54 protein-coding genes and 1 other RNA gene (2 of these 55 cut by a window edge) are annotated in these 56613 nt (G+C 59.0%); 15 read left to right on the top strand and 40 right to left on the bottom strand.

Annotation, left to right across the window (positions count from 1 at the left end; genetic code table 11):
• Both nadD and NLK58_RS17955 read right to left on the bottom strand, forming a co-directional pair.
• Positions 1–16, bottom strand: partial view of a nicotinate-nucleotide adenylyltransferase gene (gene nadD, locus NLK58_RS17960; RefSeq protein WP_341581405.1) — the start only. It extends 635 nt beyond the left edge of the window; only the first 16 of its 651 coding nucleotides appear in the window; its start codon is at positions 14–16; the stop codon falls past the left edge of the window.
• A gap of 5 nt (positions 17–21) precedes the next feature.
• Positions 22–1278, bottom strand: coding sequence for a glutamate-5-semialdehyde dehydrogenase (locus NLK58_RS17955; protein WP_117619699.1), 1257 nt, complete (start codon positions 1276–1278; stop codon positions 22–24).
• A 176-nt stretch (positions 1279–1454) separates the two neighbouring features.
• On the opposite strand from NLK58_RS17955, the gene NLK58_RS17950 reads away from it, so the two are divergent.
• The 3 genes from NLK58_RS17950 to NLK58_RS17940 are packed head-to-tail and all read left to right on the top strand — an operon-like array spanning position 1455 to position 4923.
• Positions 1455–2471 carry a GGDEF domain-containing protein gene (locus tag NLK58_RS17950; protein WP_117619698.1) on the top strand — a complete coding sequence of 339 codons (1017 nt, stop codon included), beginning with the start codon at positions 1455–1457 and terminating at the stop codon, positions 2469–2471.
• Positions 2468–3466: a GGDEF domain-containing protein gene (locus NLK58_RS17945; protein ID WP_117619697.1), complete on the top strand. Its 999-nt coding sequence runs from the start codon at positions 2468–2470 to the stop codon at positions 3464–3466. The genes NLK58_RS17950 and NLK58_RS17945 overlap by 4 nt, the downstream gene beginning before the upstream one ends.
• Positions 3463–4923, top strand: coding sequence for a bifunctional DedA family/phosphatase PAP2 family protein (locus NLK58_RS17940; protein WP_117619696.1), 1461 nt, complete (start codon positions 3463–3465; stop codon positions 4921–4923). Before NLK58_RS17945 ends, NLK58_RS17940 begins: the two co-directional genes overlap by 4 nt.
• On the opposite strand, the gene NLK58_RS17935 is transcribed toward NLK58_RS17940, so the two are convergent.
• A complete protein-coding gene (locus tag NLK58_RS17935) occupies positions 4920–5498 on the bottom strand; it encodes an LON peptidase substrate-binding domain-containing protein (protein ID WP_117619695.1) in 579 nt (192 codons plus the stop codon). The genes NLK58_RS17940 and NLK58_RS17935 overlap by 4 nt on opposite strands.
• A 52-nt stretch (positions 5499–5550) precedes the next feature.
• A complete protein-coding gene (locus NLK58_RS17930; RefSeq protein ID WP_117619694.1) occupies positions 5551–6807 on the bottom strand; it encodes an HDOD domain-containing protein in 1257 nt (418 codons plus the stop codon).
• Positions 6808–6965: 158 nt separating this feature from the next.
• Here NLK58_RS17930 and ilvD point away from each other — a divergent pair, with 158 nt between their 5' ends.
• The gene (gene ilvD / locus NLK58_RS17925; protein ID WP_117619693.1) at positions 6966–8801 is read left to right on the top strand and encodes a dihydroxy-acid dehydratase; all 1836 of its coding nucleotides are present in this window, start codon (positions 6966–6968) and stop codon (positions 8799–8801) included.
• 73 nt (positions 8802–8874) lie between these two features.
• On the opposite strand, the gene NLK58_RS17920 is transcribed toward ilvD, so the two are convergent.
• Positions 8875–9288 carry a peptidoglycan-binding domain-containing protein gene (locus tag NLK58_RS17920; RefSeq protein ID WP_117620444.1) on the bottom strand — a complete coding sequence of 138 codons (414 nt, stop codon included), beginning with the start codon at positions 9286–9288 and terminating at the stop codon, positions 8875–8877.
• A 123-nt stretch (positions 9289–9411) separates the two neighbouring features.
• Positions 9412–10530 (bottom strand): AI-2E family transporter, encoded by a 1119-nt coding sequence (locus NLK58_RS17915; protein WP_117620443.1) that lies wholly within the window; start codon positions 10528–10530, stop codon positions 9412–9414.
• 127 nt (positions 10531–10657) lie between these two features.
• On the opposite strand from NLK58_RS17915, the gene NLK58_RS17910 reads away from it, so the two are divergent.
• From NLK58_RS17910 to NLK58_RS17900, 3 genes are all read left to right on the top strand, one after another.
• On the top strand, positions 10658–11008 hold the full coding sequence (locus tag NLK58_RS17910) for a hypothetical protein (RefSeq protein ID WP_117619692.1): 351 nt from the start codon (positions 10658–10660) through the stop codon (positions 11006–11008).
• Between the two features lie 215 nt (positions 11009–11223).
• Positions 11224–12123 (top strand): haloalkane dehalogenase, encoded by a 900-nt coding sequence (locus tag NLK58_RS17905; RefSeq protein WP_117619691.1) that lies wholly within the window; start codon positions 11224–11226, stop codon positions 12121–12123.
• A 199-nt stretch (positions 12124–12322) separates the two neighbouring features.
• Positions 12323–13846, top strand: coding sequence for a DEAD/DEAH box helicase (locus NLK58_RS17900; protein WP_117619690.1), 1524 nt, complete (start codon positions 12323–12325; stop codon positions 13844–13846).
• On the opposite strand, the gene NLK58_RS17895 is transcribed toward NLK58_RS17900, so the two are convergent.
• From NLK58_RS17895 to NLK58_RS17880, 4 genes are all read right to left on the bottom strand, one after another.
• A complete protein-coding gene (locus NLK58_RS17895; RefSeq protein ID WP_376788096.1) occupies positions 13825–14316 on the bottom strand; it encodes a dihydrofolate reductase in 492 nt (163 codons plus the stop codon). The two genes, NLK58_RS17900 and NLK58_RS17895, sit on opposite strands and share 22 nt — an antisense overlap.
• Positions 14317–14764: 448 nt before the next feature.
• On the bottom strand, positions 14765–15604 hold the full coding sequence (locus NLK58_RS17890) for a thymidylate synthase (RefSeq protein ID WP_341581403.1): 840 nt from the start codon (positions 15602–15604) through the stop codon (positions 14765–14767).
• Positions 15601–16389: a prolipoprotein diacylglyceryl transferase gene (gene lgt, locus NLK58_RS17885; protein WP_117619643.1), complete on the bottom strand. Its 789-nt coding sequence runs from the start codon at positions 16387–16389 to the stop codon at positions 15601–15603. The genes NLK58_RS17890 and lgt overlap by 4 nt, the downstream gene beginning before the upstream one ends.
• A gap of 11 nt (positions 16390–16400) precedes the next feature.
• Positions 16401–17198 (bottom strand): sulfite exporter TauE/SafE family protein, encoded by a 798-nt coding sequence (locus tag NLK58_RS17880; protein WP_117619642.1) that lies wholly within the window; start codon positions 17196–17198, stop codon positions 16401–16403.
• Between the two features lie 88 nt (positions 17199–17286).
• Here NLK58_RS17880 and NLK58_RS17875 point away from each other — a divergent pair, with 88 nt between their 5' ends.
• From NLK58_RS17875 to dxs, 4 genes are all read left to right on the top strand, one after another.
• On the top strand, positions 17287–18060 hold the full coding sequence (locus NLK58_RS17875; RefSeq protein ID WP_341582826.1) for an NRDE family protein: 774 nt from the start codon (positions 17287–17289) through the stop codon (positions 18058–18060).
• A 55-nt stretch (positions 18061–18115) separates the two neighbouring features.
• On the top strand, positions 18116–18370 hold the full coding sequence (locus tag NLK58_RS17870; protein ID WP_117619640.1) for an exodeoxyribonuclease VII small subunit: 255 nt from the start codon (positions 18116–18118) through the stop codon (positions 18368–18370).
• Positions 18370–19266 (top strand): polyprenyl synthetase family protein, encoded by an 897-nt coding sequence (locus NLK58_RS17865; protein WP_117619639.1) that lies wholly within the window; start codon positions 18370–18372, stop codon positions 19264–19266. The genes NLK58_RS17870 and NLK58_RS17865 overlap by 1 nt, the downstream gene beginning before the upstream one ends.
• Positions 19267–19399: 133 nt before the next feature.
• Positions 19400–21331, top strand: coding sequence for a 1-deoxy-D-xylulose-5-phosphate synthase (gene dxs, locus NLK58_RS17860; RefSeq protein WP_117619638.1), 1932 nt, complete (start codon positions 19400–19402; stop codon positions 21329–21331).
• Positions 21332–21393: 62 nt separating this feature from the next.
• Here the strand turns inward: dxs and ribA are convergent, their stop codons facing one another.
• The 6 genes from ribA to NLK58_RS17830 form a co-directional block, all read right to left on the bottom strand.
• Positions 21394–22008, bottom strand: coding sequence for a GTP cyclohydrolase II (ribA, locus tag NLK58_RS17855; protein ID WP_117619637.1), 615 nt, complete (start codon positions 22006–22008; stop codon positions 21394–21396).
• A 110-nt stretch (positions 22009–22118) separates the two neighbouring features.
• The gene (gene moaC / locus NLK58_RS17850; RefSeq protein ID WP_117620442.1) at positions 22119–22625 is read right to left on the bottom strand and encodes a cyclic pyranopterin monophosphate synthase MoaC; all 507 of its coding nucleotides are present in this window, start codon (positions 22623–22625) and stop codon (positions 22119–22121) included.
• Between the two features lie 89 nt (positions 22626–22714).
• The gene (locus NLK58_RS17845) at positions 22715–23686 is read right to left on the bottom strand and encodes a Nudix family hydrolase (protein ID WP_117619636.1); all 972 of its coding nucleotides are present in this window, start codon (positions 23684–23686) and stop codon (positions 22715–22717) included.
• A 2-nt stretch (positions 23687–23688) separates the two neighbouring features.
• Entirely contained in the window at positions 23689–24906 is a 1218-nt protein-coding gene (gene argJ, locus NLK58_RS17840; RefSeq protein ID WP_117619635.1) for a bifunctional glutamate N-acetyltransferase/amino-acid acetyltransferase ArgJ, read from the bottom strand.
• Positions 24907–25032: 126 nt separating this feature from the next.
• Positions 25033–27774: a preprotein translocase subunit SecA gene (gene secA / locus NLK58_RS17835; protein ID WP_117619634.1), complete on the bottom strand. Its 2742-nt coding sequence runs from the start codon at positions 27772–27774 to the stop codon at positions 25033–25035.
• 185 nt (positions 27775–27959) lie between these two features.
• The gene (locus NLK58_RS17830; RefSeq protein WP_117619633.1) at positions 27960–28913 is read right to left on the bottom strand and encodes a M23 family metallopeptidase; all 954 of its coding nucleotides are present in this window, start codon (positions 28911–28913) and stop codon (positions 27960–27962) included.
• Positions 28914–29128: 215 nt separating this feature from the next.
• Here NLK58_RS17830 and NLK58_RS17825 point away from each other — a divergent pair, with 215 nt between their 5' ends.
• Positions 29129–29575 carry a DciA family protein gene (locus NLK58_RS17825; protein ID WP_117619632.1) on the top strand — a complete coding sequence of 149 codons (447 nt, stop codon included), beginning with the start codon at positions 29129–29131 and terminating at the stop codon, positions 29573–29575.
• 11 nt (positions 29576–29586) lie between these two features.
• Here NLK58_RS17825 and lpxC read toward each other — a convergent pair whose 3' ends face one another.
• The 18 genes from lpxC to rsmI form a co-directional block, all read right to left on the bottom strand.
• Positions 29587–30504 (bottom strand): UDP-3-O-acyl-N-acetylglucosamine deacetylase, encoded by a 918-nt coding sequence (gene lpxC, locus NLK58_RS17820; protein WP_099619445.1) that lies wholly within the window; start codon positions 30502–30504, stop codon positions 29587–29589.
• A gap of 213 nt (positions 30505–30717) precedes the next feature.
• A complete protein-coding gene (gene ftsZ / locus NLK58_RS17815) occupies positions 30718–31875 on the bottom strand; it encodes a cell division protein FtsZ (RefSeq protein WP_117619631.1) in 1158 nt (385 codons plus the stop codon).
• A gap of 96 nt (positions 31876–31971) precedes the next feature.
• On the bottom strand, positions 31972–33207 hold the full coding sequence (gene ftsA / locus NLK58_RS17810) for a cell division protein FtsA (RefSeq protein ID WP_099619447.1): 1236 nt from the start codon (positions 33205–33207) through the stop codon (positions 31972–31974).
• A 36-nt stretch (positions 33208–33243) separates the two neighbouring features.
• A complete protein-coding gene (locus NLK58_RS17805; RefSeq protein ID WP_117619630.1) occupies positions 33244–34083 on the bottom strand; it encodes a cell division protein FtsQ/DivIB in 840 nt (279 codons plus the stop codon).
• Positions 34076–35041 (bottom strand): D-alanine--D-alanine ligase, encoded by a 966-nt coding sequence (locus NLK58_RS17800; RefSeq protein WP_205422351.1) that lies wholly within the window; start codon positions 35039–35041, stop codon positions 34076–34078. The genes NLK58_RS17805 and NLK58_RS17800 overlap by 8 nt, the downstream gene beginning before the upstream one ends.
• 1 nt (position 35042) lies before the next feature.
• Positions 35043–36488: a UDP-N-acetylmuramate--L-alanine ligase gene (murC, locus tag NLK58_RS17795; RefSeq protein WP_117619628.1), complete on the bottom strand. Its 1446-nt coding sequence runs from the start codon at positions 36486–36488 to the stop codon at positions 35043–35045.
• A complete protein-coding gene (gene murG, locus NLK58_RS17790) occupies positions 36481–37566 on the bottom strand; it encodes an undecaprenyldiphospho-muramoylpentapeptide beta-N-acetylglucosaminyltransferase (RefSeq protein WP_117619627.1) in 1086 nt (361 codons plus the stop codon). Before murG ends, murC begins: the two co-directional genes overlap by 8 nt.
• Positions 37559–38758, bottom strand: a complete 1200-nt coding sequence (gene ftsW / locus NLK58_RS17785) for a putative lipid II flippase FtsW (protein ID WP_117619626.1) — start codon at positions 38756–38758, stop codon at positions 37559–37561. The genes murG and ftsW overlap by 8 nt, the downstream gene beginning before the upstream one ends.
• A complete protein-coding gene (murD, locus tag NLK58_RS17780) occupies positions 38758–40098 on the bottom strand; it encodes a UDP-N-acetylmuramoyl-L-alanine--D-glutamate ligase (protein ID WP_117619625.1) in 1341 nt (446 codons plus the stop codon). The genes ftsW and murD overlap by 1 nt, the downstream gene beginning before the upstream one ends.
• Positions 40099–40113: 15 nt before the next feature.
• A complete protein-coding gene (gene mraY / locus NLK58_RS17775) occupies positions 40114–41199 on the bottom strand; it encodes a phospho-N-acetylmuramoyl-pentapeptide-transferase (RefSeq protein WP_117619624.1) in 1086 nt (361 codons plus the stop codon).
• Positions 41184–42572, bottom strand: a complete 1389-nt coding sequence (murF, locus tag NLK58_RS17770; protein ID WP_117619623.1) for a UDP-N-acetylmuramoyl-tripeptide--D-alanyl-D-alanine ligase — start codon at positions 42570–42572, stop codon at positions 41184–41186. Before murF ends, mraY begins: the two co-directional genes overlap by 16 nt.
• Positions 42569–44053 (bottom strand): UDP-N-acetylmuramoyl-L-alanyl-D-glutamate--2,6-diaminopimelate ligase, encoded by a 1485-nt coding sequence (locus tag NLK58_RS17765; RefSeq protein WP_341581402.1) that lies wholly within the window; start codon positions 44051–44053, stop codon positions 42569–42571. The genes murF and NLK58_RS17765 overlap by 4 nt, the downstream gene beginning before the upstream one ends.
• 4 nt (positions 44054–44057) lie before the next feature.
• Positions 44058–45797 (bottom strand): penicillin-binding transpeptidase domain-containing protein, encoded by a 1740-nt coding sequence (locus NLK58_RS17760; RefSeq protein WP_341581401.1) that lies wholly within the window; start codon positions 45795–45797, stop codon positions 44058–44060.
• Positions 45798–45827: 30 nt separating this feature from the next.
• Positions 45828–46232 (bottom strand): cell division protein FtsL, encoded by a 405-nt coding sequence (gene ftsL, locus NLK58_RS17755; protein ID WP_117619620.1) that lies wholly within the window; start codon positions 46230–46232, stop codon positions 45828–45830.
• Between the two features lie 2 nt (positions 46233–46234).
• Entirely contained in the window at positions 46235–47218 is a 984-nt protein-coding gene (rsmH, locus tag NLK58_RS17750; RefSeq protein ID WP_117619619.1) for a 16S rRNA (cytosine(1402)-N(4))-methyltransferase RsmH, read from the bottom strand.
• On the bottom strand, positions 47215–47667 hold the full coding sequence (gene mraZ, locus NLK58_RS17745) for a division/cell wall cluster transcriptional repressor MraZ (protein ID WP_117619618.1): 453 nt from the start codon (positions 47665–47667) through the stop codon (positions 47215–47217). The genes rsmH and mraZ overlap by 4 nt, the downstream gene beginning before the upstream one ends.
• A 305-nt stretch (positions 47668–47972) precedes the next feature.
• Positions 47973–48323: RNase P RNA component class A (gene rnpB, locus NLK58_RS17740), an RNA gene on the bottom strand.
• 54 nt (positions 48324–48377) lie between these two features.
• Positions 48378–49274, bottom strand: coding sequence for a 16S rRNA (cytidine(1402)-2'-O)-methyltransferase (gene rsmI / locus NLK58_RS17735; protein ID WP_117619617.1), 897 nt, complete (start codon positions 49272–49274; stop codon positions 48378–48380).
• A gap of 75 nt (positions 49275–49349) precedes the next feature.
• Between rsmI and NLK58_RS17730 the strand changes: the two genes are divergently transcribed.
• From NLK58_RS17730 to NLK58_RS17720, 3 genes are read left to right on the top strand one after another with little or no spacing between them, the layout of a single operon-like run.
• Positions 49350–51281: a penicillin-binding protein activator gene (locus NLK58_RS17730; RefSeq protein WP_341581400.1), complete on the top strand. Its 1932-nt coding sequence runs from the start codon at positions 49350–49352 to the stop codon at positions 51279–51281.
• A gap of 17 nt (positions 51282–51298) precedes the next feature.
• Positions 51299–51667, top strand: a complete 369-nt coding sequence (locus NLK58_RS17725; RefSeq protein WP_117619615.1) for a YraN family protein — start codon at positions 51299–51301, stop codon at positions 51665–51667.
• A gap of 8 nt (positions 51668–51675) precedes the next feature.
• On the top strand, positions 51676–52266 hold the full coding sequence (locus tag NLK58_RS17720; RefSeq protein ID WP_117620441.1) for an SIS domain-containing protein: 591 nt from the start codon (positions 51676–51678) through the stop codon (positions 52264–52266).
• Between the two features lie 41 nt (positions 52267–52307).
• Here the strand turns inward: NLK58_RS17720 and NLK58_RS17715 are convergent, their stop codons facing one another.
• From NLK58_RS17715 to rpsI, 6 genes are all read right to left on the bottom strand, one after another.
• On the bottom strand, positions 52308–52724 hold the full coding sequence (locus tag NLK58_RS17715) for a ClpXP protease specificity-enhancing factor (protein ID WP_227539560.1): 417 nt from the start codon (positions 52722–52724) through the stop codon (positions 52308–52310).
• 59 nt (positions 52725–52783) lie between these two features.
• Positions 52784–53413: a glutathione S-transferase N-terminal domain-containing protein gene (locus NLK58_RS17710; protein WP_117619613.1), complete on the bottom strand. Its 630-nt coding sequence runs from the start codon at positions 53411–53413 to the stop codon at positions 52784–52786.
• A gap of 109 nt (positions 53414–53522) precedes the next feature.
• A complete protein-coding gene (locus NLK58_RS17705; protein WP_117619612.1) occupies positions 53523–54278 on the bottom strand; it encodes a cytochrome c1 in 756 nt (251 codons plus the stop codon).
• Positions 54278–55510 carry a cytochrome bc complex cytochrome b subunit gene (locus NLK58_RS17700; protein ID WP_341581399.1) on the bottom strand — a complete coding sequence of 411 codons (1233 nt, stop codon included), beginning with the start codon at positions 55508–55510 and terminating at the stop codon, positions 54278–54280. Before NLK58_RS17700 ends, NLK58_RS17705 begins: the two co-directional genes overlap by 1 nt.
• Positions 55510–56106: a ubiquinol-cytochrome c reductase iron-sulfur subunit gene (petA, locus tag NLK58_RS17695; RefSeq protein WP_341581398.1), complete on the bottom strand. Its 597-nt coding sequence runs from the start codon at positions 56104–56106 to the stop codon at positions 55510–55512. Before petA ends, NLK58_RS17700 begins: the two co-directional genes overlap by 1 nt.
• Positions 56107–56348: 242 nt before the next feature.
• A protein-coding gene (rpsI, locus tag NLK58_RS17690; RefSeq protein WP_117619609.1) for a 30S ribosomal protein S9 crosses the window boundary here: on the bottom strand, positions 56349–56613 show its 3' portion. 128 nt of this gene lie beyond the right edge of the window; only the last 265 of its 393 coding nucleotides appear in the window; its start codon lies beyond the right edge, outside the window; it ends in the stop codon at positions 56349–56351.

Genomic DNA, 56613 nt, shown 5'->3' with positions numbered 1-56613 from the left:
CATAAATCACATGCATGGGCATCAGGTCCGGATATGCCCGTCGCCAAATACAACGTACTTCTGGGACGTGAGCCCCTCAAGCCCCACCGGTCCACGGGCATGGATCTTGTCAGTGGAGATACCGATCTCCGCGCCCAGGCCATACTCGAAGCCATCCGCGAAGCGTGTGGAGGCATTGACCATCACCGAACTGGAGTCCACCTCGGTGATAAACCGGCGCGCCCGGGTGTAATTCTCGGTGACGATGCTGTCGGTGTGCTGCGAGCTGTACCGGTTGATGTGGTCAATGGCGCCATCCAGCCCATCAACCACTCGCACCGCCAGAACCGGGGCCAGATATTCGGCTTCCCAGTCTGCCTCGGTCGCCCCGGCAACACCTTCAACAATGGCACGGGTCTGTTCACAACCGCGAAGCTCCACCCCTCTTTCGGCGAAGGCCGGTGCCAGAAGCGGCAGAATGTCCTCCGCAATTTCCTTGTCTACCAACAGTGTTTCCATGGTGTTGCAGGTGCCGTACCGCTGGGTTTTGGCGTTGACCGCCACCTTCAGTGCCTTCTCCGGATCGGCATGGCTGTCGATGTAAACGTGGCATACACCGTCGAGATGCTTGATCACCGGCACCCTGGCATCCCGGCTGATGCGCTCGATCAGACCTTTACCCCCTCTGGGCACGATGACATCCACATACGCGGGCATGGTGATCAGCTCTCCCACGGCGGCGCGGTCCGTTGTTTTGATGACCTGTACGGCTGTTTCTGGCAGGCCAGCCCTTGCCAGTCCCTCCGCGAGACAGCGAGCAATGGCCTGATTGGAATGGATCGATTCGGAACCACCCCGGAGAATGGTGGCGTTTCCGGATTTCAGGCACAGACTGGCCGCTTCAACGGTCACATTGGGGCGGGACTCATAAATTATGCCGATCACACCGAGAGGGACCCGCATCTTGCCGACCTGAATGCCCGAGGGGCGGTACGCCATATCGGTAATGGCGCCAATGGGGTCCGGCAACGATGCCACCTGCTTCAGCCCTTCGATCATGGCGTCGATCCGTGTGGGCGTAAGCTCAAGCCGGTCCAGCATGGCCGCATCGAGGCCGTTTTCCCGGCCCCGTTCCAGATCCTTGCCATTAGCCACAGTCAACTCTTCCCGTGCCGCATCAAGGGCCTCTGCCGTTGCCATCAGGGCGTGATTACGAACGGCGGTGGCCGAGCGCGCGACTTGTGTTGCCGCTGCGCGGGCCTGCTGCCCCACCTCAGCCATGTACGCTGCAATATCCATTCAGTTACCTTTTCGTTTCCAAAGCGCTATTTCAAAGCGAAATCCGGAATAAGTGCCTAACTTTACCTTTCCCGTTTCAAGTACGCATCCCAAACGGATATTATACCGCTGCGGTATGCCATACTCGGAAACCTCGGGAAAGTTTTTTCAGGGAGTTGAGGAAAAGGAAGGACACCATGGCCCAAATGGCCGAAAAATTCCTGTTAAGCAAGTTGTCACGGGCAGGCTTCCTGGCCCTGATTGCGATTGCGGTTCTGTGCGCCACGCTGGGCGAACCCATGGTTGCGGCGGCAGCGGCCGCAGCCGCCGGTGTTGTGATTGCGGGCAAAACATTTCACCCCAGCCGGGCAAACCAACCCTGGCCGCGGGTTCAGCAGGCTTTCTTCCTGGTTCTCCTGCTGATTCTTCTGACCAGTTTCTGGACCGGCCCATGGGTTCTGAGCCACTGGCTGTATGCCATCCCTCTCGTTGCTTTTGCGCTTGTTCCGCCTGCGGCAGCAGCACTCATTACCCTGGTCATCGTTGTTCTGGCCATGGCTGCCACACAGTGGGCAGTCGGCCTGGCAGACCGTCACCAGATGATCAGTGCGTTTCTTCTCACCATACTGCTGTCTGGCCTGCTCGTCTTCCTGCGTGAATACAAAACCCGGCAACTGGCGCCACTGCGCCGGACCGATGAGCTGACCCAGGCCGCCAGCCGGGAATACCTCTCTGCCGATCTGCACAAGGAAATCCAGCGCAGCGAACGGGAAGGTACGGACATGTCCATTATCATGATCGGGCTGGACACCCATCTGAGCGATCATGATCCGGACGAGGATATCCGTTCAATCCTGCCACGCATCGGCCGCTATCTGCATTCCCAGATACGGGATTTCGATACCTACTACCGGGTGGCTGATCTCCAGCTCCTGGTTATCCTCCCGGGCATTTCCACCAGTGACGCCATCGCCCGGGGCGAAACCATTCGCAAGGGGCTGGCAACACTGCTGAACAGTCACGGTATGAATCTCACAGTCAGTACAGGCATTGCCGGGCTCAATATCGGAGACGACGCCAACACGCTTCAGCAAAGTGCGGCCAACGCCCTGCGCCGGGCCCAACAACAGGGGGGTAACCGGAGCCAGGCATACAGCTCCTGGTCGCAGCCGGCGCAACCGAGCCAGCCGCAGGCACAGGGGCCAGCTTCATGACTGAAACCCGCCTCAGAACCTGGACACACGCCTTCGGCTACAGCATCGCCTGCCTGTTTATCTTTACACTGGCCATGCAGAATCTCCGGTATGGCTTTTACGAGCTGTTTTACCTGGCCACAGGCATGGCAGCCCTGACGCTGGCCGGCGCCATTTACACGGTCATCTGCCGCCGGCACCAGCTTTCAGCTCCGGGCCACCTGGTCATTCTCTCGGGCCTGAACAGCGGCATGCTGGCCGCCCTACTGACCCTGGATGCGCCTGGCATTTCCCACTGGGCCATGCCCCTGGTCGCACTGAACCTACTGGTTCTGCCATTGCGCCAGGGCGTGGCACTGTCGCTTCTGCTGCTGATTCCGATGTCGGTCATCCTGTTCCTGCGGCAGGCTCCGGCAGATGCAATCACCGTCATCGGGGGGCTCTTCATTCTGCTCTCAGTCGCCGCACTGTACATCTGGCAATACGATCACATGGCACAGTCTGCCGAGGATCTCGCCATCATCGATCCGGTCACCGGCGCGCACAATTCCCGTTTCCTGGACGAAACCCTGCAAAAGGAAATCAGCCGGGCAATCGCCACCGGGCACCCCCTGTCCGTGATAGACCTGAGCATTGATTACGCGAACGAAGTTGCCGACTTGCACGGCAAGGATCAGGTTCAGGGGCTTTTCCGGCACATGACCGAGCATCTGTTCGGTGTTATTCGTGCCGGCGACACCCTGTATACCCTGAACGAATCCGAGTTTTTCCTGATACTGCCATTCACACCGGAAGAAGGAGTGAGGGTGATTGCTGAACGTATCCGCCGGACCATTGCCGAGCACCACTGGCCGGTGGTCGGGAAAGCAACAGTGAGTCTGGGTTGCACCACCCGTGGCAACGGCGACACCCGGACCGACATGCTCCGGAAGCGGGCGCATCAGGCCATGGAAGAGGCGCGCAAACGAGGCCCGGATTCAGTCTGGTTCAGCCCCGGAGAAACCATCGAAACATGAGCAATGCCTGGCTTAACGAATTGTCGGCCTGGTTGAGCATTCATCCAGGCTGGCTGGCACTGGCTCTTTTTACCACAGCCTTCACCGAATCCCTTGCCATTGCCGGCATCATTGTTCCTGGCGTCGCTATCCTGTTTGCGGTGGCCTTGCTGGCAGGTGAGACCGGGATGCCGTTGCCAGAGGCCCTGCTCTGGGCGGGCCTGGGCGCGATCGCTGGTGACACGGTGAGTTTTGGCCTGGGCCGCCTGATGCAGGGCCGCCTGGCGACTGCCTGGCCGCTAAGCCGCTACCCGGTGATCATCGACAAGGGCGAACGCTTCTTTTGTCGCCACGGAGGCAAGAGTGTCATCATCGGGCGCTTTGTGGGGCCGGTACGGCCAGTGATCCCTCTGATTGCGGGGGCGCTGATGATGCCATGGCATCGTTTTCTGGCATTCAACATCGGCTCGGCGGTCGCCTGGGCGCCGGTGTATATTTTCCCCGGCTTTCTGGTGGGCAGCGCCCTGGCCAGCGGCATACGACCGCCAGCTCACTTTTATGCGGTCACCGGCATCAGCCTTTCGGCGCTGCTCGTCGTCTATTTCGTGCTCTTGCGGTTTCAGCTCGGGCTCGGGGAAGAGGGTCGTTTTTACCAATGGCTGAAACAGTGGATGGGGCAGTACGAGGCCACTCACCGTTTCTGGCGCCTTTACACCAACCAGCGACCAGCCCGGGAGGGGGAATTCCCGCTGGCCTCCTTCATGCTCGCGCTGGGCGCCACCGCCCTGCTGCTGATCTGGGGCCAACTGGCCACGATGACTCATTTGCTGGACGGATTTAATCAGGCGACCCTGCACTGGTTTGAGCAACTGCGCCAGCCGCTGCTGGACGGACCGTTCATTGCCGTCACGCTGCTGGGCGATCCGCCTGTTCTGATGGCCGCCGGAGTCCTGGCCTGCGTGGCACTGCTGTTCAGAGGCTATTATGCCGCCGCAGTTCATGTTCTGATTGCCGCCCTGATGACCGTTTTTCTGGTCTGGGGCCTGAAATCCATGCTCGGAGTCCCCCGGCCGGACGAAGTCCTGAGTCCGCCGGATTCCGGCGCCTTCCCCAGCGGCCACACCGCCGGAATCACCCTTCTGGTCACCCTGCTGGCCAGCTTTGTTGCAGGCGAAACCCGGAACCGCAAGCGCTGGCAATCCTACGTCATCCTGTCACTCCCACTGGTGCCTGTGGCCCTGAGCCGGCTTTACCTGGGGGTTCACTGGTTTACGGATGTTATCGGGGGGCTTCTGCTGGGCCTTGCGGTAACCGGGGCGGTGAGGGCCAGTTACAGCCGGTATGACCGGGTGCCACTGGCACCGGATGTGACTGTTGCGGTTGCATCGGCGTTGTGGCTGCTTTTCGCGGTAACCTACATTTCACTTTCCTGGGATGAGGCAATCACAAACTTTCGCCCGATTGGCCACGGACTCTAGCCCTCCTCCAGCGCTTCCAGCAGCCCCTGCAGGCGACTGAGCCGCTCCAGCGGATCCTGCAACTCCACGAGTTTCTGCTTCTCCTGCTTGTCCAGTGGCAGCAGTTCTGTCAGGCGCCAGCCCACATCCCGGGCATCGCCGTAGTCGATATCCATATTCAGGTCCCGGATTACCGGATGCCGGAACAGCGCCCGGAGCACCGAAGGCAGCTCGCTAAAACCCTGGGGCACCTCGCTTTCCGCCTCTTCGATCAGGCACTCCACATCACCGACATTGAGCCCGTCTTCCTGCTGCCAGCTGCGGACCACCGACACCTTCGACACCCCCTCAACGATAATTCCCAGAAGTCCGTTTTCAAGCTGCTGGAAATCAATGATCCGCACATAGGTGCCAATATCATAGAAAGCGGCAGTGGGCCCGGTTTCCCCACCTTCCCGCAACAGCACAACCACGAAGCCCCGGTCCTCCTTCAGGCAGCGGGTGAGCATATCGATGTAGCGCGGCTCGAACAGCTGCAGGGGAATCCTCCCCCTGGGCAGGACGATGGAATTGAGGGGGAACAGAGGTACATTCATAAGTGCAACAGTCACTGGAAGGCAGATTCCACAGTTTACCAAGCCCGGACAATCATCGGATGGACAGCAATTGCTGAACCTCGTCTACCCGTGCCCTGGCCTCCGTCAGAAGCTGTAAACTGCGGGAGGCGTTGAGTTCAAGCTCGCCCAGACGCCGGTATGCCGGCACTTGGTCGAACGGAGGTAACTCGGCATTCTGGCTGGAACCAATCATCGAGTGCAATTGCGCCACGATGACCACATCCACCAGTTGCGGAGCCGATTCACGGCATTCGTAACCCCAGTCTTCGGCATGCCGAACCGCTTCAGTGAACGCTGGCGGGAATGACCAGTTCTCCAGAACGGCCGTGCCCACGTCCGATCTCAACTCTTTAACAGCATGGTTCAGGTTGGCCTCATCGGCAAAGAGATTCACGTGGTGCTCTGCCTGCACCAATATCGGCACCACTCCGATGTCATGAAGCAGACCCGCCAGCAGCGCCTCCTCCGGGTTGAGGCGAGTGGCATGGTCCGCCAGCACCCAGCACAGGGCCGCCACTTCCCTTGAATGGCGCCAGAGCTTTTCCATTTCTTTCTGCAGCGCAGCCTGGCGGGTCTTGAAAACTTCCCGCATGGAGAACACCGTCACCAGCTGCCGGGTAGTCCGCATGCCAAGCCGGACTACCGCCTCACGGACATTCCGGACGTCACTGAATCCGCGGTACAAGGGACTGTTGCAGGCGCGAACCAGTTTCGCAGCCATGGCCGGATCCGCAGACACCGCAAGTGCTACCTGGTCCGCCGTGGACTCTTCGCGATCGACCGCCCGCCGGACTTTCCAGGCCACATCGGGAACACTCGGAAGCTTGACCTGGTTCGATCGCAGTTCCGAGTAGAACTCCATCAGCAGGTGGTGTTCCTCGCTTTCGATACCATCGGAGCCCTCTCCGGAGTCCATCTCAACCTGCTCTACCGGCGCCGTTCTCAGAAGCTGATTGAGTATCTCCTGCTCTACCACCAGAAATTCGCACGGCTTGACTGCCGTCACGTCGTACATTCGGGGCTGGAGGCGGGCAATGGGGTTATGGGCTTTTTCAGTCTCCGCTTCAATGACCGACTTGCGACCATCCAGCGATTCCAGCTCCACCATGCCTGCAATCAGGAAGAAATCAAGGCCATCCCGGACGCCACGCTCAATAACCCGTTGGCCGGGACCGTGAGTCCTTCGTTCAGCACGGCTGGCAAGCAGCACCAGTTGATCATCGGTCAGCCGGTTAAGCGGCTGAAACTCTTTAAGGCGACGTAGCGGCAGGCTTTCCTGGCCAGCCATAGGCATACTCCTTGTCGGTTCAAACCGGAAAATGTCTGGCAACTCTGTTAACTATTGTAAACAGCGCTTCTGAAAACAACCATGCGCCTGGAGTCTAATCTGGTATCCTCTGTTTTTTGCACAACGTCGTCAGGCAACAACAGAGAGACCAGAACGCCATGCCTCAGTATCGTTCGCGGACATCCACCGCAGGCCGTAACATGGCCGGCGCCCGCGCCCTTTGGCGCGCCACCGGTATGAAAAACGAAGATTTCGGCAAGCCCATCATCGCGGTTGCCAATTCCTTCACCCAGTTTGTACCCGGCCACGTGCACCTCAAGGATCTCGGTCAGCTGGTGTGCCGCGAAATCGAAGCCGCCGGCGGTGTTGCCAAGGAATTCAACACCATCGCCGTGGATGATGGCATTGCCATGGGCCATGACGGCATGCTGTATTCCCTGCCCTCCCGGGAAATCATTGCGGACTCCGTGGAGTACATGGTGAACGCCCACTGCGCCGACGCCCTGGTGTGCATCTCCAACTGCGACAAGATTACCCCGGGCATGCTGATGGCAGCCATGCGTCTGAACATTCCCACCGTCTTTGTCTCCGGCGGCCCCATGGAAGCGGGTAAGACCAGGCTTTCCGAACACAAGCTGGACCTGGTGGATGCCATGGTCATCGCCGCAGACCCGAATGCCAGCGACGAGCAGGTGGAGGAGTATGAGCGCAGCGCCTGCCCAACCTGCGGCTCCTGCTCCGGTATGTTTACCGCCAACTCCATGAACTGCCTCACCGAGGCGATTGGCCTGGCTCTGCCCGGCAACGGCTCAATGCTGGCCACCCACGCAGATCGGGAGCAGTTGTTCCTGAAAGCCGGCAGACAGATTGTGGCGAATGCGCGCCGCTATTACGAGGAAGACGACGCCAGTGTTCTGCCGCTGAGCATTGCCTCCATGGCCGCCTTTGAAAACGCCATGGTCATGGACATCGCCATGGGCGGCTCCACCAACACCATACTTCACCTGCTGGCAGCCGCCCAGGAAGGTGGTGTTCCGTTCACCCTGAACGAAATCGACCAGCTTTCGCGCCGGGTTCCCCAGCTCTGCAAGGTGGCGCCGAACTCACCCAAGTATCATATGGAAGACGTTCACCGCGCCGGCGGCATCATGGGCATTCTCGGCGAACTGGAGCGCGGAGGGCTGATCAATACCGACCTGCCTACCGTGCACAGCAAGACTATGAAGGAAGCCCTCCAGACCTGGGACATCATGCGCTCCCCGACGCCGGAAGTGGTGGAATTCTACAAGGCCGGGCCGGCCGGCATTCCGACCCAGACCGCTTTTTCCCAGAACACCCGCTGGCCAAGCCTGGACGGCGACCGGGAATCCGGTTGTATTCGATCGGTTGAGAACGCCTACAGTTCAGAGGGCGGGCTCGCGGTGCTTTTCGGCAATATCGCTCTGGACGGTTGCGTGGTCAAAACCGCGGGCGTGGACGAAAGCATCTATGTTTTCGAAGGCAAGGCCAGGGTATTCGAAAGTCAGGATTCGGCGGTTGCCGGCATTCTGGCGGATGACGTCAAGCCCGGCGAGGTGGTAATCATCCGCTATGAGGGTCCCCGTGGCGGCCCTGGGATGCAGGAAATGCTCTACCCGACCAGTTATCTGAAATCCAGGGGGCTGGGCAAGGAGTGCGCGCTGCTGACCGACGGGCGTTTCTCTGGCGGCACCTCCGGCCTTTCCATTGGCCACGCCTCGCCCGAGGCTGCTGCCGGTGGTGCGATCGGGCTGATTCAGAACGGCGACGTCATCCGGATCGACATCCCGAACCGGACCATCAACGTCGAGCTGGACCAGCACGAACTGGACCGTCGCCGGGAAGCCCGGGATGCAAAAGGGTGGAAGCCGGAACTGCCGCGGGACAGGAAAGTGTCAGCGGCCCTGAAGGCCTACGCACTGCTGGCAACGAGTGCCGACAAGGGCGCCGTCCGGGACCTCAGCAAACTCGACTGAGAGACTGGATAGCCGGACAACAAAAAGCCCGCGGAAGACCATCCGGCGGGCTTTTTTTATGCGCGAACCAGACTTACCAGAGAGACCAGCCGCCATCGTCCTTTTCTTCGATGGCGCCCTCCTGCTCCGGTTCCGCCGTCGAAGTGGAGGAAGGTGCCGCTTCCTGCGTTGTGGCGGCGGAACCGCCTGCTGACTGTGCGGGTGCCGAGGACGCAACCTTTACCGACATCATGCCCAAGGCTTTTTTCGTTGGCTCGTCCAGAACTCCGCTGGCCTGAAGCCCGTTGTCCTTCTGGAATTTAGTCAGTGCAGCCCGGGTTGTGTCATCCATTTGCGGACTGACATTGTTGATCTCATACCCTGCGCCGTAAAGTGCGTTCTTGAGTGCAACGGTCTCGTCCGCGAAGGCTGCGGGGGCAAAGCCCAGTGTAACCGCCATAACGGCCGCAGCGGCCAGGCGTCCCAGTCGGGTAGTTGCGTTTCTCATGGTGCTCACCTGCTTAACTCCTGATATCTCATCGATACCCGTTTCTTTCTTGTTATGTGGTGCCTATCTCCACAGGCTGGGGCAAACATTTCAGAGACTACCATACTTTTGTCGCATGTCGCCCTACCCGACATCCGGCCCCGTTTCTTCGCTCCGCTCCGGTTCAACAGCTTCTTCGGCCACCGGTTCCGCGACCTGTGCCTCCTCACTGAACTCACGTATGAAGATTCCCCAGAACGCCATGAACAGTGCCGCCACCAGTGGCCCCATCACAAAGCCGTTAATGCCAAACATCACGATGCCACCGAGGGTCGATAGCAACACGATGTAGTCAGGCAGTTTGGTGTCTCGCCCAACGAGGACCGGGCGAAGCAGGTTGTCAGCCAGGCCGATAACCACCACGCCAAATGCCGTCAGTACCGCCGCCTCGATCACATCCCCGACCGCCGCCAGATAGATGGCCGCCGGCACCCAGACCAGCGCGGCGCCCACCGCTGGCAGAAGCGATACAATCGCCATTACCACACCCCAGAGCAACGCCCCGCCGATACCCAGAATCCAGAAAATCAGCCCCCCCAGGGCTCCCTGGATGATGGCAATCAGCAAGTTACCCTTGACGGTAGCGCGGGTGACTTCCGCGAATTTGGCAAACAACAACCGCTCCCGCTCATCCCCGAGTGGCAGCGCTCTAATGATCAGTTCCACCAGCGCACTGCCGTCCCGCAGCAGGAAGAACGCCAGATAAACCATCAACGCCAGCCCCAGGAAAAACTGGAAGGTATTCTGGCCGAGCCCCAAGGCCTGCTTGCCGAGGAACTGGCTGCCTCCCACGAAAATACTCACTGCCCTATCTCTCAATTCGGCAAAACTGATATCAAACTGCGCGAGGAATGCCTGAATAGCCGGGAAAGACTGATTGACGCGGTCTATGTACTCCCCGGGTCGTATGTCTCCACTCTGGATCTGCTGGTAAAGCGCCACGCCCTCGGCAACCAGCGATGTCACCAGAACCAGAACGGGAATCACTACGATAAACATGCAGATGAAGAGCGTAATCAACGCATTCAGATTGGGCCGGTTTCCCAGCTTACGGACCAGCAACTGCTGCACCGGATGGAAAATCAGGGCAATCGCAACGGCCCAGAATATAGGGCCGAAAAAGGGTTTCATGAGAAACACGAAAGCCAGAGAGACCCCCACCAACAAGGCAAGAAAAGTCCGTGTTTCAAGTTTTGCGTACATAGTACTGGCGGTTCCCCGGAAATCGTCCTGAATGATGGCAAGCACTTCTAGCCTACCATGCTGGCGTGGCCACTGTAGTCATCTTCGGGTTATAGTGGACGGTTATTGATCAACCAGTTAACAGGTCATGTTGTTGGAACCGGAAACCTTCACCACAGAAACCGCCCTGGAAGCTGCCACGCAGTTGCGCAAGGTACTGGCCGCACGGACTCACCGACGCAAGGTGATGGGCCAGGACGTGATGGTGCCCGGGCAGTTGGGCGAGGCTCTGCAACTGCCCCGCATTATCAATCGCCTGCAGAGCAAGCAACTGAAACAGCGGGAACTGGGTCTTGAGGGCTTCCAGGAACTCTGGCCTACATTGTCACCGCAGACACGGGAGAGAGTGCTGGACGCCATCGGCTGGTACAACCCCAAGGAGCTCGACTGGGAAGACAAGCGCTCCAACCGCAAACCACTGGTCGATCCGGACAAATGAGCCGTACAAATCCGGCAACAGGACCTTGAACTGCCATACCTGGCCAGATGCCGGGCATCGCCTCCTGATTCAAACCGGCAACGCTCTGTTACGCAACTCAAACACACAAAATTTCCATCTGATTTATCCTGACACTCGACGATTGTATTAGGGAGGTCTGATCGCCAGATGGCTCCCGGCAATCACGCAACCAATCAGTCAGGACAGTCGATGGCATGCGTATTCTGAGAACCGATGAAGCCCGCTTCGCAGGTCTTCCGGACTACCCTTTTGCTCCACACTATGTCGACGTAGAGCCCGGTCTCCGGATGCACTATGTTGACGATGGGCCACGCAATGCCTCTCCGGTACTGATGCTGCATGGCGAGCCATCCTGGTCTTACCTCTACCGGCACATGATTCCGCTGGTGGCAGGCGCCGGCCACCGGGTGCTGGCGCCAGACCTGATTGGCTTCGGAAAATCCGACAAGCCGGACTCGGTTGAGGATTACAGCTATAGCCGTCACCTGACCTGGCTGGCCAACTGGCTGGAGAGCCTGAGCCTTACGAATATAACCCTGGTGTGCCAGAACTGGGGGTCACTGCTGGGTTTGCGACTGGCTGCCGAACATCCGCAGCGATTCAGCCGCATCATTGTCGGTAATGGCATGTTGCCGACGGGAGAAACCCGGATGCCTGCTGTGTTCTCGGTCTGGAAGACGTTTGCCACCCACAGCCCCTGGTTCCCGGTCGGGCGGATTGTTCAACTGGGCACTGAACGCACCCTGAGCAAAGCGGAACTTGCCGCCTATGAGGCGCCATTCCCGTCCGCGGATTTCAAAGCTGGAGCACGAGCTTTCCCCAAGCTGGTACCAACCGAACCGGGGGCTCCGGACAGCGAAGCCAACAAAGCCGCCTGGCAGGTTCTGGAAAAATGGAAGAAACCGTTCATCACCTGCTTCAGTAGCGGCGACCCGATCACCCGCGGCGGCGACCGGTACATGCAGCGCCGGATTCCCGGGGCCCACGGCCAGCCCCACATCACCCTGCGTGGCGGGCACTTCCTCCAGGAAGACTCGCCGGAAGATTTCGCGCGCATCATCATCGACGCCCTGAGATCGGAAATGGCGGCCTGAGCCACCCTTTCTCCCAACCGAAGACCGTCACGGTCTGCCGGCTCGGGACAACGGGCCGGCAAAGCAACGGGACACTCACCGGCAACTACCTACAGGCCCGGCAGGGTTTGGCGTATTAAAGCAGCAAGAAAACCGCTATAATACCCGCACATCATGCATTGCCCGGCAATGCTCTACCTCCCGAATTCCGAGTGAATCAATGTCTGAATTGTCTTTTGCCGAACTGGGGCTTGATCCAGCCGTACTTGAAGCTGTATCCGCCGTTGGCTATGAAACCCCGTCACCGATCCAGGCCCAGGCCATCCCTGCGCTGCTTGCCGGCAAGCATCTGCTGGGTGTCGCCCAGACAGGTACCGGTAAAACCGCGGCCTTTGCACTGCCTCTGCTGAGCCGGATTGACGCCTCTGTAACCGACCCCCAGATTCTGGTGCTGGCGCCGACGCGCGAACTGGCCATCCAGGTGGCCGAAGCGTTTACTACCTACGCCAGCAAGTTCCGTAATTTCCATGTTCTGCCGATTTATGGCGGACAGGATTTCTATCCCCAGATCAAAGGCCTTCGCCGTGGCGCCCAGGTTATCGTGGGTACGCCGGGCCGCATGCTGGACCACCTGCGTAAGGGCACCCTGAAGCTGGATAGTCTGAAAGCACTGGTTCTGGATGAAGCAGACGAAATGCTGCGCATGGGCTTTATTGATGACGTAGAGGCAATTCTGGCGAAAACGCCGGAAAACTGTCAGCGCGCCCTGTTCTCGGCGACCATGCCGCCGCAGATCAAGAAAGTTGCCAAGACCTATCTGAGCGACGCCGTCGAGGTCCGCATCGAGAGCGAAACCCGCACGGTTGAGCGTATCTCCCAGTTTGTTCTGCCGGTATACGCCGAGCGCAAGCTGGATGCCCTGACCCGGATTCTTGAAGTGGAGCCGTTCGACGCCTCCATCATCTTCGTGCGCACCAAGGCGGAAACCACCTTGCTGGCCGAAAAACTCTCTGCCCGCGGCCACGCGGTTGCACCGCTGAATGGCGATCTGAACCAGCGCCAGCGGGAGCAGACCGTTGAAGACCTGAAACGCGGCAAGAAGGACATCATCGTCGCCACGGACGTGGCCGCCCGCGGTCTGGATGTGCCCAGGATCACCCACGTGATCAACTACGATGTACCCTACGATACCGAAGCCTACATCCACCGCACCGGCCGTACCGGCCGCGCCGGACGGGAAGGCAAGGCAATCCTGCTGGTCACACCCCGGGAACGCAGCTGGCTGCGCACCCTGGAGCGTGCCACCAACTCACCCATGCAAGCCTATCAACTGCCTTCGCCGGTTGAGCTGAAAAAAATGCGCGAGCAGCAGTTCGAAACGCAGCTGTTGGGTTTTTCCGAGGATGGCAAACTGGCGAAAGCGATGGCGCTGCTGGATGAGATTGCCGAGCGCAATGACATGGACACGGCGATGGTGGCCGGCGCCCTGGCCTGCTGGCTGGAAGCCTCCCAGCCGGGCTCGCTTCCGCTGGAGCAACCGGAGGCCTTGCCGGAGATTTCAGCCAACGCGCCGCCGCGTCGAGACCGCCAGGGTGGTCGCCCGGGTGGCAAGCCCGGATACAAGCCCGGCTTCAAGAAAGGCCCCAAGGGCCGTGGCGGTCCCGGCCCGAAGGGTAAGCCCCCTGGCAAAGGCGGCAAGCCCGCAGGCAAGCGCCCGCCCCGTCATGCCGACGCCAAGCGCTGATAGACTACGAAGCTATAGTCGTAAGGGTTGTTATCGGACGCGGAGAAATCCTCCCGTCCGATTTCCTCCCACTCATCCCAGTTTACTTCCGGAAAAAATGCATCCCCTTCCACCTCAGCGTGCACCTGGGTGATGTACATGCGATCAACCATCGGCAGCGCCTCGGCATAGATCTGCCCGCCACCGATAATCATCACTTCATCTCCGCCTTCCAGCTCAACCTGAGCCTCGGCTTTCACCAACGCCTCTTGCAGCGACTTTGCCGCCACGGTTCCCGCTGGCGCTTCCCAGGCATCGTTCCGTGAAATAACCACGTTCATCCGCCCCGGCAACGGCCGGCCAATGGAGTCCCAGGTTTTCCGTCCCATGATGATAGGCTTGCCCATGGTGGCCTGCTTGAAGTACCGCAGATCGCCCGGCAGGTACCAAGGCAGATTGTTGTTCCGGCCTATGACCCGGTTTCGGGACATGGCTACTATCAGGGCTTTTCTCACCTTTGCTCTCCCTTTGACTAACGTGTAACTCTGAATCTCATAGTTCGCGGGCTGCAGCAGGGCGGGCACATCCCTCCAAAAAAACGCCTCAAGGCATCCATGCGCGGCTTGGGCTCCGCCATCCATGGCTCCGCACATTTTTTGGAGGGATGTGCCCGCCCTGCTGCGATTCAAGCCATGATGCAGCTGCCCCAAAGGCCTTTTCAACAGCACTTCAAGTGCCTTTGTAACAACCGGAATTCCAACTCGTTCGCGGATTCGGGAGATTCTATCTCCTTCAGCTTGAATGCAGGGGAGCGGGATGGGGCTTTCCGAAAATGTGCGGAGCCAAGCGTACACGGACGTATTCACAGCGTTTTTCGGAAAGCCCCATCCCGCTCCCCTGCCGCCCCCAAACCTATCGGACCAGGCCGTAGACAAAGGGTCAAATAGCAATAGGAGCCTTAATCCCGGGATACGGGTCATAGCCCTCAAACTCAAAATCCTCCAGCTCGTACTCGAATATACTCGCCGGCCTGCGCTTGATAACGAGGTTCGGCAACGCCCGGGGCTCTCTCGTCAGTTGCTCGAAGACAATGTCGTCAGTCAGGTGGTTCTGATACAAGTGGCAGTCGCCGAATGTGTGGACAAACTCACCCACTTCCAGATCACACTGCTGGGCGATCATGTGGGTCAACAACGCATAGGAGGCGATATTGAACGGTACACCCAGGAACAGGTCCGCGCTACGCTGGTAGAGCTGGCAGGAGAGCCTGCCGTCGGCCACGTAGAACTGGAACAGGCAGTGGCAGGGAGCCAGCGCCATGCGGCCCTGGCGGACGTTGTCCTGGGGGCCGATGGATTCGTCCGGCAGTTGCGCCGGGTTCCAGGCGGAGACGATCAGGCGGCGGGAATTGGGCTTGGTGCGGATCTGCCCGATGACCTCGCTGATCTGGTCCACCACCTCCCCGTTCGGGCACTGCCAGCTGCGCCACTGTTTGCCGTAGATGGGGCCGAGGTCTCCATTCGCCAGTGCCCATTCATTCCAGATGGATACCTTGCGTTCTTTCAGCCAGGTGTTGTCGGTGGAGCCGCGGAGGAACCAGAGCAGTTCGTAGATGATGCTGCGCAGATGGACTTTCTTGGTGGTTACCAGAGGAAAGCCATCCTGCAGGTTGAACCGGATCTGGCGGCCGAATACCGAGCGGGTACCAACGCCGGTACGGTCACCCTTGTCGAATCCGTTATCGACAACGTCTTGCATCAGGTCGAGGTAGGCTTTCATTCGGCTTGTTTCCGGTAGGCAATAAACATCAGGGCTGCACCCACAACAATCATCGGGAAGGAAAGTACCTGCCCCATGGTGAGCCAGTCAAAGGCCAGGTAGCCCAGCTGCGGGTCCGGCTGGCGCACGAATTCCACCATAAAGCGGAACACGCCGTAGCCGATCAGGAACAGGCCGGAGACGGCCATTCTGGGCCTTTGCCTGGAGGAGAACCACCACAGGATGACGAACAGGGCGACGCCTTCCAGGGCAAACTGGTAGAGCTGGGAGGGATGACGGGCCAGGGAATCCGGCGCGGTACGGAACACCATGCCCCAGGCAACGTCCGTGGGTTTGCCCCACAACTCCCCGTTAATGAAGTTACCAATCCGGCCGGCGCCAAGCCCTACCGGCACCAGCGGTGCAACGAAATCGGCCATGCGCCAGAAACCACACTCCACTTTGCGCCCGTACCACCACATGGCGAATATCACGCCCAGCAAGCCACCGTGGAAGGACATACCGCCTTCCCAGACCCGCAGAAGCCAGAGCGGATCTGCCAGAAAGGCATCAAAATTGTAGAACAGCACATAACCCACACGGCCCCCGAGAATGACCCCCAGCGCCAGGTAGAACAGCAGATCGCCCATCTGTTCTTCGTTGATGGGAGACCAGGGTTTGCGTGTGCGGATCTTGCCAAGCCACCAGCCGGCGACAAAGCCCACCAGATAGGTCAGGCCGTACCAGTGGATCTTGAGGGGGCCAATGGCAATGGCCACCGGATCAATCTGGGGATGTTGCAGCATCGATTAACCTCTCAGCTCAGGAGAAAACGGAGACCCACCAGCAAAAGCATGATGGAAAAAATACGCTTGAGAACCCGGGGGTTCAGCCGATGGGCCAGGTTGGCACCTATCCGGGCAAAGAAAACGCTGGTGAGGATAATACCGGTCAGCGCAGGCAGATAGATGAAACCGACACTCAGTTCCGGCAGAGCTGGATTCTGCCAGCCGGTCCAGATGTTGCCAAGTGCACCGGCGATGGCAATCGGCAGGCCGCAAGCGGCCGATGTACCCACAGCCTGTTGCATGCGTACATTGCTCCAGCTCAGGTAGGGTACGGTGAGCGTGCCCCCGCCAATCCCGAAGATGGCCGAGGCCCAGCCGATGCCTCCGCCGGCAACCCCCAACCCCGCGATACCCGGAACATCCCGGCCAGGTTTGGGGTCCACCTGAAAAAACATCTTGAGGCCAACGAGGATGACAAAAACGCCAATAACCAGTTCAAGGGCCGGGCCACTCATCAACGACGCTGTCCAGGCACCGATCAGGGCTCCGGCAATAATCCCCATGGTCATGGGCCGGAACAGATCCCAGCGCACAGCGCCATGCCGGTGGTGGGAACGGATGGAACTGGCCGACGTGAACACGATGGTTGCCAGCGACGTACCCACCGCCAAGTGAGGAACAATCTCCGGGCTGATCCCCCGGAGACCGAAACTGAAAATAAGCACCGGCACGATAATCAGCCCACCGCCGATACCAAACAGGCCAGCAACGGTGCCTGCGAGGGCGCCGAGGGCCAGATACGATGCTATTTCGAAGATCAGCGTCATAGTTTGTCACGCACCCGGGAAAACCAAGGCTGGTATGATACACAGCGCAAGAGTCAACTTCATTAACTCCGGGAGCCCGTTCTCCACCATGTGCCTGATTGCCTTTGCCCTTGGCCAGAACCCTCATTTTCCGCTGGTTGTCGCGGCCAACCGGGATGAATTCTTTCGTCGCCCCACGGCCGCCATGGACTGGTGGACAACCGACACAGGCACCCGGGTGCTCGCCGGCCGGGATCTTCAGTCCGGCGGAACCTGGCTTGCGGTCTCTGCCGAAGGGGACGTCAGCGCTGTCACCAACGTACGCGAAGGTACACCGGAAACCGGCCGTATCAGCCGGGGCGAACTTCCCCTGCGGGCGCTCAACGATTCCAGGCGGCACCTTGAAGGCTACCTGCATCGTAATGCCGATCATTTTTCCGGCTTCAACCTCGTTCACCTGACGCCCCGGGACGGCTGGTATTTCAGCAACCGGGACGCTCATCCCGGCCGGCACATCCACCGGGGCGTTTACGGCCTGAGCAACCATCTTCTGCAGACTCCCTGGCCCAAGCTGGTCCGGCTGCGCCAGGCCGTTGGCGATGCCGCCGCCGCCGCCGGTAACGATGCCGGCAAACTGCACGGCGTGTTGGTTGCGCTGCTTCAGGACACCACGCCGGCCCCGGACCGGCTATTACCCGACACCGGGGTGGGGATTGATACCGAACGCTTCCTCTCGTCCCCCTTTATCGCCGGCTCAGACTACGGCACCCGGGCGACTACTGTGGTCAGTGTCTCCGGCACCGGTGACATCCATGTGACCGAACAGAGCTGGGGGCCTGATGCCGAAACCGGTGAACGCCGTCACTTCCACTGGCAGCGATAGCAAGCAAGCTCTGGTATACTCCGCAAAATTCTGACACCTGATCGGAGGGCCCCTGATGGCCGGTGAACAAGGCGCCACATCCATAGCCGATTTCGAAAAATCCCTTGATGAACTGGAAAAGCTGGTTCGCGATCTGGAGCAGGGAGAGCTGTCCCTTGAGCAATCCCTGACGGCGTTCGAGCGCGGCGTCAGACTGACCCGTGAATGCCAGCAGGCCCTTAAGAGCGCGGAGCAGCGCGTCGAGCAGCTGGTTCAGAACAGCGACGGCAGCCTTGAAACCCACCCCTTCTCTCCGGATGATGCTGACTGATGTCCGGACCGAACCAACTCGCAGCGGACTTTCTCGAAACCTGCAGGGCCCGCGTTGACGCGGCACTCGACCGCTGCCTGGAACAGAAGTCCGCATCCGGTCGGCTGCACGAAGCCATGCGTTACAGCGTACTGGGCGGCGGCAAACGAATCCGGCCCGCCCTGTGCCTGGCCGCGGCAAAGGCTCTGGGCCAGCCCGGTGACCAGGCCCTGATTCCCGCCTGTGCCGTGGAACTGATCCACGCCTATTCACTGATCCATGATGACCTCCCCGCCATGGATAACGACGAGCTCCGGCGCGGGCGCCCCACCACCCACATCGCCTTTGATGAAGCGACTGCCATTCTGGCCGGGGATGCCCTCCAGGCGCTGGCGTTTGGCTGGCTGGCAGAGGCCCCCGGGCTCTCCGAGTCCGCGCGCCTGGCCATGGTGCGGGAACTGGCGGGCGCCAGCGGCCACAGGGGTATGGTCGGCGGCCAGGCGATCGATCTTGAATCCGTTGGTAAAACCCTGACTCTGGCCCAACTGGAGACCATGCACCGGCACAAAACCGGGGCACTGATCGAAGCCAGCGTCCGGATTGGCGCCATCACTGCGCCTTCGGTCAGCGAGCAGGCACTGGCGTCGCTGACCCGCTATGCCAAGGCCCTTGGTCTGGCTTTCCAGGTCCAGGACGACCTGCTGGACATCGAAGGGGACACCCGGGTTATTGGCAAACCCCAGGGCTCTGACGCCGCCCGGGCCAAACCCACCTACCCCGCCCTGCTCGGAGTGGCCGGTGCCCGGGAGCATCTGGCGGCCTTGCTTGAGGACGCCCACCAAAGCCTTCGGGCGTTCGGCCCCGAAGCGGACCCGCTGCGGGCAATGGCCGATTACGTGGTGGCAAGAACCCATTGAACCCCGGCGCCCCGAAGGCGCACACTGACCGTAAATATTTTCGTAACAACTGGCCCGGTTTGTGTGAAACAGCGTCCCCTGTTCCCTTATAATGCCCGTCAGTTACTGAACGTACCGGAAAAGACCCGAGCAGATGCAGGACACTTATATTTTCAAGGAAATCCCGTCACAGCGGCCCAACACTCCGCTGCTGGACCGGACTGATGCACCGGCCCAGTTGCGCGAGCTGGCCCCGGAACAGCTGCCCCAGCTGGCCCGGGAACTCAGGGCGTTTCTGTTGTGGTCAGTGGGCCAGACCGGCGGCCATTTCGGGGCCGGTCTTGGTGTGCTCGAGCTTACCGTAGCCCTTCACTATGTTTTCAATACTCCGATCGACCGCCTGGTCTGGGATGTTGGCCACCAGGCCTACCCCCATAAAATTCTGACCGGCCGGCGTGACGCCATGGCCAGCATCCGGCGCAAAGACGGACTTGCCGGCTTTCCGAAAAGGGCAGAAAGCGAATACGACACCTTCGGCGTGGGCCACTCCAGCACGTCCATCAGTGCCGCGCTTGGCATGGCCATTGCCGCTCGCCTGCAACGCACCGGCCGTAAAAGTATCGCAGTCATTGGCGACGGCGCCATGACCGCTGGCATGGCCTTCGAGGCCCTGAACCATGCCGGCCACCTGCACGCCGACATGCTGGTGATACTGAACGACAATGACATGTCGATTTCCCGCAACGTCGGGGGGCTGTCCAACTACTTTGCCAAGCTGCTGTCCAGCCCCACCTACAACCAGGTTCGCGACAGCAGCAAGAAAGTCCTTCAGGGCGCCCCGCACCTGATGGCCCTCGCGAAAAAGACGGAAGAGCATTTCAAGGGCATGATTGCCCCGGGCACCCTGTTTGAGGAGCTGGGATTCAACTACATCGGCCCCATTGATGGCCATGACCTGCCCCTGCTGGTCGAGACCCTCGAGAACATCCGCGAGCTGGAAGGCCCGCAGTTTCTGCATGTGGTGACGACCAAAGGCAAAGGTTTTGCTCCGGCAGAGGCGGACCCGATAGGTTATCACGCCATCAACAAGATCGAGCCGGTGCCGCCGAGCAAGCCCGAGCCGGTGAAACCAAAGCCCGCGAAGCCCAAGTACGCCAATGTCTTTGGCCAGTGGCTGTGTGACTCCGCTGAGCAGGATGAGCGAGTGGTTGGCATAACGCCTGCCATGTGCGAAGGCTCCGACCTGCTGGCCTTTTCACAGCGGTTCCCGGATCGCTATTTCGATGTTGCGATTGCCGAACAGCACGCCGTCACCCTCGCAGCCGGCCTGGCCTGTGATGGCGCAAAGCCGGTGGTTGCCATCTACTCCACCTTCCTGCAGCGTGCCTACGACCAGTTGATCCATGATGTCGCCATCCAGAATCTGGATGTGCTGCTTGCCATCGATCGCGCCGGCCTGGTGGGCGAGGACGGCCCCACACACGCCGGGGCCTTCGATATCAGCTACCTGCGCTGCATACCGAATATGGTGGTCATGACACCGTCCGATGAGAACGAAACCCGTCAGATGCTGCAGACCGGCATGTTATACGAGGGCCCTGCTTCGGTTCGATACCCGAGGGGAACCGGGCCTGGGGCAGAGATCCAGCAGGAGCTTACGCCACTGGAGATCGGTAAGGGCCGGAGAGTGCGCGCAGGCAAGGGGCTCGCCATCCTCAACTTCGGTACCCTGCTGGCACCGGCACTGGAAGCGGCCGAAGTACTGGGAGCGACGGTGGCGGATATGCGATTCGTGAAACCCCTTGATGAAGAACTGGTGCTTGAGCTTGCAGAGCAGCACCAGCTGCTGGTGACTCTGGAAGAGAACGCCGTTGCCGGTGGTGCCGGCAGCGCGGTCACCGAATTCCTGAACAGCCGTCAGGTATCCATGCCCGTGCTCCAGCTTGGGCTGCCGGACACGTTCATGGACCACGGCAAGCATGGGGAGCTGCTGACGGATTGTGGCCTGGATGCGGGAGGCATCGAAGCATCAATTGCCGCGCGAATGGAAACCCTTCGGCACCAGAATCTGAAAGTCGTCAAATAAACAAACCCTGGCTCCTGAAACGCAAAAAGCCCGCCGACTGTCGCGGGCTTTTTGGTTCCGGTTCACGCCTCGGGGTCGTCGTCCTGGTGTGTTTCCAACCAGTGCCCAAGCTTGCTCTGCTTGGTGTTGAGGTAATGCTCGTTGTGAGGGTTACGGCCAACGTGCAGAGGCACCCGTTCAGCAATAACGATACCGTAAGACGAAAGAGCCTTCACCTTGCGTGGATTGTTGGTCATCAGGCGCAGGCTTGTGATGCCCAGATGCTCCAGCATGTCCTTGCACATGCTGTAATCACGCAGATCGGCGGCGAACCCCAGGCGCTCATTGGCCTCCACCGTATCCGCGCCCTGATCCTGCAGGTGATAGGCACGGATCTTGTTCAAAAGCCCGATCCCCCGGCCCTCCTGGCGCAGATACATCAGGATTCCGCGACCTTCACGGGCAATATTGCGCAGAGCCTCCTCAAGCTGGTAGCCACAGTCGCAACGCATGCTGTAGAGGGCATCACCGGTAAGACACTCGGAGTGAGTGCGGGCAAGCATGGGTTCGTCACTGTCCAGTTCGCCCAGGGTCAGGGCAACATGCTCCTTTCCGGTGTCCGGTTCTTCGAAGCCATGCATATCAAACACCCCGAACGGGGTCGGCAACCGGCAGGTCTGGATGTAACGAACAGCCACAGTGGTTCCTCGTGGTTCAGTCATTGGGGCCGCGCATTCTATCACGGGCCCGCCTGCTTGGCGTAGTCCCTGCACTGCAGCGCCTCTGGCATGTGCTCAGCAGCGAACACTTACGAGTTCGACGACTGGCCAGACCAGGACTTGTCGGCCACCCAGTGACCACTCCGGCCACCTTTCTTCTCCAGCAGGCGGACAGAAGCGATTTCCATGCCCCGGTCGACAGCCTTGCACATGTCGTAAAGAGTCAATGCTGCAACGCTTGCGGCGGTCAGCGCTTCCATCTCGACACCGGTCTGGCCGGACAGCTTGCAGCGGGTAAGAATGTGTACCGAAGCACCATCTTCACCAGGCGTCAGCTCTACCTTGACCGAGGTAAGATTGAGGGCGTGACACAGGGGAATCAGATCGTGAGTTTTCTTTGCAGCCATGATCCCGGCAATACGGGCCACGGCCAGGACATCCCCCTTGGGGTGCTCCCCATCCACAATCATGTTCAGGGTCTCCGGCGCCATTCGAATGGTTGCTTCGGCGCGAGCCTCCCGTTCGGTGGCGGCCTTGTCGGTCACATCCACCATTCGGGCTTCGCCCTTGTCGTCAAGATGCGTCAGTTTACTCACAGAATCTCCCGGAACCGGTTGTGCCAGATAATAAAAAATACGGGGGCTGACAGCATAACAGAGATCACAATGGCCGCCGCTGATAATGGTCAGTTTTCCGGCCACCAGAAGCGGATACCGGCGATCCCCTGACCACCCCGTTGCCGGGCCTCGGACAGGTCCGCAAGGCCGAGCCCTCCCAGCCCATAAACGGGAAGCGGCGCCCCGGAGACCAGGGCTCCGAACGCTTCCCAGCCCATGGCCAGCTGTCCTGGATGGCTTCGGGTTGGCTTGACAGGCCCGAGCGTGACGTAGTCCGCGCCAATGGCGACAGCATGGTCAATCTCCATCGCATCATGGCAGGAAACACCCAGCCACGCATCCGCCGGAACCGGCCTCTCCACTTGTTTGATCGCTTCACGCCATGGCAGATGCAGACCACGGGCACCAGGCGTGCCATCAAAGAACCCGGGGGCGCCGTGCACGATCAGACCGGTGCTGGCCGCTTCACACACCGGCACCGCCGCTGCCGCAAGCTGACGATAATCCGGCCCGGTCATGGCCGGAGCACGGAGCACCACCAGCGACTGCGGGACATCAGCCAATCCTGACCGAAGACGCTCGATGGCCTGATCAGCACTGGCGGCTGTTCCGGTAATCGCCAACTGCCGGGGCAACCGCAATGCCCGGATAATAGGCCGGTTGGCAGCCGGGAAATCCTGATCCCGAAGCCGATCGGGGCCAAGCCATTCTACTGGCTGGCCCTCACGGCCCTCAGGTTCGCCTTCAGCGGCTCTGGTCGCCCACACATCGAGGAAAACTTGCTTATCACCATAGTCATGGCGAATACCAATGACCGGCTCCAGAGAGGCCTCAGGCACTCTGAGGCCGGTTTCCTCGGCAATCTCGCGCACCAGTGCCGCCTGAACACTTTCACCCGGCTCCACCTTGCCACCAGGGAACTCAAGCAAGCCCCCCTGATGCACATGGTCTGGCCGGCGGGCAATGAGCACCTGGCCATTGCGGACAATAACCGCCACGGCGACATGGATTTCTTTCACCAGGGGTTTCGCTGATGTCATGTTCAGGTACGGTACTCGGCGTTGATCGTGACATAATCGTGGGAGAAGTCGCAGGTCCAGACGGTTTCCCGCACTTCACCTCGCTTGAGATCAATGGCAATGGTGATCTCTTCCCGGTCCATCACCGCCTGGCCCCGGGCTTCCGAGTAATCCTCTGCCCGACCGCCATTGCGCACCAGACAGACATCCCCGAGGTAAATTTCCAGGGCATTAAGATCCAGCCCTTCAACACCAGCGCGCCCCACCGCCGCCAGAATCCGCCCCCAGTTAGGGTCTGAGGCAAACAGGGCGGTTTTCACCAGCGGGGAATGGGCAACGGTATAGGCCACACCCAGCGCTTCCTGCTGACTGGCCGCCCCAATGACGTCAATTGTGACGAATTTGGTAGCACCTTCGCCGTCACGGACGATGGCATGTGCCAGCTCCAGATACACAGTCTCAAGGGCCTCCCTGAGCTTCGCCAGCGATGGGCTGGATCCGGTAATTTCCGGGCCACCGCACTGGCCACTGGCAATCAGCATGCAGGCGTCGTTGGTGGAGGTGTCGCCATCGATGGTAATGCGGTTGAAGGACATCTCTCCCAGTTCGGAGGCGAGAGTCTGCAGAAGCTCCGGCGCAATTCGGGCATCGGTGGCAATAAAGCCAAGCATCGTTGCCATATTGGGGCGAATCATGCCTGCTCCCTTGCTGATCCCGGAAATGGACACAGTGTAGCCATCCAGCTCCACCTGGCAGGACGCGCCCTTGGGTCGGGTGTCGGTCGTCATAATACCGCTGGCAGCTTCGGCCCAGCGGTCTTCAGCTGCAGTCGCCAGGGCTTCGGGAAGCGCACCGACAATCTTCTGAACCGGCAGCGGCTCACCAATGACCCCCGTGGAAAAAGGCAGGATCTCGGCCTCACTGACGCCGGCCTGAGCTGCCAGAGCCTGGCAACAGGCCTTCGCATCCTGCATGCCCCGCGCCCCCGTGCCAGCATTGGCATTACCGGTATTGATCAGCAGGTACCGGGGCGATGCCTCTGTCAGGTGCCTGCGGCTCAGCGTGACGGGTGCGGCACAGAACTGATTCCTGGTGAAGATCCCGGCAACCCGGCTTTCCGGGGCCAGCTCAAACAGAACCACATCCTTTCGCCCCGGCTTCTTGATACCGGCACTGGCAATGCCAAGCCGGACTCCGGCCACCGGATAAAACTCAGGTAAGGTTCCCGGACCTACCGCCATTCTGTTACTCCTTAATATCTAAACCTGCACGGGGGACCATACGGCCAACTCAAAACGAAAAAACCCGCAGCCCGCCAGTTCTTGCTGGCAGATTGCGGGTTCCGGATTCCCGATCAGCTTACTGAATCAGCTGACCTTGCCATGACACTGCTTGTATTTCTTACCGGACCCGCAGGGGCAGGGCTCATTTCGACCTATCTTGCGCTCCTGACGCACGAAGGTGTCGGGCGTCGACTGCCGGGCATCTTCCGCGTCGCCCTCACCCTGGCTCTGTGCGGTGGCACTGGTCTCATCATGGCGCAGGCGGGCGCGGGCCAATTCCTGCTCCAGCTCCTGTTTGCGACGGCGCTCTACTTCTTCCATTTCTTCCCGGCTCTGAACGCGCACATGGCAGAGCACACGGGTCACATCCCGCTTCATGGTATCGAGCATGGCTTCAAACAGGTTGAACGCCTCGCGCTTGTATTCCTGCTTGGGGTTCTTCTGGGCGTAGCCCCGTAAATGGATACCGCGGCGCAGGTGGTCCATGTTGGAAAGATGTTCCTTCCACAGGGTATCGAGCACCTGCAGGAAGACCTGCTTCTCGAACTTGCGCATGGCCTCGGAGCCGGCAATCTCTTCCTTGGCTTCATACGCAGCGACGATCTCGTCCAGAATTTTCTGACGCAGGTTCTCTTCGTACAGTTTGCTGTCTTCTTCCAGCCACTTCTGAACCGGCAGATCGATCGCCATCTCGGACTGAAGCTGGGATTCCAGCCCCGCCACATCCCATTGCTCCGGCATGCTCTGGGGCGGGATGTATTCGCTGATCAGCGAGTCTACCACGTCTTCCCGGATGGTCCTGACCATGTCCGAGATGTCGTCGGAGGACATGACTTCGTTGCGCTGCTCGTAGATAACCGTACGCTGGTCGTTTGCGACGTCATCGTATTCCAGCAGCGTCTTACGCATGTCGAAGTTGCGCCCTTCCACCTTGCGCTGGGACTTCTCGATGGCGTTGGTGACCATCCGGTGCTCAATGGCCTCACCCTTTTTCATGCCCATGGCCTGCATCAGGCTTTTGACCCGGTCAGGCGCGAAGATACGCATGAGGTTGTCTTCCAGGGACAGGAAGAAGCGGGAAGAACCGGGATCGCCCTGACGACCGGCACGGCCTCGCAGCTGGTTATCAATCCGGCGGGACTCGTGACGCTCGGTACCGACGATGTGCAGGCCGCCGGCTTCAAGAACCTGGTTATGGCGCTCCGTCCACTCCGCCTTGATCCGGGCAACCTCTTCTTCGGAAGGGTTGTCCATGGCAGTCACTTCGTGTTCCCAATTACCGCCCAGCACGATGTCCGTGCCACGACCAGCCATGTTGGTGGCGATGGTAACGGCGCCCGGACGCCCCGCCTGAGCAATGATGTGGGCTTCGGATTCATGCTGCTTGGCGTTCAGAATCTTGTGCTCGATCTGCGCCTTCTTGAGCAGCATTGAAAGCAGTTCGGACGCTTCGATGGACGCCGTGCCCACCAGAATCGGGCGGCCCTCGGCGGTGACATCCTTGATCTCGTCGATAATCGCGTGGAACTTTTCTTCCTGGGTGAGATACACCAGATCGTTGTAATCAATCCGCTGGATGGGTTTATTGGGCGGAATGACCACCACATCCAGGCCGTATATCTGGCGGAATTCGAACGCTTCGGTATCGGCCGTACCGGTCATGCCCGCCAGTTTGTCGTAAAGCCGGAAATAGTTCTGGAAAGTGGTAGACGCCAGAGTCTGGCTCTCAGCCTGGATCCTGACACCTTCTTTTGCCTCAACCGCCTGATGCAGGCCTTCACTCCAGCGGCGGCCCGGCATGGTGCGGCCGGTATGCTCATCTACGATGACCACCTGGTCACCCTGGACAATGTAATCCACATCTTTCTGGAACAGGCGATGGGCACGCAGCGCCGAGTGAACATGATGCAGCAGGCTGAGATTGGCAGCGGAATAAAGGCTCTCACCCTCTTTCAGCAGGCCGCGACTCAGTAACAACTCCTCAACCTTCTCGTGACCGGATTCGGTAAGCTCAACCTGGCGGGACTTTTCGTCAATCGTGAAATCGCCACTAGGCTCACCTTCCTCCTCGCTGACCTCTCCTTCTTCGAGACTGGGAATCAGCTCGTTAATAGCCAGGTAAAGCTTCGAGCTGTCCTCAGCGGCACCGGAAATGATCAGCGGTGTACGGGCCTCATCGATAAGAATCGAATCCACTTCGTCCACGATGGCGTAGTTCAGCCCTCTCTGAACCTTGTCTTCGGTGCTGAAAGCCATATTGTCGCGCAGATAGTCGAAGCCGAATTCGTTATTGGTGCCGTAGGTTATGTCCGCCTGGTAGGCAGCCCGCTTCTCTTCAGGCGGCTGACCGGAAGCCACTACCCCTACCTGCATTCCGAGAAAGCGATAGATCTTACCCATCCAGTCGGCATCACGACGGGCCAGGTAATCGTTCACTGTAACGACATGCACACCCTTACCAGACAGCGCATTAAGATAGACCGAAGCGGTCGCAACCAGGGTCTTGCCTTCACCGGTTTTCATTTCCGCGATTCGGCCTTCGTGCAGGGTGATCGCACCGATCAGCTGAACGTCGTAATGACGCATGCCCATAACCCGGCGGCCAGCCTCCCTTACCGTCGCAAACGCTTCCGGCAACAGGGCATCCAGGGATTCGCCTTCATCGATCCGCCGGCGGAACTCCGCTGTCTTGCCTTGCAACTCGGAGTCAGACAGATTGCCATATTGCTCTTCAAGCTCATTGATACGCAAGACCGGTTTGCGCATTCTCTTGATTTCTCTGGCGTTTTTACTGCCGAACATCTTGGTTGCAAGCTTTGTGAACATAGACCACTGCTTCTTTGATTAAACGGAGGAAGCCGGCATTCTAACCTTATTTTGTAACAGGACAAAAGACAGGGTGCACACGAGCAAAATAAGGCTGCGGCGAAACACCGGATTCCGGGATATAAACCTGGCTGACCACCGAATGGCGGAGGAGAATCAAAAGCTAACGGCGAGCCAGGAAATGACTAACGGCTCGCACGTTTGATGTAAGTTTCCGGATTCTCTGACTTTCCGTTCCGGAGTACTTCAAAATGGACATGCGGGCCAGTGGAGCGCCCGGTACTGCCCATCAGAGCCACAACCTGGCCTTTCTGAACAACATCACCCACCTGAACCTTGACGGTTTTGCAGTGAGCGTACCGGGAAACAAGACCGTCGCCATGGTCAATTTCAACCAGATTGCCATAGCCGTAGCGCTCGCCGGCATAGGTCACGACGCCACCGGCAACCGAAATAATGTTGCTGCCGTCCTTGCCGGCAAGATCAACCCCGGCATGCCATGTACGTTTGCCGGTGAAAGGATCAGAGCGGTAACCATAGCGTGAGGACAGCCAGCCCCACGTGATAGGTCGGCCCTCAAGGTAGAGCTCATCTTCGAGCTTCTGCCGGGAAGCCACCTGATCCAGCAGACGCAGCTGCTGCTCCCGGTCTTCAATCCGCCGCTCCATTTCCTCGATCATGCGAGTGAGCTCGGGCGCAGAGAAAGAATCGCCGGACACCCCATCTTCCGGACCACCTACCGCAGCCGGCTGATCGAAATCGAATTCGTCGCTCGCGACCAGGCCGGACTCCACGAACCGTTGCCCCAGGGCATCCAGTCGCAACAGGCGCCCCTGAATTTCACCCAGGCGAAGTGTCAGCGCGTCCACCTGCTGCTGGACATTTTCCTCGATTCCAGCCAGCTCCGCCTTCTGTTGTGCCAACCTTTGCTGCCAGCCTGCCACCAGCTCCGAGTTACTAGGTTCTCTCGCCTCAGCTCGCTGGACGGCCACCTCATAGCCGGCCCAGCCGGCGACCACGAGCATTGAGAGCACCGAAAAGAGCAGGCCGACGGCAAGAGTACCGTTGATCGCCAACACACGGGACTTTCCGTGGTGTTTGCCAACAAGAATAATATTCATATCATCTTCTGGTTTCATCGTTGAGCCGCAACCGCATCCTGTAGCGTTGCGCCCCGGAAAAATTCCGAGTGGGCCTGCCATCCTCTGGCAACAGCTACATACTGAAAAAATTGCAGCGCCCGGTAGACATACTCATTTACCACAATGTAAAACGAGTGTAATACAGGCACTACGCATAAACCGTGCCGAAGTGTAACCAATCGTAATCAGAGCCGTCGAGTAAAAACGCGCCCATGAAACGAAAAAGTGAGCAAAAAATGACCTTCGACAAGCTCGGCAAGACCCCGGTACTCAAGGATCTTGTGGCACGGGCGGAACTTCACCGTCAGGCCGAGGAGCATGTTCTGGCCGCCGTTCCGGGAGACCTGGTCAAGGGCACACGCTTTATAAGCTGCAAGGAAGGTGAACTGGTTCTTTCTGCGGAGACCGCCGGCAAGGCCAGCCAGATTCGCTTCCGCCAGCACGAAATCATGGAAAAACTGCGAGAGAACGAGCTGTTCCGGTTTGTCTGGAAACTGAAGGTTAAAGTCGCGCCGCCAAGGTTCCGGGAGAAGCCCGCGTTTAAAAAGGCACCCTTAAGTAAGGAAAATGCCCGGCTCCTCAAAGAGGAGGCCGGGCACACGAAGGATAAAGCACTACGCGAGGTTCTCGAAAAACTCGCAAGCCACGTCCGGGATTAAAGCGTCCTGCTTTAAGCCTGGGCTGCCAGCGCGGGCTTCATGTAGGAAATCGGCGCAGTGGCTTCGTCGTCAAACGTAACCACTTCCCATGCATCTTCCTCAGCCCGGAGCTTACGCAGCAACTTGTTGTTCAGATCGTGACCGGACTTTACGCCGCGGAACTCACCAATCAGGCTGTTGCCCAGCAGGTACAGGTCGCCAATTGCGTCCAGCACCTTGTGCTTGACGAACTCGTCATCATAGCGAAGACCGTCTTCGTTCAGAATCTTGTAGTCGTCAACCACAATGGCGTTATCCACGCTGCCACCGAGCGCCAGGTTCATGGCACGCAGCTTCTCGATGTCGCGCATGAAACCAAAGGTCCGTGCGCGGCTGACTTCCTTCACGAAGGACGTGCTCGAGAAGTCGACCGTGGCAGTCTGGGCACGACCCTTGAAGACCGGGTGATCGAAATCGATCCCGAAACTTACCTTGAAGCCTTCGAACGGCAGGAAGGTAGCTTTCTTGTCGCCCTCTTCAATGGTCACTTCACGCTTGATGCGGATAAAGCGCTTGGCAGCCTCCTGCTCGGCAATACCGGCAGATTGCAGCAGAAACACGAAGGGACCGGCAGAGCCGTCCATGATCGGCACTTCTGCAGCACTGAGCTCCACAAAGCAGTTATCAATACCGAGACCAGCCATGGCGGAGAGCAGATGCTCGACAGTCGCCACACGGACACCGTCTTTTACCAGCGTCGTGGACAGCATGGTCTCACCCACATTTTCCGCACAGGCACGGATCTCGACCATCGGGTCCAGATCAGAACGGCGGAAGATGATGCCTGAATCCACCGGGGCAGGCTTCAGGGTCAGATATACTTTCTCACCCGAGTGCAAGCCAACACCGGTGGCACGGATGGTGTTTTTGAGTGTCCGTTGTTTGATCATCGGTACATAATTCCGTCACAAAAAGGCGATATTCTAGGCAAAATTCTGCCCGGAGAATACCAGAAAATAAGACTGAATACCATTTAACCAATCAGTCCCCGCCAAACGTTCATCGGGCGCCGGCCCAAGGCACTCAGCGCACGTATTTACCGGCTTCGAGGTTCCGTTTTTTTCGCACGCAGACCGGAACCGGATCACAATTCCAACAGACTATCAGTCCGCCTGCCGGCGAAGGAATGCGGGAATATCGAGATAGTCAACGCCCTGTTCCGCGCTCTCTTTGCTCTGGTCAATGGCCACATTTCCATGGGAAACGGCCCGACGGCGCAGAACGGCGGGGCGGTCCAACTGGTTGTAATCGGTTTTCCCATCCAGGGTGCGGGTATTGTCCACAACCTTGGCCGGCTTCTCGCGGTCGCCGCCAAGCCCGGTCGCAACGACGGTCACTTTCAGTTCGTCGGTCATTTCCGGATCAATGACGGTACCCACTACGACAGTAGCCGAGTCAGAAGCAAACTCACGCACGATGTCGCCAACCTCGGAGAATTCGCCCAGATTCAGGTCCATACCGGCGGTAATGTTTACCAGGATACCCTTGGCGCCCTGCAGGTTGATGTCTTCCAGCAGCGGGCTGCGGATGGCCGCTTCGGCAGCTTCCCGTGCGCGGTTTTCGCCGGTGGCCCGGGCCGTACCCATCATTGCCATACCCATTTCGGACATGACCGTTTTTACGTCGGCAAAGTCAACGTTGATCATACCGTTGCGGGTGATCAGATCCGCGATCCCCTGAACAGCGCCCAGCAGCACATCATTTGCCGCGGCAAACGCATCCAACAGGCTGGTTTTCTTGCCCATCACCGCCAGCAGCTTTTCGTTGGGGATGGTGATCAGGGAGTCGACGCTCTCCTCAAGCTCCTTCAGGCCGGATTCGGCAACGCTCATGCGCTTGCCACCCTCGAACAGGAATGGCTTGGTAACCACGGCAACGGTAAGGATGCCAAGTTCACGGGCCACTTCCGCCACAATCGGCGCTGCACCGGTGCCGGTACCACCGCCCATGCCAGCGGTGATGAACACCATATCAGCGCCCTTGATCGCCTCGGCAATGCGATCCCTGTCTTCCAGGGCGGATTGACGGCCCACCTCAGGATTGGCGCCGGCACCCAGACCTTTGGTGATGTTGCCCCCCAACTGGATGATCTGGCGAGCGTCCATGTCGGTCAGCGCCTGCGCATCGGTATTGGCGCAGATAAATTCGACACCTTCGATGTCGCTGTTGAGCATGTGGCGCACGGCATTGCCGCCACCTCCGCCAACACCGACGACTTTAATGACAGCGTTCTGCTGGACATTATCGACGAGTTCAAACATTTCCCCTACTCCTTCGTGCTGTTTTCAGCCCTGTTCCGGACTGTTTGTTCGAGATTGTGTTTTCGAGATACCTTCGTGTACTGCCACCCGGCGCCGTCAGAAATGACCGGTGAACCAGGCTTTCATGCGCTCAAACAGCGAGGGTGCATCTTCACCCTTGAGCACCGGCGTCCGCCCCAGATCCATCTGGCGGAAACCATGAATCAACAACCCCACGCCGGTGGCGTAGATCGGATTGTTGACCACTTCCGTCATGCCGGAGACTGCCTGCGGACAGGCCAGCCTTACCGGCATGTGGAAGATCTCTTCGGCCAGCTCCACCACGCCTTCCATGGTGGAAGAACCGCCGGTAATCACGATGCCCGCCGGAATCAGGTCCTCGAACCCGGACCGGCGCAATTCGGACTGCACCAGTGTGAACAGCTCCTCGTAACGGGGCTCCACGACCTCGGCCAGAGCCTGCCGCGAGAGATCCCGCGGAGCGCGATCCCCGACGCTGGGCACCTTGATGGTTTCATCGGCGCCGGCCAGTTGGGTCAGCGCGCAGGCATACTTGATCTTGATTTCTTCGGCATTCTGGGTCGGTGTCCGCAGTGCCATGGCGATATCGTTGGTCACCTGATCGCCGGCGATCGGGATCACCGCGGTATGACGAATCGCACCACCGGTGAACACGGCGATGTCGGTGGTTCCGCCACCGATGTCCACCACACAGACGCCCAGTTCCTTTTCATCTTCGGTGAGAATGGCGTGACTGGACGCCAGCTGCTCCAGGATGATGTCATCCACCTCAAGGCCACAGCGCTTCACGCATTTCTCGATATTCTGGGCGGCGTTAACCGCGCAGGTCACCAGATGAACCTTCGCCTCCAGCCGCACACCGGACATGCCCATCGGCTCCTTGATGCCTTCCTGACTGTCAATCACAAATTCCTGGGGCAGAATGTGCAGGATCTTCTGATCTGCCGGAATCGCAACCGCCTGGGCGGCATCAATTACCCGGTCGATATCGGCCTGGGTGACTTCCCGGTCACGGATGGCAACAATCCCGTGGGAGTTCAGGCTCTTGATGTGGCTACCGGCGATACCTGCGTATACCGAATGAATGCGACACCCTGCCATCAACTCTGCCTCTTCCACGGCGCGCTGAATCGCCTGGACAGTGGTTTCAATGTTTACCACCACCCCGCGCTTGAGACCCCTGGAAGGATGCGAGCCAATGCCCACCACTTCGATGGTGCCGTCCATCTTGCGCTTGCCGACAATCGCAACCACTTTCGAAGTTCCGATGTCGAGGCCGACAATCATGTTTTCCGTTTCAACCGATGACATGTGTTCCACCAAACCGTAGGTCTGTATTAACCGTTGCTATGATTTTGGGCCGGAAGCTGCCACAGCAGCCTTCCACTTGACCGCCACACCATTGGTGTAACGGGCATCCACCCGACTGACTTCGTCCGACCGTGCCGCCAGCCGGTTTTCATAAACCGTGATAAACCGTTCAAATCGCTGTTTCACCTGATCCCGACCAAGCACCACTTCGATGCCGTTGGCCAGCTGCAGGGTCCAGGCGCCCCGATGTTCCAGGGACAAACCCGCAAAACCCAGTCCCCGGGCAACCAGCTTTTCGCTCATGGTCCGCGCCATGTCGATCACATCACGCACCCGTTCATCCGGTCCCGCCAGCCGGGGTAACCTGCCCGCCACTTCCGGGTTGGATGGCGCAAACAGTTCACCGGTCCGGCTTACCAGGCGCCCGTCGGTCCAGTAGGCCAACGGCTTCTTTTCCCGGATATCAATCACCAGGCGATCTGGCCAGACCCGCTGCACGGCAGCGGATTCAACCCAGGGCCGACGCTCCAGGCTGGCCTTGATGTCGGACAGATCCGTGGCGAAATAGCTCTTGCCAATCCAGTTGCCGGCCGCACGCTCGATTGCAATCCGGCTATCGCCGATAAAATCCCCTTTCACATCCACCGCCAGGATCTGCTGATCCATGGCGCCCAATACCTTGCCGGTTCCCCAGGGCACCAGAGCGGCAAGCAGAACAATCACCGCGCCCATACCCACCTGAAGCCAGGGCACCGCTGCCAGAACACCTCTCAACACGCCAAACCGGTCCCGCTCAGTCCCGAGGGAGGTTGCCCCCCGGCGCCGCGGGGGCTCGGACGGTGTAGCCCGGCTCCGGATCAGCAGTGTCTCAAGCATCGGCGACCTCCAGTGTGTCCCTGAGAATCCTTACCACCAGCTCTTCAAAGCTGATGCCCGCCGCCTTGGCCGCCATAGGTACGAGACTGTGATCAGTCATTCCCGGCACGGTATTGACTTCCAGCAGCCAGAACTTGCCGTCGCTGTCCTGCATGATGTCAACCCGGCCCCAGGTCCGGCAGCCGACAACCCGGAACGCATCCAGTGCCAGGTGCTGAAGCCGCACTTCATCCTCAGGTGCCAGACCGCAGGGAATCCGGTAGCGGGTGTCGTCCGCCAGGTACTTGGCGTCGTAGTCGTAGAACACGTGGTCCGTGCTCAGCCCGATCGCCGGAAGCGCCTGGTCCTGCAGCAGACTGACAGTAAACTCCGGCCCTTCAATCCACTCTTCCACCAATACCAGACTGTCCAGCGCCGCAGCCGCTTCGTAGGCTTCGGCCAGCTCGGCTGCGGTGTAAACCTTACGGATACCGATGCTGGAACCTTCCCGGGAAGGCTTCACACTCAACGGAGCCCGCAATTCGCCAATGATCTGGTCGGCCTGGGCAACATCGGACATGGTCCGGAATTTCGGAGTCGGCAGACCGCAGCCCTCGAACACGTACTTGGTTCTCAACTTGTCCATGGCCAGGGCCGAGGCCAGCATTTCGCTACCGGTGTAGGGAATACCCGCCTGAGACAGGATGGCCTGAAGCGTACCGTCCTCACCGCCACGGCCATGCAGGGCAATGAACACCCGGTCAAACTCCGGGCTGTCCACGGTTCTCAACAGGCAGCCCCGGACATCCACTGCGTAGGCATCCACGCCGGCCGACACCAGTGCCGCCAGAACCGCCTTTCCGCTTTTCAGGGATACCTCCCGCTCTGCGGAATCACCGCCCATAAAAACGGCCACGCGTCCGAGAGCCCGCACGAGGTCGGGGTCGGCCTGATAGGCCTGTGGTTCCGCATGATGCATCTCACTCACCTGTGATCACTCCCGCGGCCGCCAACCGCGAAGCCACTCCACCAATATCCCCGGCGCCCTGGGTTATCAACAGGTCGCCATCCTGCAGCACATTGGCCAGCAGGGATTCAATCTCCCGGTTATCCTCAACGAACACCGGCTCTACCTGCCCTCTCTGGCGAATGCTGCGGCACAGGGCGCGGCCATCAGCCCCCGGGATCGCAGGCTCGCCGGCAGAATAGACATCCATCAGCAGCAAACTGTCCACCTCCGACAACACGCGGACGAAATCTTCGTAAAGATCACGGGTCCTGCTATATCGGTGCGGCTGGTACACCATCACCAGACGTCGATCCGGCCAGGCATCGTGGGCGGCACGGATAACCGCCTCAACCTCAGTGGGGTGGTGACCATAATCATCCACCAGGGTGATTGTGCCTTTGGGCGTCTTGTAGTCGCCGTACACCTGGAACCGGCGTCCGACACCGGCAAATCCGGCCAGACCACGGCCAATCGCCTCATCCGCGACACCTTCATCGGTCGCCACGGCAATCGCCGCCAGCGCGTTCGCCACGTTGTGACGACCGGGCATTTTCAGTTCCACCGTCAGATCGCTCCGGCCGGCCGGGCGCTTCACCACAAAGTGGGTCCGCAAGCCATCGGAGGTGATGTTCTCGGCCCGGTAATCCGCCTCCGGGTTGTCGATGCCATAGGTAATGATCGCCCTCGATATCCGGGGAATGATTTCCTGGACATAAGCGTCGTCTACGCACATCACCGCCACGCCATAAAACGGCAGGTTATGAAGGAAATCGACGAAGGTCTGCTTCAGCTTTTCAACATCGCCGCCATAGGTATCCATGTGGTCCGCTTCGATGTTGGTAACCACCGAAATGACCGGCGTCAGATGCAGGAACGACGCATCGCTTTCGTCAGCCTCCGCCACCAGATAGCGGGACCCACCGAGCTGGGCATTGGTGCCGGCACTGTTCAGCTTGCCGCCGATCACGAAAGTCGGATCCAGCCCGGCCTCACCCAGAACCGATGCGATCAGACTGGTTGTGGTGGTTTTACCATGGGTACCAGCCACAGCGATCCCGTGCCGGTAACGCATGATCTCAGCCAGCATTTCGGCCCTGGGCACAATAGGAACACGCCGGTTGCGGGCGGCTGTGACTTCCGGATTGTCAGAAGCCACAGCAGACGAAACCACCACGACATCTGCGCTGGCACTGTTTTCTTCCCTATGACCGATCTGAACCTCGACGCCCATGGCTTTCAGGCGACCGGTAACCGGGCCTTCTTTCAGATCCGAGCCGGAGACGTCATACCCCTGGTTTTTGAGCACCTCGGCTATGCCACTCATACCGGCACCACCAATACCCACGAAATGGATGTGGCGGATCCGGCGCATTTCAGGCACCTGATAGACCAGGGGCGGATTGTTTGCATCAGCCATTAGCGGCCTCCAGACAGTAATTCACGACTCTCTCCGTTGCATCAGGGCGGGCCAATGTTCTGGCAGCCTTCGCCATATCGGTTACCCGGCTGCGGTCCCGGGATAAATCACCCAGGGTTTCTGCCAGTACGACCGGGGTCATCTTTGATTGCGGGATCAATATGGCGGCCTTCTCGGCCACCATTTGCTCACCGTTTTTGGTCTGGTGATCGTCCACTGCATGGGGAAACGGCACCAACACAGCGCCGATGCCCGCGGCACAGAGCTCGGAGACGGTCAGCGCGCCGGAGCGGCACAGAACCAGATCGGCCCATTGGTAGGCATCTGCCATGTCCTTGATAAACGGTTCGACGCTCGCCTCAACCCCGTGTTTTTCATAAGCCGCCCGGGCAACCTCAGCATGGCGTTCACCACACTGGTGGCGAACAACCGGTCGTTGTGTTTCTGGCAGCAGGGCCAGTGCCTCCGGCAACTGCTGGTTGAACACCTGGGCACCAAGACTGCCGCCAATCACCAGCAACCTGAGAGGACCCTCCCGGCCCGCCAACCGCTGCTCTGGTGCGGGTAACGTCGCCAGATCCTCCCGGACCGGATTGCCGGTGCACCGGGTGACGACTTTCGGTCCAAAGCTTCCGGGGAAGGCTTCGAGCACGGTTTCCGCAAACCTCACCAGAATCCGGTTGGTCATTCCCGCAATGGCATTCTGTTCGTGTATCACCAGCGGGGTCCGGGTCAGCCAGGCGGCCACACCACCGGGCCCGGTGACAAAACCGCCCATGCCGACCACACAATCCGGACGAATCTGGCGCAGGACGGTGAATGCCTCACCGAGAGCCCGCATCAGGCGGAACGGTGCGAGCACCAGCGCAAGTCTGCCCTTACCCCGCAAACCGGAAATATGAATCAGCGAAAGCGGAATATCGGTCTCACCGATCAGCCTCTGCTCCATACCGCCGCTGGCGCCAAGCCAGTAGACCTGGTGACCGCGGGCTTCAAGGGCACGTGCCGTGGCCAGAGCCGGGAAAACATGCCCACCGGTACCGCCAGCCATCATCAGAAAGCGGCGCTGGTCAGTCATAAACCGCACCCCCCCGCTTTTTCGGACCGGCCTTTTCACGGGCCAGCTTTTCCTGATCGAGACGCTCCATTTCAACCCTGGCCAGAATGCCGATGCTGACGCAGGTGATTATCAGGCTGGAGCCGCCATAGCTGACCAGCGGCAGGGTCAGTCCCTTGGTGGGCAGCAGACCGGTACTGACCGCCATGTTGATACCGGCCTGCAGGCCAACCAGCAAAGTCAGGCCGTAAGCAAAGCAGGCGGCAAAAGGCATGCCCGCATTCTCGGCCCGGCGGGCGATCACGAAGCCGGTAATCACCAGCAGTGTGAACAGACTGAGCACAAGCAGCGAACCCAGGAGCCCGAACTCCTCGGCAATAATCGCGAAGATGAAATCGGTATGAGCCTCTGGCAGGTAAAACAGCTTCTGGATGGAATTGCCCAGGCCGACACCGCCCCAGTCTCCACGACCAAAGGCAATCAGCGACTGGGTCAGCTGGTAGCCGCTGTCGAACTGGTCTTTCCAGGGGTCGAGATAACTGACGACCCGCTTCAGGCGGTACGGCTGGGTGACGATGAGAATGGCACCCAACACCACCAACGTGCCGATCAACGGCACAAACCGACTCAGCCGCACACCGCTCAGGAAGATCATTCCCGCCGCGGCCGTGACCAGCACCACCGTGGCACCAAAGTCTGGCTGAATAACCAGAAGAACCGATGCGAGCCCCAGAACCACCAAGGGTTTCAGGAAGCCGGCCCAGGTATTGAGCAACTCCTCACGGCGCCGGACAACGTAGCCGGCCAGGTACGCTATCAGGCATAGCTTGGCCACTTCCGATACCTGGACATTAAACAGGCCAAAAGGAATCCATCGGGTCGAGCCGTTCACGGTTCGTCCGAGGGGTGTAAGGACCAGAACGAGCACCAGAAGACCGATACCCAGAAGCAACCAGCCACTGCGTTCCCACCAGGCCACAGGCACATTGACGGCCACCAGTGCCGCAAGAAAACCAAGGCCGGCAAACATCAGTTGGCGAATCACGTAGTGATAGCTGTTACCCAGGGTTTCAGCGGCCATATCCATGGATGCTGACGAAATCATCACAACCCCTACGACCATCAGCGCCACGGAACTGATCACCAGCATGGCCAGCGGCTGGATTTCTCCAAGCCACTGGTTCCGGTCTGGCAATGAAAGATCTGCGTTCATCACAGGCCCTCCACCAGTGAACGGAACTGATCACCACGGTCCAGGTAATCGCGGAACATATCAAAGCTGGCACAGGCCGGGGACAGCAACACCCGGTCCCCCGGGTACGCCAGTTCCGCAGACCTGGAGACCGCGTCTGCCAGACTCTCCGACTGATAAACCGGAACACCACTGCCAAGAACATCAGCAATGGCCGGGGCATCGCGACCGATCAGCACCACCGCCCGGCAGTGCAGGGCAATGGGTGCCTCCAGCGCGGTGAAATCGGCGCCCTTTCCATCACCGCCGGCAATCAGCACAACCTTGCCATTCTCTGGAGCCAGGCTCTCGATGGCCGCCACCGTTGCACCGACATTCGTGCCCTTGGAATCGTTTATGAAATCCACGCTGTTAAACCGGCGAACAAATTCGCACCTGTGCGGCAGGCCCGGAAACTCCCGGGCCACCTTCAGCATCACGTCCATCGGCAGTCCCGTAGCGTGTCCCAGTGCCAGGGCCGCCATGACATTGCTGATATTGTGGCGCCCGAGCAGCCTGAGTTCACTGGCGAGGATCAGGTTGTCGAAACCAAAAGTAATCCAGGTGCCCTGGTCGTCATCCCGGGTACTAAAGGTTTCCGGGTTTACCCTGTGAAAACCAAAACACAGGAACCTGAGGTTGTCCCGCGCCATCGGTGTACTGAGGGCATCGTCCAGATTGACAATGGCATTCCTGCAGCCCCGGTAAATCCGCTGTTTGGCCTGGAAATAGGCCATCCTGTCCGGGTAGCGGTCCATGTGATCGTCACTGACGTTCAGTACCGTGGCCGCAAGGGCGTTCAGCTCTTCCGTGGTCTCCAGCTGGAAACTGGACAACTCGAGCACGTACAGGTCTGCGCCCTGGTTTAACAGGTTCAGGGCCGGAGTACCGATATTGCCCCCCACGGCCACCTTGCGACCGGCCGCTCTGGCCATTTCACCCAACAGGGTGGTCACCGTGGTTTTGCCGTTGGAGCCGGTGATTGCAACGATGGGGGCATCCGCCGCCTCGGCGAACAGGTCAATGTCGCCCCGGATGCGTGCGCCCTGCTTCGCAGCACCCGCGATCGCTGGCTCCGCAATACTGATGCCCGGGCTCACCACCAATTCGTTGAAACCTGCAAACAGGTCGCGGTCGAAAGGCCCGAGATGCACCGGAGTATCCGGCCAGCCTGCTCTGAGCTCATCCAGACCGGGAGGCGCCGTGCGGGTGTCTGCAACCGCTATGTCCCGCCCTTGTTCAGACAGATAGCGCACGCAGGAGAGCCCGGTTTTACCGAGCCCTACGACCAGTGTGCGGCGATCCGAAACAATGACACTCATAGCAGCAGCGTTTTCCTATCTCAGTTTCAGACTGGCAATGCCAATCAGGACCAGAACGACTGTGATGACCCAGAACCGGACAATAACCCGGGGCTCTGGCCAGCCTTTCAATTCAAAGTGATGATGCAGGGGGGCCATGCGGAAGATTCTGCGCCCGGTCAGACGGAACGAGGCAACCTGCAGGATCACTGAGATTGTCTCCATAACGAAGACACCACCCATAATGAAGAGCACAATTTCCTGCCGGACAATAACCGCAACCACCCCGAGAGCCGCACCGAGGGCGAGCGCGCCAACATCCCCCATGAAGACCTGGGCCGGGTAGGTGTTGAACCACAGAAATCCCAGGCCAGCGCCCACCAGGGAACCACAGAACACAATGAGTTCACCGGTTCCGGGCAGGTGCGGAATCAGAAGATAATTGGCGAACTGGGCATGGCCGGACAGGTACGCAAAAATGCCAAGCGCGCCGGCCACCATGACCGTGGGCATGATGGCAAGGCCATCCAGCCCGTCTGTAAGGTTGACAGCGTTGCTGCTACCGACAATGACGAAGTAGCTCAACAGGATGAAGAGCACCGGCCCGAGGGTCAGGGAAACCTGCTTGACGAACGGCACATACAGGGAGGTTTCCTGGGGCAAGGCAGAACTGAAATAGAGCACAATCGCCGCAGTGGCACCGATCAACGACTGCCAGAAGTACTTCCAGCGGGCCGGCAAGCCGCGCGGGTTTCGCTCGACCACTTTGCGATAGTCGTCGACCCAGCCGATGGCACCAAACAGAAGAGTCACCAGAATGGTGACCCAGACATAACGATTTCCCAGATCCGCCCAAAGCAGGGTGCTGACACCGATGGCGACCAGAATCAGCGCACCACCCATGGTGGGCGTACCGGCCTTGCTGAGATGGGTTTGCGGGCCGTCGTCCCGCACCGCCTGGCCAATCTGGTACTGGCTCAGCTTACGGATCATAACCGGGCCGATGATCAGTGAAATGAGCAGGGCCGTGAGTGTTCCCAGAATTCCGCGCAGGGTCAGGTACTGAAACACCGTCAGTGCCGAAAAATATTGTGACAGGACCTCTGTCAGCCAGAGCAGCATGAGTTATTCACCTTTTCTTTAATTCCCTCCACCACGCGATCCATGGCGGAACTACGAGAACCCTTGACCAACACTGTCAACGGTGTGTTTTTTGCCCTGACAACAGATTCGACTGCCTGGTCATGGGTCAGACACGGCTCTGTGCCCTCACCAAACCCATCGGCGTACCCCTCACAGCCAGGCCCCACAGTGATCATTCGGTCAATGCCATGCTCCCTGGCGCACTCTCCCACGTCCTGGTGTAGCGCCCGTGCGTCCGGGCCAAGCTCTGCCATCGCGCCCAGGACTGCAATCTTCTGCCCTGCCCGCTGACCCAGAACACCCAAAGCAGCTTTCATCGAAGCCGGGTTGGCGTTGTAACTGTCATCAATCAACGTCAGTTCCGGCGACAGGTTCAACACCTGTAGCCGCCCCTTAACCGGCGCAACCTGCCCCAGCCCACTGATAATGGCCCGGTCGTCGGCACCCAGCTCCCGGGTTGCGGCAATGGCCAGCAACATGTTGGTGATGTTGTGATCACCCTCAAGCGCCAGCGAAACCCGGCAGCGCCAGTTGTCCGGGCCGTGCACCTGAATGGCTCTGGTGCCGTCGTCATGACTCTCAATCACGGCGTGGTAGTCCGCTGCCGCATCCAGCCGGCTGACACCGACAACCCGGCGACCACCCGCACGTTGCTGCCATTGGCTGAAGGCCGGATCATCCCGGTTCAGCACCACCAGGCCCTCGGCATCAACCCCATCGATAATTTCGCCTTTGGCCAGCACAATATTGTCGTAGCTGCCAAAGCCCTCTAAATGGGCCTGACCCGCGTTGGTCAGAATGGCAACCCCGGGCTTTGCCAATGCAACCGTATGGGCGATTTCGCCCAGCCCACTGGCTCCCAGCTCAATAACGCCAAAACGGTGCTCCGGCGAGAGACCGAACAGCGTCAGCGGCACACCGATGTGGTTGTTCAGGTTGCCCCGGGTCGACAGTGTTGGTCCCATCTGCGACAGAATCGCGGCACACATTTCCTTGACGGTCGTCTTGCCACTGCTGCCGGTGATGGCGAGGATTCTGGCTTCACTCTCTCCGCGATTCCCGGCCGCCAGCTGCGCCAGGGCCATGAGCGTGTCGGCTACCACGAGCTGGGGTAACGACACGGTGCTGTCCGGCACATCGACAACCAGAGCAGCGGCTCCTTGCTCGCGGGCCTGCCGCAAAAAACGGTGGCCATCAAAATTCTCGCCCCGGAGAGCAACGAACAGCTGCCCCTGTTCAAGAGTGCGGGTATCGGTTGAGACTCCACCAAACACCACTGACGACAGATCATCAGACTCGCACTCGGCACCCAGCCAGCTTCGGGCCTCGGCCAGTGAAAAGGCGCGCATCATGCCACACCCCCGTTCAGCTTCAAGATGTGACGAACGTGCTCGGCATCGCTGAAGGGGTACTTCTGGCCGGCGATTTCCTGATAGGCCTCATGGCCTTTTCCGGCGATAAGCACCAGGTCATCCGGGGTTGCCGTGCGGATAGCCGTCTGGATTGCCTCAGCCCTGTCATGAATGACCGCAACCTTCTCCGTATCCGTAAACCCGGCAACAATGTCGCGGACAATGACAGCGGGGTCTTCGCTGCGCGGATTGTCATCGGTCACCACAACGCGGTCCGCCAGCTTTTCAGCCTCCCGCGCCATTTCCGGACGCTTGCCAGCATCGCGGTCGCCGCCGCATCCGAACACACAAATCAGGTCTCCGGCAACATGGGGGCGCAGCGCCGCAAGGGCATTGGCAAGGGCATCCGGTGTGTGGGCGTAGTCAACCACCACCCTGACGCCGCTGGCACCACCAAACCTTTCAAGCCTTCCCGGCGGCGGTGTCAGGCGGGCAGTGGCCTGCTGCACCCGCTCGACCGGAACGCCGAGGGTCAGGACTGTGGCCATGGCCGCCAGCACATTACTGGCATTGAAACTGCCCATCAGGGGAACGGAAATAGCAAACCGGCCCCACTCACCATCCACTTCCGCCTCAAAGCCCTCATCGGTTGGCCGGAATTCGCGCAACCAGAGTTCTGTCTGGGCTTCGTGCAGACTGTAGCGGACGCGATCACATTTGCCCGCCAGCTGATCAAATAGCTGCCGGCCGAAAGGGTCGTCAAAGTTGATGACAGAGAAGTGCAACTCCTCACGCTCAAACAAGCAGGCCTTCGCCTCGCCGTATGCCGCCATCGACCCGTGGTAATCCAGATGATCCCGGGTCAGGTTGGTAAACACGGCGCAGGTCATGGTGAGGTTGTCGATTCGCCCCTGGTCCAGGGCATGGGAGGAGACTTCCATGACAGCTGCGCGACCGTTCTGTTTCAGGATCCGTGACAGAACCCGGTTCACCTGAACCGCGTCTGGCGTGGTATGGGTCGCCGGATGCAGTGCACCGGGCATGCCATAACCGAGGGTGCCGAGGACACCGCAGGGTGTTCCCGTCTCTTTAAGGAGCTGGGCAACGTACTGGCAAACCGACGTCTTGCCGTTGGTTCCGGTGACACCAATCAGGCGCAGGCGTTGCGACGGATGTTCGAAAAACCGATCGGCAATCCTCCCGACCAAACCACGAAGACCGACCACCGGGACCACCAGGGCCCCATGTCGTTCCGAGCATTCGGCGGCCCGATCGGATTCCAGAAGGATAGCCGTAGCACCCGCTTTAATCGCCGCATCGACATAAAAATCAGCGGGCGTACTGGTCCCCGACAGCGCAATAAACGCGTCGCCGGAGGCCACCTCCCGGCTGTCGGTCTTCAGACCATGGATAGTTACGTCGAAGACCGACGGAACCACCATGACTCCTTGCAACAAAGTGCTGAGAGATGTGATGCACATAGGCTTACCCTCGCTCCCCGGGCGCTGGAGAAACAGTTTTTGCCTCCCCAACGTCCAGTTCAGGCTTCACATTCAGTAGTCGCAGTGCGTCACTCATCACCCTGGCGAACACCGGCGCTGCCACTTCCCCGCCGTAATATTCACCGGACTGCGGCGCATCAACGGCCACAACCGTAACCAGTCTCGGATTATCAATAGGTGCGATACCTGCAAAGATGGCTTTGTACTGACTGTCTTCATAGCCCTGATCGCCAACCAGGTGAACCGTTCCGGTCTTGCCCCCGGCAGAATAGAATCCCGGCTGGGCCCGCTTTCCCGTACCACGGGAAACCACCTGCCGGAGCATATTGCGGACCTCATAACTGACCTGCTCGGACAACACCCGATAGCCTTCGGGCTCTTCATCGCGCTTCACAAGGCTCAGGGGGTAATGCACACCACCATTGGCAATCACCATATAGGCCTGTGCCAGCTGAAGAGCATTCACGCTCATACCGTAACCATAGGACAGGGTCGCCTCTTCCACCGGCCGCCACTTCGATGGCGCTGGCAGCACACCGACGGCTTCCCCGGGAAAGCCGATCCCGGTTGGCTGGCCGAGCCCCATTCGCGCATACAGATCCCGGATAACATCACCGCCGAGATCGGTAGCGATCTTGCTGATTCCCACATTGCTGGATTTGACAATAATGTCAGTCACACCCAGCAGGCCATAGTTGCGATGATCGCGGATGGTAAAACGGCCAAAACGCCGGTAACCCGGGTTGGTATCAATGGTGCTATTGACTGAATATTTACCAGATTCCAGCGCTGCCGCCATGGTGATCGGCTTCATGGTTGAACCGGGCTCAAACAGATCAGTGATGGCCTTGTTTCTGAGGTTTTCCGCTGCCAGCTGGCTGCGGTCGTTGGGGTTGTAAGACCCCTGGTTCACCATTGCCAGAACCTCACCGGAATCGACATCCAGCATGACCAGTGTGCCGCCGCGGGCATTGTGGGCGGTTACCACGGCTTTTAGCTCACGGTAAGCCAGGTACTGAAGACGCAGATCAATACTGAGCGCGAGATCACGACCGGGGCGGGCGTCCCTGATCAGCGTCAGGTCCTTGATAATCCTGCCCCGGTTATCCTTGAGAACCCGCTTGCGGCCGGATTCGCCGGACAACCATTGATTGTAGGCCAGCTCGATACCCTCCTGGCCACGCTCGTCGATATTCGTAAAACCGACCACGTGAGCCGTCACTTCGCCTGCGGGGTAGTAACGACGGTATTCCTGGCGCGCATAAACACCCTGAATATCCAGAGCCAGGGCCTGTCTGGCGAGATCAGGCTGAACCTTGCGGCGCAGGTAGATGAACTCACGACCGGAATACTCCTTCAGCCGCTCACGCAGGGAGGCTTCACTGATGTCGAGCAGCCGGGCAAGATTGGTCAGACGCGGCTCAGCGGGATCGGTCTCGGAGGGGTTGGCCCAGATGGTCTGCACCGGCGTACTGACCGCCAGAGGTTCACCATATCGATCGGTAACAACACCTCGGTGGGCGTCGATGGCCTCAACCCGCATGGTCCGGACATCCCCCTGCTTGCGCAGAAATTCGTTGTCGACCACATGCAGGTCGACCAGACGCCAGCCCAGCACCCCGACAACCAGGAGAAAGACGCCCAGCACGGAGCCAAAGCGCCAGGCTGCCAGCCCGGACGCCAAACGCTGCCCCCATGTTGTCTGCTTCCCCTGATCGGACACGTCGATCACCCTGAATGTTGTTATCGTTGGTTACTGACTGGCAACCGGAGACATCAGAGGTACCAGTACAATGTCCTGACGCCCCGGCACCACCATATTGAAACGCTCTGCCGCCAGATTCTCCACCCGGCCATGAGCGCTCAGGGCGCTTTGTTCAAGCAGAAGCTGACTCCATTCACTTTGGTACCGATCCCGCTCCGCCTGAAGCTGCGACAAGGTATTGAAAAGCCCACGGTTCTCATGAGCGCTCACGACAACACCAATGGAGGAAGCAACCAGCACCACCACCAGAGCAAGAGACACCAGGACCTTGCCCTGCCGTGTGGCATCAAAAACCTGCCGTGAAATACGAACAGCCGTTGCCACGCCATCCCGGACTTTCTGCTTGTTCAACTTTGCCGTTTTAACCGGCTCTTCAATGGCTACCGCGCCCATGACTACACGCTCCCCTGCGAGTTTTTTCTGATATCAGTGCGTTCCAGCACCCGCATGACTGCGCTGCGGGCGCGTACATTGTCGCTTACTTCGTCAGCACCGGCCTTATTGGCCTTGCCAACAAGTCGGAAGTCCGACGCTTCCTGGTCTGCGGTCACCGGTACACCTTTGGGCATCTGGGGCCCGCGGGCCAGGTCCCGCATAAATCGTTTAACCAGCCGGTCTTCCAGCGAATGAAAGCTGATGACCACCAGCCGGCCACCCGTTGCCAGCCGATCGACCGCCGCCCGGAGGCCAATTTCGAGATCTTCCAGCTCCCGGTTGATAAAAATCCGGATCGCCTGGAAGGTCCGCGTGGCCGGGTGCTTGTGCTTCTCTTTTTTGGGCACCGCCTCGCTGACCAGTTCCGCCAGTTGGCGAGTCGTCTCAACAGGCACTTCCTGCCGACGCTGAACCAGGAGCCGGGCAATACGGCGGGAGAAGCGTTCCTCCCCATACCGCCAGATCACGTCTGCGATTTCAGCTTCTTCTGCCGTTGCCAGCCATTGCGCGGCAGTCGGTGATTGCCCGGTATCCATCCGCATATCCAATGGGCCATCGCGCATGAAACTGAAACCACGGGACGCGTCATCAAGCTGGGGTGACGAGACACCAAGATCCAGCAACACACCGTTCACCGATTTCCAGCCCTGCCCGGTGACGGCTGTGTCCAGCTCGGCAAAAGAGCCGTGAAAACAGTGGAAGCGGCCGTCCTTCGCTTCGAGTCCCCGGGCCGCCCTGATTGCTTCGGGGTCCTTATCAATACCCAGCAGCTGGCCCGCCTCACCCAGACGCCCAAGAATCAGACGGCTGTGGCCACCCCGCCCAAAGGTGCCATCCACGTAGTATCCGTCGGGGTCGTTGACCAGATAGTCGACCGCCGAATCCAGGAGCACCGAGCGATGCGAATAAGACGCTCCGGCTTCCTGCCTGCGATCGGAGGTCATAGCGACAGCGCCTCCATCTCGGGCGGCATGTCATCGTCATCGGAGGACTCATCCAGCCAGGCAAACCAGCGCTCTTCGCTCCACAACTCGAACTTTTTGCCCTGCCCGATCAGCATCAGCTTTTTCTCCAGATGGGCGTAGCTTCTCAGGGTCGGGGGAATCAGGATGCGCCCGGCTGAGTCCAGCTCCATGGGCGCCGCGTTACCCAGGATCAGACGCTGCAGTCGGCGGGCCGCCTTATTCATATTGGGAAGGGCCTCAATCTTGGGCCTCAGAACTTCCCATTCGGGCTCGGGATAGACCAGCAGACACCGCTCTTCGTCGGCATTCGCCGTCAATACAATGCGCCCACCACAGGCCTGCGCGAGCTGTTCGCGCACCTTGGCAGGGATCGCCAGGCGACCCTTCGCATCCATATTGATGGCATGACTGCCGAGAAAATTACTCATTCACACTGTCTCTGGGTGCCTGAAATCCACAAAAAACCACTAGAAACCACTTTTTCCCACTTCCGCACACTATAGAAACACGCAATACACAATGCAAGCGCCGCAAACAGCGCCACACGCGGGAAAGTTCCTTTTATGACAAGAGGTTACAGAGCCGGATTCAATGAAATGGTGAGATTACGAAAAAGAAAAGAAGTAAAATCAAACACCTGCAAAAAGATCTAAAGAAGACAAGTGAGGTTTAAGATTTTTTGGCTATAAAAGACATCTGTTGAGAATGACAGACTTCACATGAAGGGAATAAAAAAGTGAGCTCGCCGATAAGCCGGGTTCTGTCTTGGACAGTCATTCATCTAGGGCCTGCGTCACCACAGGCCTCAAGCAACCTACCCGAATCCAGCGCGGGCCACGCCATTGGATTCCTATTTGGTCTTGCTCCAGGTGGGGTTTACCATCGCCGTGGACTGTTGCCAGCCACGCGGTGCGCTCTTACCGCACCGTTTCACCCTTACCGTCGCCCGAAGGCGCTTAGGCGGTCTGCTTTCTGTTGCACTTTCCGTCGGCTCGCGCCGCCCAGGCGTTACCTGGCACCTTGCCCTGTGGAGCCCGGACTTTCCTCCCCCGGTGAAACCGGCGGCGACTGTCTGGCGAGCTCGGCCGTGACAATACTCCTGCGCCTACAGCCTTGCAAGAGAAACTGCCACGGGCACTCAACCATCTTTCAGCGCCAGCGCCCGCCGATAAAGCTCGTTCCTTGAAAGCCCGGTCAATTCGGCGGCCATCTTCGCCACCTTCTTTACCGGCAATTCCGCCAGCAGCACCTTCAGCACCCGATCAACATCCAGAGTCGCCGCATCGCTATCGTCAGCGCGAGGTTCGGCACCACGGATCATCACCACAAACTCACCACGGGTGCCATGGGGGTCCTGCTCCAGCTCGGCCAGAACCTCGTGCACCGCGCCTGAATAGAAGGTCTCGAAAGTCTTGGTGATTTCCCGGCCCAGCACCATCTCCCGGTCAGGCCCCAGAACCTCGGCGATATCCCGCACGGATTCGAGGATCCGGTGGGGCGATTCGTAAAAGACGAGGGTCGCAACTTCACTGGAGAGAGACTCAAGACTCGCGCGGCGGCCGGAACGCTTTGCGGGAAGAAATCCCACAAACAGGAACCGGTCTGTGGGCAACCCGGCGGCACTCAACGCGGTCACCAGAGCACAGGCACCCGGAATGGGACTGACCACGAATCCGGCGGCTCTGGCCTCACGGACCAGAACATAGCCCGGATCGGAGATCAGCGGAGTGCCGGCATCGGAAATCAGGGCCACATCCCGCCCCGCTTCAAGTTCCGCCAGCAAGCTGGCAGCACGGTCTTTTTCGTTGTGATCGTGCAGCGCAACCAGCCGCTTCTGAATGCCCAGATGATTCAGCAGCCGGCCACTGTGCCTTGTATCCTCAGCGGCTACCACATCAACACCGGCCAGGACCCTGGTTGCGCGCGGAGACATATCGTCCAGATTACCAATCGGCGTAGCAACAATAAAAAGCGTTCCGCCTGAAGCACCTTCCCGGCTCACCCCAGAGGGGAAATCACTGACCACATTTTTCAAAGTGCCTGCCTCATTGATGGGAACCCCCGGACCGTGACAGTTACGTCATGTGAATTCAGCCCGGAGCTGTTAAACTTGCCACCGTTAGTCTGGCGCCACAAGCCCAATAATCCGGAGTATATCGAGCTTGCCATGATAGAGACCCGCATCCATAAACGAGCCCTGGCCAGCGTTCTTGCCGCCGCCCTTTTTTCCGCCGGTTGTGCCAGCGTCAATCTTGATTCGCACATTGCGCAAACTGCCGATCAGGCCCTTGAAATGGCCAGCAGGGAAGACAACCTCGAGACGGCCCAGGCCTACCTGCTCAGAATTGCCAGCCGGTTCCAGGATCAGGGCGACCACGCGGCAGCCCGAACGCTACTCCAAAGTGAGCGGCTGGCGCAAGCTGCACCGGCACTTGAAAACCAGAAACTGCTCCTGTCCATGGCAAGCGCAACGGCGCTTGCCGATAAATCCTGGGCAAAAGAACTTGCCAGTGGGATGTCACCTTCGGATTTCATCGACTACCCGGCAGACCTGATGGCGCGGGCAGCAAATCTGCAAGCCGACACCTTCGCACTTGCAGAAAACCCGTTGTCCGCGGCCATGACCCTCATATTGCTGGCCCAGACCGACAATACTGCCGATGCACAGCAAATTCATGACCGGGTCTGGTCATTTCTGGAGCAAGTACCTGATGGCCAGCTGGATTCCGCCTCAGCGGATGCAATCGGCTATGAGGCCCAAGGCTGGCTGGAGCTGGCAAGGATTGTACGAGCACCCGATATCGGCATCGATGAACAGGGTCGGATCATACGCGGCTGGCAGAACAACTGGCCGGGCCATCCCGCCGCGCAGGTGCTGCCGTCCGACCTGCGGCTGATCGCGACACTTGCCGACAGCCGACCCGAGAAAATCGCTCTGGCGCTGCCCCTTAAAGGCCCGCTGGCAACAGCAGGGAAAGCGATTCGGGACGGTTTTCTTGCCGCCTACTACCTGGACGACTCCGCTAATCGCAGTAAAACCGATATCCGGATCTTTGACACCTCCGCAACACCGTTCAGCGAACTGTATCGCGAGCTTTCAGAACAGGACATTGATCTGGTGGTCGGCCCTCTTGAGAAAGAGGCCCTCGCCGGACTTGGTTCCATGAACACTCTTCCGATACCGGCTCTGGGACTGAATTACCTGCCATCCGGCACCCAGGCACCGGACGGCCTCTACCAGTTTGGCCTGTCAGCCGAAGATGAAGCGCGCCAGATAGCCGACAGACTGTTGGCCGAAGGGCTGCGTCAGGTGTTGGTACTTATTCCCCAAGGCGAGTGGGGCGACCGCGTGGAACAAGCGCTCCTGCAGCGGATCGCCGCCTCTGATGGTGTTGCCCTGGATATCGAACGCTTCTTCAGGGAAGACAATCTCAGGGCCGTGACAGCCGACCTGCTTGGCATTACCGTATCCCGTGACCGGGCCATCCAGGTCGAACGCACCATTGGTATAAACGTTGAATTCGAGCCCCGCCGTCGTCAGGATGCGGACGCCATCGTCATGGTGGCAGAGGCCACGGTCGCGCGCCAGTTCAAGCCGCTGTTTGCCTTCTATTTCGGGGGCGACCTGCCCGTTTATTCGCCCTCCATCATCTACGAAGGCACCCCATCGCCTTCCCGGGACCGTGACCTGAACGGGGTTATTTTCACCGATATTCCCTGGGTTCTCGGGGACGATAGCGAACTTCGCGCAGGGGCCACGGAGATCATGTCAGGCACCCGAGGCCAGCAAGGCCGACTGTTTGCCATGGGCGCAGACGCCTGGCACCTTAGCAAACGGCTACCACTGCTCAGGCAGGTCGACAGCGCCTCGATTGCGGGGCAGACCGGCGTCCTGACCATGACACCGTACGGCAGCATCCACCGGGAACAGCTATGGGCACAATTCCGGAACGGAACGCCGGAACTTCTGCCGAAGCTCACGCCCGGAGTCTCCGACACCTCTTCCCGAAATGTGGCAATGCCGGTCACCAGACAGAATTAAGGAACAATTCAATCGCCATGGATGGCACAAAAGCCCAGGGAAATCACTTCGAAGGCGTTGCGGCTCGCTACCTTGCCAGTCGCGGTGTCCGGATTGTTGAACGTAACGTTTATAATCGCGGCGGTGAGATAGATCTGATCGGCCGGGATGGCGAAACGCTGGTCTTCTTTGAAGTCCGGTACCGGGGGCCCGGCAGCCTCGTCGACCCCGCAAGCTCCATCAATTACCCAAAACAGAAGCGACTGATAAAGGCGGTTTCGTTTTATCTGCACAGGCATGGGCTCTGGAATAGCGTCTCACGAATTGACGTGGTTGCGATCAGCCCGGGTACCGTCAAAAAATACCGGGTACAATGGATCAGGAATGCAATTCTGGCAGGATGGTGATACTGACGATGACCGATACGGAACACCAGATCAATCAGTGGTTCGCAAGCCACATGGAGCACACGGCTCAGGCGGCAAGCACCGCAGGCCCCGCCATTGAGGATGTTGCAGACGCCTTCGTAGCCACCCTGCTCCAGGACGGAAAAATCATCACCTGCGCCAATGGTAACGCCAATATACTGGCCCAGTACTTCTGCACCTCACTCCTGAACAGATTTGAACAGGACAGGCCCGCGCTACCGGCCATCAACCTCGGGGCAGACGCTACTACCTACTCAGCTATCTGTCGGGACAACCGGTTCAACGACACCTTCTCGCGGCAGGTCAGAGCAATCGGCAAGCCCGGAGACCTGCTTTTTGTGATCGTTGACGATGGCCACAAAGCCAACCTCATTCAGGCCATCCAGGCCGCCCACGACCGGGAAATGAGCGTTGTTGTTCTCAGCGCCAGGGAGAAGTCCGACATTACCTCCCTCATGCATCCCGAAGACCACGAGATCGCGCTCAACAACCTGAGCCCAACCGAGGCAACACCCCTGCTACTGTTAATCATTAATGCGCTGTGCGGGCTGATCGACGGCAAGCTTTTCGGAGGATAAAAAAGCCAGCTTGCGCTGGCTTTCTGGAACGGGAAAAACGGCTACTTAACGACCTTGAGCGTCGGCCTTCCTGAGGGCCGATCCTCCTGCCCGGAAGGAGACTGGTCTCCGTCGCGCTCGCGGGTAGTGCCATCAGGATCCGGTGAGCCCGGCTCACTGCCGAACACCATGCCTTCACCATTCTCCTTCGCGTAGACCGCCATAACCGCCTGCAGAGGTATGAACACCTGCATGGGCACACCGCCGAAGCGGGCACTGAACTCCAGCGCACCATTACCGATGACCAGGCCACGAACGGCGCCCGGGCTTATATTCAGAACAATCTGCCCGTTTGCCACATGCTCGGTCGGCACCTGCACACCCTGAATGCCTGCATCCACCACAATGTAGGGCGTACAGTCATTGTCCAGAATCCACTCATTGAAAGCACGTACCAGGTACGGACGGCTGGACGTCATGGTGTTTTTGCTCTCAGCCACTGCCACTCTCCTGCTCCGGCCAGCGGAACGTTTCCAAATCAGCTGCGAATGTCTTCTTCCAGATCAGACAGGCTTGCTTTGAAACCCTCCCGGCTGAAAATGCTGTCCATGTATTTCTGCAGCGGCTTGGCCTGTTTTTCGTCGAGGTCGATACCTAGTGTCGGGAGACGCCATAGAATCGGCGCAATGCAGCAATCCACAATAGTGAACTCTTCGGACAGAAAGAAAGGCATTTCACCGAACAGCGGTGCCGTTGCCAGCAGGCTTTCCCGCAGCTCTTTACGCGCCGTCTCGGAAGCTTTGGCGTTTGGCTGGGCCAGAATCCGGTCAACCAGACCACACCAGTCTTTCTGGATACGATGGATCATCAGCCGGCTGTTGGCTCGGGCGACCGGATAAACCGGCAATAACGGCGGGTGAGGAAAACGCTCGTCGAGGTACTCCATCATGATATTGGGCTCATAAAGCACCAGATCACGATCCACCAGCGTCGGCAGGGCGTTGTATGGGTTCAGATCGGCCAGTTCGGCCGGCGGATTGTCCGGGTCCACATTAACGATATCAACGGTAACACCCTTCTCTGCCAGAACAATACGCACCCTGTGACTGTAATGACTGGCCGGATCCGAGAAAAACGTCATTGATGACCGCTTGGTCACAACGCCCATAGAACTACCTCACGAGTAAACAAACCGAAATGATCCTGAAAAAACGCAAAAATCCAGCGGGCCGGTTATTGCCCGCTGGAACTCAGGGGACGGGATTATACCCTATTTCTCAGTGTACGTCCTTCCAGTACTCACGATTGAGCAGGTAAGCGAACACAAAGAAGATGGCGACAAAGATCAGGACAAAAATCCCCAGGCGCTCACGCTCCAGCTTGACCGGATCGGCCATGTAGGACATGAAGTTGGTCAGGTCGTACATGGCCTGGTCAAACTCGGCGCCTGTCATGCTGCCCTCAATCGCGTACTCAGGACAGACATCGGCGTTATTGATGCTGCCACTAAGCGGCTCGACACTGGCCTCAACACCGATGTGCGGCTCTACAGCGCAAAGCCCCTGAAGCCCAACCAGCGCATGTGGCATACCCACCAAGGGGAACACGACATTATTTACGCCGAACGGACGCGTCTCGTCCTTATAGAAACCACGCAGGTAGGAATAGACCCAGGCTTCACCACGCAGACGGGTTTCCAGGGTCAGGTCAGGCGGCGGCGCACCAAACCAGTCGGCGGCCATGTCCTTGTTCATGGAGTTTTTCATCAGCTCACCGATTTTGGCGCCAGTGAAGATCAGATTCGCCTCATAAAGCTCAGCCGGGATCTCCAGATCGTCGGCCACTCGCTTGTAGCGGGCGTATTCCATGGAATGACACCCCATGCAGTAGTTGGTGAATGTAGCTACACCACGCTGCAGAGACGCCTTATCAGAGTGATCTGACTCAAACGCGTCGAGAGACGCAGCACCTCCGGCTGCCAGCCCCAAGGCCGGCAGGAATGCGATGAAAAGACCAAAGATCAGCTTTCTCATTATCCTGTCACCCTCTCTGGAACTGGCTTGGTTTTCTCAATGCGCGTGTAGAACGGCATCAGAATGAAATAGAGGAAGTATACCGCCGTCAGAATCTGGGCGACCATCGTGCGCCCCTCGGTCGCCGGCACCAGCCCAAGGTAGCCGAGCACAACGAAGCTCACTGCAAAAGCCGCAAGCGCAATCTTGCTCAGCCAGCCCTTGTAACGGATGGAGCGAACCGGGCTCCTGTCAAGCCACGGCAGGACAAACAGAATCGCAATGGCGCCACCCATCACAACCACACCCCAGAACTTCGCCGGCAAACCGAACAACTCCATGGTGACCGCACGCAGCATGGCGTAGAACGGCGTGAAGTACCACACAGGAGCGATATGCGCAGGAGTCTTGAGCGGATTGGCGGGCTCAAAGTTTGGCTTCTCCAGGAACAGGCCACCCACTTCCGGAAAATAGAAGACTACGACAAAGAAGATGAAGAAGAAGACCGCCACGCCGAGCAGGTCATGGACCGAATAGTAAGGGTGAAACGGAATGCCGTCTTTAGGAATGCCGTTCTCGTCCTTGTTCTTCTTGATTTCGATACCGTCGGGGTTATTCGATCCGACTTCGTGCAGCGCCAGTATATGCAGCACCACAAGAGCCAGCAGTACGATCGGCAAGGCAACCACGTGCAGTGCAAAGAAGCGGTTAAGCGTTATGCCGGAAATCAGGTAATCTCCGCGAACCCACAGGGACAGGTCGTCACCGATCACCGGAATCGCGCCGAACAGGTTAACGATAACCTGAGCGCCCCAGTAGGACATCTGCCCCCAGGGCAGCAGATAACCCATGAAAGCCTCAGCCATCAGCGCCAAATAGATCAGCATGCCAAACAGCCAGATCAATTCACGGGGCTTTTGGTATGAGCCATACATCAGGCCCCGGAACATGTGGAGATACACCACAATGAAGAACGCGGACGCACCGGTGGAGTGCAGATAGCGAAGCAGCCACCCCCACTCAACATCCCGCATGATGTACTCGACGGAGGCGAACGCACCTTCCGAGGTCGGGTTGTAGCTCATGGTCAGCCAGATACCGGTAACCAACTGGTTGACCAGCACCAACATGGCCAGGGAACCAAAGAAGTACCACGCATTAAAGTTTTTCGGCGCGTAATACTTGGCAAGGTGTTTGTTCCAGGCGTCAACAATTGGCAGACGCTCGTCTACCCAACTAATCAGCTTTTGCATTACGCTGCCTCCGGATCAAGACCAATCGTGACGGTCGCGTCATCGTCGAAGCGATAAGGCGGAATCTCGAGGTTAAGGGGGGCAGGCTGCGACAGGTAAACCCGGCCCGCCATGTCGTAGCGGGACCCGTGGCAGGGGCAGAACAGGCCACCCAGCCATTTCTCGCCCAGATCGGCCGGCGCGATTTCCGGACGATACGCTGGAACACAACCGAGATGAGTGCAGATAGCAACCATCACGGCAATTTCCGGCTTCAGGGAGCGGAAAGTGCCATCCGTGATATACTCAGGCTGCTGGGGCTCTTCCGAATTCGGATCCCGCAGCCGGTCGGTCTGCTTTTTGATATTTGTAAGCATTTCCTCTGTTCGGCGGATAACCCAGACCGGCTTACCCCGCCACTCGACGGTAATCTGCTGACCCGGTTCAACCTTATTGACATTGACGGTTACCGGTGCACCTGCTGCTTCCGCTTTGGCACTGGGATTCCAGGATGCCACGAAAGGAACGGCCGCACCGACGACGCCGACACCACCCACCACAGACGTAGCACCGATCAGAAACCGGCGCCGGCCTTGGCTTACGTCGCCATTACTCATTATGGTTTTCTCCCATCAGGCGATGTCACAGCCGGCAATTCCGCCGGCAATGTGCATCTAAAAGGACTTCACAACCCAAAAATATAAGCGAACAAATGGTAATGAAATTACCAGGGGCTTACAAGTCGGAAAGCCACGACTGGCGCCTTATCCCTGCTCCAGATCAATTTGCTGGCAAATCATCCGAACATAAAAAAACCCGACCGAAGGGGCCGGGTTTTTCAGGATCTGCTCCAGCAATATTAACGCTTGGAGTACTGAGGACGCTTACGCGCCTTGCGCAGACCCACTTTCTTACGCTCAACTTCACGGGCGTCACGGGTAACATAACCCGCTTTGCGCAGAGCTGGGCGCAGAGTTTCATCATAATCCATCAGTGCCCGGGTTAGGCCGTGGCGAATCGCGCCAGCCTGGCCACTGATACCACCACCCTTAACGGTGATGTTGAGATCGAAACGATCGGTAGATTCAGCAACCACAAGCGGCTGACGAACGATCATGCGCAGA

Source organism: Marinobacter metalliresistant (assembly GCF_038098645.1).
Lineage (GTDB): Bacteria > Pseudomonadota > Gammaproteobacteria > Pseudomonadales > Oleiphilaceae > Marinobacter > Marinobacter metalliresistant.
The sequence above is the reverse complement of the archived record's forward strand: the minus strand, read 5'-3'. Positions and strand labels throughout refer to the sequence as shown.

Excerpts from the sequence above, each read along its gene's own strand:
- NLK58_RS17955 (WP_117619699.1), bottom strand. The coding sequence starts at position 1,278 with ATGGATATTGCAGCGTACATGGCTGAGGTGGGGCAGCAGGCCCGCGCA.
- secA (WP_117619634.1), bottom strand. The coding sequence starts at position 27,774 with ATGTTCACAAAGCTTGCAACCAAGATGTTCGGCAGTAAAAACGCCAGA.
- NLK58_RS17875 (WP_341582826.1), top strand. The coding sequence starts at position 17,287 with ATGTGCCTGATTGCCTTTGCCCTTGGCCAGAACCCTCATTTTCCGCTG.
- murC (WP_117619628.1), bottom strand. The coding sequence starts at position 36,488 with ATGGCTGATGCAAACAATCCGCCCCTGGTCTATCAGGTGCCTGAAATG.
- NLK58_RS17935 (WP_117619695.1), bottom strand. The coding sequence starts at position 5,498 with ATGAATGTACCTCTGTTCCCCCTCAATTCCATCGTCCTGCCCAGGGGG.
- NLK58_RS17725 (WP_117619615.1), top strand. The coding sequence starts at position 51,299 with ATGGATGGCACAAAAGCCCAGGGAAATCACTTCGAAGGCGTTGCGGCT.
- rsmH (WP_117619619.1), bottom strand. The coding sequence starts at position 47,218 with ATGACCTCCGATCGCAGGCAGGAAGCCGGAGCGTCTTATTCGCATCGC.
- NLK58_RS17905 (WP_117619691.1), top strand. The coding sequence starts at position 11,224 with ATGCGTATTCTGAGAACCGATGAAGCCCGCTTCGCAGGTCTTCCGGAC.
- NLK58_RS17830 (WP_117619633.1), bottom strand. The coding sequence starts at position 28,913 with ATGAAACCAGAAGATGATATGAATATTATTCTTGTTGGCAAACACCAC.
- ilvD (WP_117619693.1), top strand. The coding sequence starts at position 6,966 with ATGCCTCAGTATCGTTCGCGGACATCCACCGCAGGCCGTAACATGGCC.
- NLK58_RS17950 (WP_117619698.1), top strand. The coding sequence starts at position 1,455 with ATGGCCCAAATGGCCGAAAAATTCCTGTTAAGCAAGTTGTCACGGGCA.
- NLK58_RS17865 (WP_117619639.1), top strand. The coding sequence starts at position 18,370 with ATGTCCGGACCGAACCAACTCGCAGCGGACTTTCTCGAAACCTGCAGG.
- NLK58_RS17700 (WP_341581399.1), bottom strand. The coding sequence starts at position 55,510 with ATGCAAAAGCTGATTAGTTGGGTAGACGAGCGTCTGCCAATTGTTGAC.
- ftsL (WP_117619620.1), bottom strand. The coding sequence starts at position 46,232 with ATGGGCGCGGTAGCCATTGAAGAGCCGGTTAAAACGGCAAAGTTGAAC.
- NLK58_RS17930 (WP_117619694.1), bottom strand. The coding sequence starts at position 6,807 with ATGGCTGGCCAGGAAAGCCTGCCGCTACGTCGCCTTAAAGAGTTTCAG.
- NLK58_RS17910 (WP_117619692.1), top strand. The coding sequence starts at position 10,658 with ATGTTGTTGGAACCGGAAACCTTCACCACAGAAACCGCCCTGGAAGCT.
- NLK58_RS17845 (WP_117619636.1), bottom strand. The coding sequence starts at position 23,686 with ATGACATCAGCGAAACCCCTGGTGAAAGAAATCCATGTCGCCGTGGCG.
- NLK58_RS17940 (WP_117619696.1), top strand. The coding sequence starts at position 3,463 with ATGAGCAATGCCTGGCTTAACGAATTGTCGGCCTGGTTGAGCATTCAT.
- ftsA (WP_099619447.1), bottom strand. The coding sequence starts at position 33,207 with ATGTCATCGGTTGAAACGGAAAACATGATTGTCGGCCTCGACATCGGA.
- NLK58_RS17880 (WP_117619642.1), bottom strand. The coding sequence starts at position 17,198 with ATGACGCTGATCTTCGAAATAGCATCGTATCTGGCCCTCGGCGCCCTC.
- lgt (WP_117619643.1), bottom strand. The coding sequence starts at position 16,389 with ATGCTGCAACATCCCCAGATTGATCCGGTGGCCATTGCCATTGGCCCC.
- murD (WP_117619625.1), bottom strand. The coding sequence starts at position 40,098 with ATGAGTGTCATTGTTTCGGATCGCCGCACACTGGTCGTAGGGCTCGGT.
- ftsZ (WP_117619631.1), bottom strand. The coding sequence starts at position 31,875 with ATGTTTGAACTCGTCGATAATGTCCAGCAGAACGCTGTCATTAAAGTC.
- lpxC (WP_099619445.1), bottom strand. The coding sequence starts at position 30,504 with ATGATCAAACAACGGACACTCAAAAACACCATCCGTGCCACCGGTGTT.
- NLK58_RS17705 (WP_117619612.1), bottom strand. The coding sequence starts at position 54,278 with ATGAGAAAGCTGATCTTTGGTCTTTTCATCGCATTCCTGCCGGCCTTG.
- NLK58_RS17800 (WP_205422351.1), bottom strand. The coding sequence starts at position 35,041 with ATGCATCATGCGGAACCACAGGCCTATCAGGCCGACCCCGACCTCGTG.
- NLK58_RS17720 (WP_117620441.1), top strand. The coding sequence starts at position 51,676 with ATGACCGATACGGAACACCAGATCAATCAGTGGTTCGCAAGCCACATG.
- NLK58_RS17715 (WP_227539560.1), bottom strand. The coding sequence starts at position 52,724 with ATGACGTCCAGCCGTCCGTACCTGGTACGTGCTTTCAATGAGTGGATT.
- NLK58_RS17945 (WP_117619697.1), top strand. The coding sequence starts at position 2,468 with ATGACTGAAACCCGCCTCAGAACCTGGACACACGCCTTCGGCTACAGC.
- NLK58_RS17895 (WP_376788096.1), bottom strand. The coding sequence starts at position 14,316 with ATGTCCCGAAACCGGGTCATAGGCCGGAACAACAATCTGCCTTGGTAC.
- argJ (WP_117619635.1), bottom strand. The coding sequence starts at position 24,906 with ATGGCGGTAGGTCCGGGAACCTTACCTGAGTTTTATCCGGTGGCCGGA.
- NLK58_RS17870 (WP_117619640.1), top strand. The coding sequence starts at position 18,116 with ATGGCCGGTGAACAAGGCGCCACATCCATAGCCGATTTCGAAAAATCC.
- NLK58_RS17900 (WP_117619690.1), top strand. The coding sequence starts at position 12,323 with ATGTCTGAATTGTCTTTTGCCGAACTGGGGCTTGATCCAGCCGTACTT.
- mraY (WP_117619624.1), bottom strand. The coding sequence starts at position 41,199 with ATGCTGCTCTGGCTGACAGAGGTCCTGTCACAATATTTTTCGGCACTG.
- mraZ (WP_117619618.1), bottom strand. The coding sequence starts at position 47,667 with ATGAGTAATTTTCTCGGCAGTCATGCCATCAATATGGATGCGAAGGGT.
- NLK58_RS17805 (WP_117619630.1), bottom strand. The coding sequence starts at position 34,083 with ATGCTTGAGACACTGCTGATCCGGAGCCGGGCTACACCGTCCGAGCCC.
- NLK58_RS17765 (WP_341581402.1), bottom strand. The coding sequence starts at position 44,053 with ATGTGCATCACATCTCTCAGCACTTTGTTGCAAGGAGTCATGGTGGTT.
- NLK58_RS17915 (WP_117620443.1), bottom strand. The coding sequence starts at position 10,530 with ATGTACGCAAAACTTGAAACACGGACTTTTCTTGCCTTGTTGGTGGGG.
- NLK58_RS17920 (WP_117620444.1), bottom strand. The coding sequence starts at position 9,288 with ATGAGAAACGCAACTACCCGACTGGGACGCCTGGCCGCTGCGGCCGTT.
- murG (WP_117619627.1), bottom strand. The coding sequence starts at position 37,566 with ATGACTGACCAGCGCCGCTTTCTGATGATGGCTGGCGGTACCGGTGGG.
- NLK58_RS17825 (WP_117619632.1), top strand. The coding sequence starts at position 29,129 with ATGAAACGAAAAAGTGAGCAAAAAATGACCTTCGACAAGCTCGGCAAG.
- NLK58_RS17710 (WP_117619613.1), bottom strand. The coding sequence starts at position 53,413 with ATGGGCGTTGTGACCAAGCGGTCATCAATGACGTTTTTCTCGGATCCG.
- petA (WP_341581398.1), bottom strand. The coding sequence starts at position 56,106 with ATGAGTAATGGCGACGTAAGCCAAGGCCGGCGCCGGTTTCTGATCGGT.
- murF (WP_117619623.1), bottom strand. The coding sequence starts at position 42,572 with ATGATGCGCGCCTTTTCACTGGCCGAGGCCCGAAGCTGGCTGGGTGCC.
- dxs (WP_117619638.1), top strand. The coding sequence starts at position 19,400 with ATGCAGGACACTTATATTTTCAAGGAAATCCCGTCACAGCGGCCCAAC.
- ftsW (WP_117619626.1), bottom strand. The coding sequence starts at position 38,758 with ATGAACGCAGATCTTTCATTGCCAGACCGGAACCAGTGGCTTGGAGAA.
- NLK58_RS17890 (WP_341581403.1), bottom strand. The coding sequence starts at position 15,604 with ATGAAAGCCTACCTCGACCTGATGCAAGACGTTGTCGATAACGGATTC.